Annotated in this window: 52 protein-coding genes (2 of these 52 only partly in view); 18 read left to right on the top strand and 34 right to left on the bottom strand. The window is 32.6% G+C overall.

The genetic code is table 11. The annotated features are described in order from the left end of the window. Nucleotides 1-1,528, bottom strand: partial view of a methylmalonyl-CoA mutase family protein gene (locus OH806_RS03545; protein ID WP_264742279.1) — the 5' portion only. It extends 1,820 nt beyond the left edge of the window; only the first 1,528 of its 3,348 coding nucleotides appear in the window; its start codon is at nt 1,526-1,528; its stop codon lies off the left edge, out of view. 184 nt (nt 1,529-1,712) lie between these two features. Here OH806_RS03545 and OH806_RS03540 point away from each other — a divergent pair, with 184 nt between their 5' ends. Next, complete coding sequence (locus OH806_RS03540; protein ID WP_264742332.1) at nt 1,713-2,045, top strand: hypothetical protein; 333 nt, start codon at nt 1,713-1,715, stop codon at nt 2,043-2,045. On the opposite strand, the gene OH806_RS03535 is transcribed toward OH806_RS03540, so the two are convergent. Then, nucleotides 2,042-3,121 carry a DUF3667 domain-containing protein gene (locus OH806_RS03535; RefSeq protein WP_264742278.1) on the bottom strand — a complete coding sequence of 360 codons (1,080 nt, stop codon included), beginning with the start codon at nt 3,119-3,121 and terminating at the stop codon, nt 2,042-2,044. The genes OH806_RS03540 and OH806_RS03535 overlap by 4 nt on opposite strands. 349 nt (nt 3,122-3,470) lie before the next feature. On the opposite strand from OH806_RS03535, the gene rplM reads away from it, so the two are divergent. The 3 genes from rplM (at nt 3,471) to rpsB (ending at nt 5,263) form a co-directional block, all read left to right on the top strand. Next, nucleotides 3,471-3,926, top strand: a complete 456-nt coding sequence (gene rplM / locus OH806_RS03530; RefSeq protein WP_072961855.1) for a 50S ribosomal protein L13 — start codon at nt 3,471-3,473, stop codon at nt 3,924-3,926. A 5-nt stretch (nt 3,927-3,931) separates the two neighbouring features. Continuing rightward, nucleotides 3,932-4,318 carry a 30S ribosomal protein S9 gene (rpsI, locus tag OH806_RS03525; protein WP_027381189.1) on the top strand — a complete coding sequence of 129 codons (387 nt, stop codon included), beginning with the start codon at nt 3,932-3,934 and terminating at the stop codon, nt 4,316-4,318. Between the two features lie 183 nt (nt 4,319-4,501). Continuing rightward, nucleotides 4,502-5,263, top strand: a complete 762-nt coding sequence (gene rpsB / locus OH806_RS03520) for a 30S ribosomal protein S2 (RefSeq protein ID WP_264742277.1) — start codon at nt 4,502-4,504, stop codon at nt 5,261-5,263. A gap of 105 nt (nt 5,264-5,368) precedes the next feature. Here rpsB and OH806_RS03515 read toward each other — a convergent pair whose 3' ends face one another. The 10 genes from OH806_RS03515 to tsf all read right to left on the bottom strand — a co-directional run bounded on the left by OH806_RS03515 (nt 5,369) and on the right by tsf (nt 23,587). Continuing rightward, nucleotides 5,369-5,827 (bottom strand): DUF6759 domain-containing protein, encoded by a 459-nt coding sequence (locus OH806_RS03515; RefSeq protein WP_264742276.1) that lies wholly within the window; start codon nt 5,825-5,827, stop codon nt 5,369-5,371. A gap of 29 nt (nt 5,828-5,856) precedes the next feature. Further along, entirely contained in the window at nt 5,857-6,486 is a 630-nt protein-coding gene (locus tag OH806_RS03510; protein WP_264742275.1) for a DUF6759 domain-containing protein, read from the bottom strand. 95 nt (nt 6,487-6,581) lie between these two features. Beyond that, nucleotides 6,582-7,259 carry a tRNA (guanosine(46)-N7)-methyltransferase TrmB gene (gene trmB / locus OH806_RS03505; protein ID WP_264742274.1) on the bottom strand — a complete coding sequence of 226 codons (678 nt, stop codon included), beginning with the start codon at nt 7,257-7,259 and terminating at the stop codon, nt 6,582-6,584. Nucleotides 7,260-7,357: 98 nt separating this feature from the next. Further along, entirely contained in the window at nt 7,358-8,140 is a 783-nt protein-coding gene (locus OH806_RS03500; protein WP_264742273.1) for a DUF6759 domain-containing protein, read from the bottom strand. 198 nt (nt 8,141-8,338) lie between these two features. After that, nucleotides 8,339-9,127: a hypothetical protein gene (locus tag OH806_RS03495; protein ID WP_264742272.1), complete on the bottom strand. Its 789-nt coding sequence runs from the start codon at nt 9,125-9,127 to the stop codon at nt 8,339-8,341. A gap of 144 nt (nt 9,128-9,271) precedes the next feature. Further along, nucleotides 9,272-12,676, bottom strand: a complete 3,405-nt coding sequence (locus OH806_RS03490; RefSeq protein ID WP_264742271.1) for a T9SS type B sorting domain-containing protein — start codon at nt 12,674-12,676, stop codon at nt 9,272-9,274. Between the two features lie 114 nt (nt 12,677-12,790). Beyond that, the gene (locus OH806_RS03485; RefSeq protein ID WP_264742270.1) at nt 12,791-15,604 is read right to left on the bottom strand and encodes a T9SS type B sorting domain-containing protein; all 2,814 of its coding nucleotides are present in this window, start codon (nt 15,602-15,604) and stop codon (nt 12,791-12,793) included. A 171-nt stretch (nt 15,605-15,775) separates the two neighbouring features. Beyond that, on the bottom strand, nt 15,776-18,643 hold the full coding sequence (locus tag OH806_RS03480; protein WP_264742269.1) for a T9SS type B sorting domain-containing protein: 2,868 nt from the start codon (nt 18,641-18,643) through the stop codon (nt 15,776-15,778). A gap of 79 nt (nt 18,644-18,722) precedes the next feature. Continuing rightward, complete coding sequence (locus OH806_RS03475; RefSeq protein ID WP_264742268.1) at nt 18,723-22,565, bottom strand: gliding motility-associated C-terminal domain-containing protein; 3,843 nt, start codon at nt 22,563-22,565, stop codon at nt 18,723-18,725. A gap of 197 nt (nt 22,566-22,762) precedes the next feature. After that, nucleotides 22,763-23,587, bottom strand: coding sequence for a translation elongation factor Ts (gene tsf / locus OH806_RS03470; RefSeq protein WP_264742267.1), 825 nt, complete (start codon nt 23,585-23,587; stop codon nt 22,763-22,765). 147 nt (nt 23,588-23,734) lie between these two features. Here tsf and OH806_RS03465 point away from each other — a divergent pair, with 147 nt between their 5' ends. Next, complete coding sequence (locus OH806_RS03465; protein ID WP_264742266.1) at nt 23,735-24,460, top strand: DUF6759 domain-containing protein; 726 nt, start codon at nt 23,735-23,737, stop codon at nt 24,458-24,460. Nucleotides 24,461-24,516: 56 nt separating this feature from the next. On the opposite strand, the gene OH806_RS03460 is transcribed toward OH806_RS03465, so the two are convergent. Together OH806_RS03460 and gltX are read right to left on the bottom strand one after the other, a co-directional pair. Continuing rightward, a complete protein-coding gene (locus OH806_RS03460) occupies nt 24,517-25,473 on the bottom strand; it encodes an acetyl-CoA carboxylase carboxyltransferase subunit alpha (RefSeq protein ID WP_264742265.1) in 957 nt (318 codons plus the stop codon). A gap of 48 nt (nt 25,474-25,521) precedes the next feature. After that, nucleotides 25,522-27,027: a glutamate--tRNA ligase gene (gene gltX / locus OH806_RS03455; protein WP_264742264.1), complete on the bottom strand. Its 1,506-nt coding sequence runs from the start codon at nt 27,025-27,027 to the stop codon at nt 25,522-25,524. Nucleotides 27,028-27,216: 189 nt separating this feature from the next. Here gltX and OH806_RS03450 point away from each other — a divergent pair, with 189 nt between their 5' ends. Beyond that, the gene (locus tag OH806_RS03450; RefSeq protein ID WP_264742263.1) at nt 27,217-28,155 is read left to right on the top strand and encodes a glycosyltransferase family 90 protein; all 939 of its coding nucleotides are present in this window, start codon (nt 27,217-27,219) and stop codon (nt 28,153-28,155) included. A 16-nt stretch (nt 28,156-28,171) separates the two neighbouring features. Continuing rightward, nucleotides 28,172-28,516, top strand: a complete 345-nt coding sequence (locus OH806_RS03445; protein WP_264742262.1) for a phosphomannose isomerase type II C-terminal cupin domain — start codon at nt 28,172-28,174, stop codon at nt 28,514-28,516. Between the two features lie 36 nt (nt 28,517-28,552). Here OH806_RS03445 and OH806_RS03440 read toward each other — a convergent pair whose 3' ends face one another. From OH806_RS03440 to pdxA, 11 genes are all read right to left on the bottom strand, one after another. Further along, on the bottom strand, nt 28,553-29,338 hold the full coding sequence (locus tag OH806_RS03440; RefSeq protein ID WP_264742261.1) for a DUF4422 domain-containing protein: 786 nt from the start codon (nt 29,336-29,338) through the stop codon (nt 28,553-28,555). Beyond that, complete coding sequence (glf, locus tag OH806_RS03435; protein ID WP_264742260.1) at nt 29,328-30,434, bottom strand: UDP-galactopyranose mutase; 1,107 nt, start codon at nt 30,432-30,434, stop codon at nt 29,328-29,330. Before glf ends, OH806_RS03440 begins: the two co-directional genes overlap by 11 nt. Beyond that, a complete protein-coding gene (locus OH806_RS03430) occupies nt 30,424-31,440 on the bottom strand; it encodes a hypothetical protein (protein WP_264742259.1) in 1,017 nt (338 codons plus the stop codon). Before OH806_RS03430 ends, glf begins: the two co-directional genes overlap by 11 nt. Beyond that, the gene (locus tag OH806_RS03425) at nt 31,440-32,465 is read right to left on the bottom strand and encodes a CgeB family protein (RefSeq protein WP_264742258.1); all 1,026 of its coding nucleotides are present in this window, start codon (nt 32,463-32,465) and stop codon (nt 31,440-31,442) included. The genes OH806_RS03430 and OH806_RS03425 overlap by 1 nt, the downstream gene beginning before the upstream one ends. Nucleotides 32,466-32,467: 2 nt before the next feature. Continuing rightward, the gene (locus tag OH806_RS03420; protein WP_264742257.1) at nt 32,468-33,265 is read right to left on the bottom strand and encodes a DUF5672 family protein; all 798 of its coding nucleotides are present in this window, start codon (nt 33,263-33,265) and stop codon (nt 32,468-32,470) included. Nucleotides 33,266-33,277: 12 nt separating this feature from the next. Beyond that, nucleotides 33,278-34,519 carry an ornithine--oxo-acid transaminase gene (rocD, locus tag OH806_RS03415; RefSeq protein ID WP_264742256.1) on the bottom strand — a complete coding sequence of 414 codons (1,242 nt, stop codon included), beginning with the start codon at nt 34,517-34,519 and terminating at the stop codon, nt 33,278-33,280. A gap of 236 nt (nt 34,520-34,755) precedes the next feature. Next, nucleotides 34,756-36,111 carry an acetyl-CoA carboxylase biotin carboxylase subunit gene (gene accC / locus OH806_RS03410; RefSeq protein WP_264742255.1) on the bottom strand — a complete coding sequence of 452 codons (1,356 nt, stop codon included), beginning with the start codon at nt 36,109-36,111 and terminating at the stop codon, nt 34,756-34,758. Nucleotides 36,112-36,203: 92 nt separating this feature from the next. Then, nucleotides 36,204-36,680, bottom strand: a complete 477-nt coding sequence (accB, locus tag OH806_RS03405; protein ID WP_264742254.1) for an acetyl-CoA carboxylase biotin carboxyl carrier protein — start codon at nt 36,678-36,680, stop codon at nt 36,204-36,206. Nucleotides 36,681-36,806: 126 nt separating this feature from the next. Next, nucleotides 36,807-37,010: a 50S ribosomal protein L32 gene (rpmF, locus tag OH806_RS03400; RefSeq protein ID WP_007843326.1), complete on the bottom strand. Its 204-nt coding sequence runs from the start codon at nt 37,008-37,010 to the stop codon at nt 36,807-36,809. A 59-nt stretch (nt 37,011-37,069) separates the two neighbouring features. After that, on the bottom strand, nt 37,070-37,594 hold the full coding sequence (locus tag OH806_RS03395) for a YceD family protein (protein WP_264742253.1): 525 nt from the start codon (nt 37,592-37,594) through the stop codon (nt 37,070-37,072). An 83-nt stretch (nt 37,595-37,677) separates the two neighbouring features. After that, nucleotides 37,678-38,769, bottom strand: coding sequence for a 4-hydroxythreonine-4-phosphate dehydrogenase PdxA (pdxA, locus tag OH806_RS03390; protein WP_264742252.1), 1,092 nt, complete (start codon nt 38,767-38,769; stop codon nt 37,678-37,680). A gap of 48 nt (nt 38,770-38,817) precedes the next feature. On the opposite strand from pdxA, the gene OH806_RS03385 reads away from it, so the two are divergent. From OH806_RS03385 to OH806_RS03375, 3 genes are read left to right on the top strand one after another with little or no spacing between them, the layout of a single operon-like run. Beyond that, nucleotides 38,818-39,423, top strand: a complete 606-nt coding sequence (locus tag OH806_RS03385) for a riboflavin synthase (RefSeq protein WP_264742251.1) — start codon at nt 38,818-38,820, stop codon at nt 39,421-39,423. Beyond that, complete coding sequence (locus tag OH806_RS03380; protein WP_264742250.1) at nt 39,404-40,858, top strand: sensor histidine kinase; 1,455 nt, start codon at nt 39,404-39,406, stop codon at nt 40,856-40,858. Before OH806_RS03385 ends, OH806_RS03380 begins: the two co-directional genes overlap by 20 nt. Continuing rightward, on the top strand, nt 40,859-41,557 hold the full coding sequence (locus OH806_RS03375; RefSeq protein WP_264742249.1) for a tRNA1(Val) (adenine(37)-N6)-methyltransferase: 699 nt from the start codon (nt 40,859-40,861) through the stop codon (nt 41,555-41,557). Here OH806_RS03375 and OH806_RS03370 read toward each other — a convergent pair whose 3' ends face one another. The 3 genes from OH806_RS03370 to OH806_RS03360 form a co-directional block, all read right to left on the bottom strand. Then, on the bottom strand, nt 41,558-42,268 hold the full coding sequence (locus OH806_RS03370; RefSeq protein WP_264742248.1) for a cell division ATP-binding protein FtsE: 711 nt from the start codon (nt 42,266-42,268) through the stop codon (nt 41,558-41,560). A gap of 154 nt (nt 42,269-42,422) precedes the next feature. Next, on the bottom strand, nt 42,423-42,581 hold the full coding sequence (gene rpmH, locus OH806_RS03365; RefSeq protein ID WP_007843334.1) for a 50S ribosomal protein L34: 159 nt from the start codon (nt 42,579-42,581) through the stop codon (nt 42,423-42,425). A gap of 142 nt (nt 42,582-42,723) precedes the next feature. After that, nucleotides 42,724-43,686 (bottom strand): helix-turn-helix transcriptional regulator, encoded by a 963-nt coding sequence (locus OH806_RS03360; RefSeq protein ID WP_264742247.1) that lies wholly within the window; start codon nt 43,684-43,686, stop codon nt 42,724-42,726. A gap of 204 nt (nt 43,687-43,890) precedes the next feature. Here OH806_RS03360 and OH806_RS03355 point away from each other — a divergent pair, with 204 nt between their 5' ends. The 8 genes from OH806_RS03355 to OH806_RS03320 all read left to right on the top strand — a co-directional run bounded on the left by OH806_RS03355 (nt 43,891) and on the right by OH806_RS03320 (nt 53,765). Continuing rightward, nucleotides 43,891-46,035 carry a TonB-dependent receptor gene (locus tag OH806_RS03355; protein ID WP_264742246.1) on the top strand — a complete coding sequence of 715 codons (2,145 nt, stop codon included), beginning with the start codon at nt 43,891-43,893 and terminating at the stop codon, nt 46,033-46,035. Nucleotides 46,036-46,045: 10 nt separating this feature from the next. Continuing rightward, nucleotides 46,046-47,302: a hypothetical protein gene (locus OH806_RS03350; protein ID WP_264742245.1), complete on the top strand. Its 1,257-nt coding sequence runs from the start codon at nt 46,046-46,048 to the stop codon at nt 47,300-47,302. Nucleotides 47,303-47,307: 5 nt separating this feature from the next. Further along, entirely contained in the window at nt 47,308-47,739 is a 432-nt protein-coding gene (locus OH806_RS03345) for a DoxX family membrane protein (RefSeq protein WP_264742244.1), read from the top strand. An 11-nt stretch (nt 47,740-47,750) separates the two neighbouring features. Next, nucleotides 47,751-49,439 carry a GNAT family N-acetyltransferase gene (locus tag OH806_RS03340; RefSeq protein WP_264742243.1) on the top strand — a complete coding sequence of 563 codons (1,689 nt, stop codon included), beginning with the start codon at nt 47,751-47,753 and terminating at the stop codon, nt 49,437-49,439. Between the two features lie 14 nt (nt 49,440-49,453). Then, on the top strand, nt 49,454-50,776 hold the full coding sequence (locus OH806_RS03335) for a lysine N(6)-hydroxylase/L-ornithine N(5)-oxygenase family protein (protein WP_264742242.1): 1,323 nt from the start codon (nt 49,454-49,456) through the stop codon (nt 50,774-50,776). A 10-nt stretch (nt 50,777-50,786) separates the two neighbouring features. Next, the gene (locus tag OH806_RS03330; protein WP_264742241.1) at nt 50,787-51,896 is read left to right on the top strand and encodes a DUF1624 domain-containing protein; all 1,110 of its coding nucleotides are present in this window, start codon (nt 50,787-50,789) and stop codon (nt 51,894-51,896) included. Continuing rightward, complete coding sequence (locus OH806_RS03325; RefSeq protein ID WP_264742240.1) at nt 51,853-52,656, top strand: siderophore-interacting protein; 804 nt, start codon at nt 51,853-51,855, stop codon at nt 52,654-52,656. The genes OH806_RS03330 and OH806_RS03325 overlap by 44 nt, the downstream gene beginning before the upstream one ends. A 104-nt stretch (nt 52,657-52,760) precedes the next feature. Then, nucleotides 52,761-53,765 carry a DHH family phosphoesterase gene (locus tag OH806_RS03320; protein ID WP_264742331.1) on the top strand — a complete coding sequence of 335 codons (1,005 nt, stop codon included), beginning with the start codon at nt 52,761-52,763 and terminating at the stop codon, nt 53,763-53,765. An 11-nt stretch (nt 53,766-53,776) separates the two neighbouring features. On the opposite strand, the gene OH806_RS03315 is transcribed toward OH806_RS03320, so the two are convergent. The 6 genes from OH806_RS03315 to OH806_RS03290 form a co-directional block, all read right to left on the bottom strand. Beyond that, nucleotides 53,777-54,568: a patatin-like phospholipase family protein gene (locus OH806_RS03315; protein WP_264742239.1), complete on the bottom strand. Its 792-nt coding sequence runs from the start codon at nt 54,566-54,568 to the stop codon at nt 53,777-53,779. Between the two features lie 44 nt (nt 54,569-54,612). Then, nucleotides 54,613-55,431, bottom strand: a complete 819-nt coding sequence (locus OH806_RS03310) for a hypothetical protein (protein WP_264742238.1) — start codon at nt 55,429-55,431, stop codon at nt 54,613-54,615. A gap of 8 nt (nt 55,432-55,439) precedes the next feature. Next, complete coding sequence (locus OH806_RS03305; RefSeq protein WP_264742237.1) at nt 55,440-56,222, bottom strand: alpha/beta fold hydrolase; 783 nt, start codon at nt 56,220-56,222, stop codon at nt 55,440-55,442. 11 nt (nt 56,223-56,233) lie between these two features. Beyond that, complete coding sequence (locus tag OH806_RS03300; RefSeq protein ID WP_264742236.1) at nt 56,234-56,752, bottom strand: hypothetical protein; 519 nt, start codon at nt 56,750-56,752, stop codon at nt 56,234-56,236. A 66-nt stretch (nt 56,753-56,818) separates the two neighbouring features. Beyond that, entirely contained in the window at nt 56,819-57,349 is a 531-nt protein-coding gene (locus OH806_RS03295) for an ExbD/TolR family protein (RefSeq protein ID WP_264742235.1), read from the bottom strand. Nucleotides 57,350-57,603: 254 nt separating this feature from the next. Further along, nucleotides 57,604-57,671 carry the 3' portion of a protein-disulfide reductase DsbD family protein gene (locus OH806_RS03290; protein WP_264742234.1) on the bottom strand. 2,023 nt of this gene lie beyond the right edge of the window, so only the last 68 of its 2,091 coding nucleotides appear in the window; the start codon falls outside the window, past its right edge; its stop codon occupies nt 57,604-57,606.

Genomic DNA, 57,671 nt, shown 5'->3' with positions numbered 1-57,671 from the left:
CGAAATAAGAATAAAACTCTTCATGGAAAGCTTTTTTCGTATCATCCCAAGTTCTTAGGAAGTCAATGTTTTCCTGTTGAAGTTCTTTTTCTGCCTTTTGATATTCAGCTTCTAAGATTTCTCCGGAAATGATATTTTTAACACCTTCAATATGATACATTTTTCTGGCTAATTCTGCCTGTTTTTCAACTGCTGCATCGTATTGTCTGTTGTTTTCAACAATTTCAGAAAGGTAACGGACTCTTTTTGGAGGAATAATGGTTACTTCGTCCGTAATTTCCTGTTCAACAAATTTATTTAAGTTTAAATCAGCAAATTTTTCGTTTACTTTAGCAACTAATCTGTTGTATAACTCTGTAGTTCCGTGGTCGTTGAACTGCGATGCTTTTGTAGCATAAACAGGCATTTCGTCTAATTGTTGTTCCCATAATAAATGGTTTCTCTGGAATTGCTTTCTTACCGCCTGTAGTGCATCTAGAGCGCCTCTTTTGTCAGATTTATTTAAAGCAACCAAATCTGCATAATCCAGCATGTCGATTTTTTCCAATTGTGTAGAAGCTCCGTATTCAGGAGTCATTACATACATAGAAACATCTGCAATATCAGAGACTTCCGAGCCAGATTGTCCAATACCTGAAGTTTCTAAAATAATAACATCAGGATGAGCAAGCTTCAAAACATTTAAAGCTGAATGAATAAACGGAGAAACAGAAACGTTGTTTTCTCTCGTTGCCATCGAACGCATATAAACTCTAGAGTCATTAATGGCATTCATACGGATTCTATCGCCTAAAAGTGCGCCTCCCGTTTTCTTTTTGGAAGGGTCAATCGAAATAATTGCAATTTTTTTATCAGTATTAGAACGTAAAAAACGTCTTACCAATTCGTCTGTTAAAGAAGATTTCCCGGCTCCACCAGTACCCGTGATACCGATAATTGGAATATTTAAATCTTTTGATTTTTCGTCAATTGCTTTTACCAACTCAGGCTTATCATCTGAAAAATTTTCAACAGCAGAGATAACTTTTGCAATGCTTGTTGAGTTTTCAAAACTAATTGCATCTAAATCTTCTGTTGTTACATCTTTTCCTGTTGCGAAGTCTGATTTCTGAACCAAATCATCAATCATCCCTTGCAGACCAAGTTCACGACCATCATCAGGAGAATAAATTCTATCAATTCCGTAATCCATCAAATCTTTGATTTCTTCAGGCAGGATTACACCGCCTCCGCCACCAAAAATTTTAATTTGTGGTGAATTTTTTTCTCTTAAAAGGTCATAGATATATTTAAAATATTCGTTGTGACCCCCTTGATAAGAAGTTAACGCAATCGCATTGGCATCTTCCTGAATGGCTGTGTTTACAACTTCTTCTGCGGATTTGTCGTGACCAAGGTGGATAACTTCACATCCGGTTCCCTGAATCACACGACGCATGATATTAATCGCCGCATCATGCCCATCAAATAGTGAGGCTGCAGTAACGATTCTTACTTTGTTTTTAGGAGTATATTTTTGGGTTTCCATAAAAAAATTAGAAAAATTCTGAATTTCCAAATATAATAATAAAATAGCAACCTGTGATTGGTGTTTAATGATTTGATTATTAAAATGATAAGTATTATGAAAGAATTAAACACTTGTCAATTGAATAAATACTGAGGTAAAAATGATAACTAAAATCTCTACTTTTGCATTATATTTAATAAGTATGAAGAAAGCTTTGATATATTTTGTTTTAGGATCCGTTTTGAGTTTTTTAATTAATTACTTCTTTTATAGTTCGGAAAATCTGGGTCTTGATGTATTTTATGCTTTGGCTTTTGGTGGAGCTTGGGGAATAGCTTATTATTTAGATACTCCTAATTTTTCATTGCCACAAAAGCTGGGGATTTCTTTTGTAGTAATGGGACTTTTTGTTTTGGTCGGGACTTTATTGTTTAACCTTGAACTAGCAATTCCTTCTATATTAAAGTTTTCAACGGTGTTTGTTGCTTACTATTTAATTGCAAGTTTCCGAGGGACAAAATCTTTACGAAATTAATGTAGCATTATAATACTGATATATACTAATATTAGCAACATAGATATCAATCCTATGAAGTTTACGATAAACAATAGGATTCCGTTGATAATACTTACACTTTTTTTAGTGCCATAGGTTTTGCGATGTGCTTTAAAAAAATAGAGTGAAGTATAAATAAATAATGCTATCGTTGTGAGTGTGTAAACGGCATTGAATATAAAATAATCTGGTAAGAAGGAATAAATTCGATTAATTATAGTAAATATTAGGGTAGAGAGTAAAAGAAATGAAAAATAATGGAGAGTGAATATTCCATGATCGAAATACCACCATTTTTTCTTATCGTGAAATAACCATAAAAAGAAGGCAAAAACAGGTAAGTATACAAAAATTGCTTTAGGCAAGGTGTGAATAATTGTTTCTTCTGTCTTTTTTAAGATTTCGGTATTTGATAAGCCTTTGTTTTTAAGCTCTACATACTTTTTTAAAGCTGGTTTTAAAAATAGAATCTTTCTGTTTTCAGGAAGTCTAGTTATAGAATCAAGTTCTTCCAAATTTGCAACATCAATTGATATACCTTTATTGCGACTGGTTGTTCTGCTTTCTGTTTCTTTAGCTAGAGAATCTTTTTCTATATTTAATTCCTTTTTTACTGTCTGTACAGTATTTTCAGATAATGTCCCTGCTTTTTGAAGTTCCTCTATCGGTTTTATTATTTGATTGCTTTGCTCTTTTGCAAGACTTGTTTGATCGATTTGTCCCGCATCTTTGTCGTTTGAACTAGGAAGTAAATTAGGTAAAAAGAATGTGATAAAACTTATGAAGATATAAAGCTTTACAGGAGGAACAAACTTTTGTCTTTTACCTTCTAAATAAGTTGTGGTAAGTTGTCCAGGCTTGAAAAGTAGTTTTTTTATTGTTCCCCAGAATTGCCCATCATAATGTGTGAAATCCTCAATAAAGTGTGAGAATAAATAATGGAAGGGTTGTCTTGTTTGAATATTTTCTTGTCCGCAATGTGGACAGAATTTTTCTTCTACAAAATGTCCGCAATTAAGACAATCTTTTTCTTCTCTTAAATTACCGTGGCTCATAGTTGTTTAGCTTTTTGAGCAAATATAATTATTTCGTAAAATAAAATAACTCAAACAGTAATTTTTTGATAGAATATGCTATGTTGATAATAAAATAAGAGCTTAGGGAACTAAACTCTTTATTTTTTTCATGTGTGTTTTTAGAATCTTCTAATCAAATAATTGATTCATCTTGAAGACACTTAACAATATTTATGCCAAGAATGAAAGAGATAGTTAAAATCTATTTAATAAGTATTGCAGGGGTATTCTCCACTTTAAATGAAATATGTTTTTGCATTCTAAAAATAATTTGTACCTTTGCACACCCTTTTAGGGGTAAATTATGTTTAATCTTTAACTAAAACGTGTGAATACATTAAGTTACAAAACTGTTTCAGCGAACAAAGCTACTGCTAATAAAGAATGGGTTGTGGTAGACGCTGAAGGACAACCGTTAGGTAGATTAGCTTCTACGGTTGCAAAGATTTTGAGAGGTAAGCACAAAACTAATTACACACCTCACGTAGATTGTGGTGATAACGTAATCGTTTTGAACGCTGGGAAAGTTACTCTTTCTGGAAATAAGTGGAACGACAAGACTTATATCTGGCATACAGGTTATCCTGGAGGTCAAAAGTCTATGACTGCGGCTGAACTTCAGAAGAAAGATTCTTTAAAAGTATTAGAAAAATCTGTAAAAGGTATGTTGCCTAAAAACAGACTTGGAGCTGCTTTATTAAAGAACCTTTACTTATATGAAGGAACTGAGCACAAACATGAAGCTCAACAGCCTAAAACAATTAATGTTAACGAATTTAAATAATTAATATGTCTACAGTTCACAAAATCGGAAGAAGAAAAACTTCTGTAGCAAGAGTTTATGTAAAACCAGGTGCTGGTAATATTACTGTAAACGGTAAAGATGCTAAAGAATACTTCTCTACAGATGTAATGGTTTACAAATTAAACCAACCATTTATCCTTTCTGAAACTGTTGGTCAGTATGACGTTACCGTAAACGTATTCGGTGGTGGAAATACAGGTCAGGCAGAAGCTATCAGATTAGGTATTTCAAGAGCTTTATGCGAAATCAATGCTGAATTCAGATTAGCTTTGAAACCAGCTGGTTTACTTACAAGAGACGCAAGAATGGTGGAAAGAAAGAAGCCAGGTCAGAAAAAAGCAAGAAAGAGATTCCAATTCTCAAAACGTTAATTTTCAGACTTCAGATACAGGATTTCAGATTTGGGATTTTTTTCAATCGGTTATCTTTTATCTAAAATCTATTTATCAAAACAAAAAAATTGCCCGTTACGTTTAGCATCCAAACGCTTCTCCCATCTAAAGAAGTTGTTGATTGTTTAAAAGACGGAAAGTAAACTAACAAAAACAGAAAACATGGCAAAAGCAAATGTAAAAGACCTTCTAGAGGCTGGTGTACACTTCGGTCACATGACGAGAAAGTGGAACCCAAATATGGCTCCATACATTTTTATGGAGAAAAATGGTATTCACATTGTAGACTTACATAAAACAGCAGTTAAATTAGACGAAGCTTGTAACGCTTTAGAAAAATTAACTTCTGCAGGTAAAAAAGTTCTTTTCGTAGCTACTAAAAAGCAAGCGAAAGAAGTTGTTGCTAAACACGCTTCTGAACTTAATATGCCTTATATTACAGAAAGATGGCCAGGTGGTATGTTAACAAACTTTGTTACTATCAGAAAGGCTGTTAAAAAAATGAACTCCATCGACAAAATGAAAAAAGATGGTACGTTCGAAACTTTATCTAAAAAAGAAAGATTACAGGTAGACAGACAAAGAGCTAACTTAGAGAAAAACTTAGGTTCTATCGCTGACATGGTTCGTCTTCCTTCTGCAATCTTCGTTGTAGATATCATGAGAGAACACATCGCTGTAACTGAAGCTAAGAAATTAGGTATTCCAGTTTTCGGTATTGTTGATACAAACTCTGACCCTAGAAAAGTTGACTTCGTTATCCCAGGAAACGATGATGCTTCTAAGTCTATTGATATGATTTTAAGCGTAGTTGCTGAATCTATCAAAGAAGGTCAGTCTCAAAGAAAAGCTGATAAAGAAAAATCTAAAGAAGAAGGAGAAAAAGTATCTGCTGATAAAGATGCTGATTTCGATGTTGAATAATTAAAGGTTTTCTTTACTATAGAAAAATCCGCTAAACAAAAAGTTTAGCGGATTTTTTATTTATACTTAAAGGTTGTGGTTTGTATTTATTATTTTAAATTTTTTCTAGTTAGAAAGTGTAACATTATACGATGATGTAATGTATTTTGTTTTCTGATAAACAGAGTTACAAAGCATTCCTGAAAGGTTGTAATTTTGATTTTTCATTACCATTGCAGAACCTATTTTACCTGCGCCAATCGGAATTTTTTTGAAATAATTATTTCCGCTAATAGTAAGAACCATATTACATCTTGAGTTGTTTTCTACTGTAATCGATGTTTTTGGGCTGTCTGAAGAGTCATTTAATAAATCAGTTAAAACTTCGGCAGTTTCAGATTTATATGTCTTAATAAGAGTCTGATATTCTCTTTCGGTCTGAGACATAGAATTGTTACCTGTTGTACTTGTACTGGTTCTTGGATATTGATTTCTGGCAGGGTAATTAGAGTTATAATTAATGCTACAACTGCTTAAAGAGAGTAATGATAGGATGATTCCGGAAAAATTTATTACTTTTTTCATGTGTAACTTTTAAAATGCAAATTTAAGCCTTACTTTTTAGATGAAGTCTTTTTTTCTACAGGATTGTCTAAGGTTATAAATACCCCTTTTTTTATTTCTTTTTTAGAACTGTATACCAAGTCGCAAACATTGCTCGTAAGAGTGTATTCTCCCTTTTTTATAACAATGAAATTTTCATCATGTGCAGGAACGGCTAAATTATAAAAATCTTTGCCCTGAATTCTTATAATAATATTACAATCTGAATTGTTTTTACATAAAAGTATTGCTTCTTTACTGCTAACATCTTCATTGAACATTGTATTCAGCAGTTTCACTGTTTTTTCCTTATGTTCCTGAGAGTTTTCTGTTATTAAACGTTTAAACTCCTCCGCATCTTTTGAGTTTCTCATTACACTATTCGGGATATCTGTAATGACAGGACGAGCTTCCATGGGTTTGGCATTTTTGGCTCCTTTTGTCCATGCCTGATTTTTTAGAGCAATTAGTTTGGGTTTTAATACACTTCTTTTAGGATCTTCTGGATGCGCTGTTTTTAGAAACGCCTCAATTTCTGCAATATTGGTACTTTTAAGGATGTTCTTAAATTTTTTTTGACCATAAGACATACTTGATAACGTTATAAAAAATAACGAAATAATCAGACTTGGCTTTTTCATTGTGTGTTCTTTTTTAGATATAATTTATATCTATTGATTTTATTTATAATATTTACACATTATAAATATATTTTATGTGTTTTTTTATTTAAAAATTAATTGATTCTAAATTTGATGTAAGTTATTGTCTTTCCTTTTGCTGAAAATAATTCTTCGTAATATGTTCTGATGTCTCTTAAATGGGGAGTATTTGGGTCGTATTCCAGAGCACCATAAATATCGTGATGGGCTGTAATGATTTCATATCCTGCACCCTGTAAGAAACCTAAAGTATAACCGTGTAAGAATTCAGAATCGGTTTTTAGGTGTATAATTCCGCCTGGTTTCAAAAATTTTTTATATCTGTTTAAAAAATCAGGGTGGGTAAGTCTATGCTTAGTACGTTTGAATTTAATTTGAGGATCAGGGAAGGTGATCCAGATTTCATCAACTTCATTTTCGCCAAAAAAGTAATCAACAAGTTCAATTTGAGATCTTAGAAAAGCAACATTATTCATTCCGTTTTCAACAGCTTCTTTTGCTCCAAACCAAAATCTGGCTCCTTTGATGTCAATACCTATAAAGTTTTTTTCAGGGAAAGTTTTTGCCAATCCCACTGAATATTCTCCTTTTCCACAACCTAGCTCTAGAACAATAGGGTTTTCATTTTTAAAAAAATCTTTTCTCCAATTTCCCTTAAGTTCAAAGCCATTTAAAGCTTCATCTCTTGTTGGTTGTATTACATTTGGTAATATTTTGTTTTCTGCAAATCTTGCTAATTTATTTTTGCCCATGTTAAATAATGAAATCGTGCAAAAATAGCGAAAATAGAGCAATTTTTACTGCTTTTAACCCTAAAAACAGCATGATATAAATTACATTGAAAGAGTTGTTACTTCTTTGCAGAGCTTCCTAAAGCAACGATAAGAGGTTTCTGGATTGTTTTCTGAGAAGCATATTGTGCGCCACAAACAATACTTGTAAATAGATAATCTCCTTTTTGTATCACAATAGAATTGTCACCGTGTGCGGGTACCGGAAGCCTGTATTTTGTTGTTCCTATACCTTCCATTCTTACAATAATGTTGCAATCAGATTTGTTCTCGATCATTACGATACATTCTTTGGCATTGGGATCATTATCAAATAAGGAATTTAAAATTTTTACTGTTTTGTTTTTGTGTTCAATTTCATTTCCTCCCATTAGCATATTGAATTCTGACGCTTCTGTATCCGGAATCGCGGCTACGGTCTTAGTGACAGCCGGAGTGGCAACATAAACATTTTGAGGAGCACTAGGTGTGTAAACAATTGCAGACTGACCTACCTGCAATTCTCTCTGATATTTTGCAATTTGTTTTTGTTTGATGTTGGCATTCATTTCATCAAAAGTAATTTTTGTAGAAGGTCTTCTTTTCAACAATGCGAGCCATTCTTGCATTTGTTTTACTTTTGAGTCGTTGGGAGGTGCATTTTTGATATACTCCTTCATCATATCCATCACTCGGGGTTTTAGGACAGATCTTCGTGGGTCATCAGGATGTGCATCTCTTAAAAAAGCATTTATTTCATAAATACTTTTGCTTTTTAGAATATTACTATAATCTTTCCCCCTTTGCTGAGCAGAAAGATTTATAAATAAGACTGCACTAAAGAGTAGAAGTATTTTTTTCATTCACACTAATTTAAATTAAGGATGATTTTTTTTCTTAATTTGTGTTTAGGTTATTAATGCTTAAAGTTCTAACGATAAACGGTTATTTTTATTTTAAATATTAGTATCAGCTAAAATTAAGCATATTTCCAATATTTAAGCAAAATGTGCACCATAAATATTTATGATACACATTCTTTATTTTATTATTTAATTCCTTTATTTGATAATTTCCTGAAGATGAGAGTTTTTCAATCTTTTCTGATAAATTGGTAAATATTTTTCTATAGGAATTTTTACCGCTTCAAAGTTACCGGAATTAATGTATGGTTCTATATTTTCGGAACTGTAAACAAACTGAAGGAAGTTGTCTATCAGGTTTTCAGGGATTTTAAAGGATTTAAAATAATCTTTTCCTAAATAATTTTTGATTTGGGTGATGGAACTATTCATTTTTTCATAAGCAATATAACGCTGCTTTTTCTTTCTCTCACCGGAAAGAATATCATAAATGCTTTCTAAACTAAAGGTAAGACCTCCGTCTCGAAGTCCTGCAACTGGAAGTTCTGGCGGATTTCCATCACCTTTTGGCTCAGGGAGACCAATTACTTTTTTAATTGCTAATCCTTTGTCTTCTTTTCTTATAGAGTTTACGTCATATCTTAGATTTCCGGTTGGTTTGAATCTGCTAATAACGACTTCCTGAATATCATGATAAGCAATTTTCAGTTCTATAAAACTTCGTGTTTCAAACATTTTTGGGGTAAGTTTTATATTCTTTCTTTCAGTTACAATAGATGTAAAACGAATGATATCACCGGGTTCTGCCTGAAGATTAAAAACTCCGTTATAATCACTAAGAACCGTTTTTTGAGTATTAAGATTTGTAACGTATATCTGATTAAGATATAAAACAGAATTGTCCCTTAGAAATACCTCTCCGGAATATATTTGTGCATTAACTTTTGCAAGAAAAGCTAATAACAATAGAGTAATAAGTTTCTTCATATAATAGGCAAAATTACGTAGAAATCAATGAATTTATACCTATTTAATTAGTGAAAAGAGGTTAAAATTATATTAAACTTTTTTGTCAAACTGTTAATGAATGTTATAAGAATTCAATTCATTATTAAAATCGATGAAATATTATTAATCTCTATTCTTTACCAATAACCAGCTTGTGTATTTTACTTTTGTAAGGGCTCCAAATTCTGTCCAACTAATGAAGTACCAATAGGTGGCAGTGTTTACAGGTCTGTCTTTCATATTCCCGTCCCAAATAAATCTATTTGTAGGGTTTCCTCTGAAGACTTCAGCTCCGTATCTGTCAAAAATTCTGAACTCTACATTGTCTTTTGTCATTAATCCTGAATAATTGATTGTATCATTATGCCCGTCTCCGTTAGGTGTGATAGTGTTAATAAGATTAATAATTGTAAATGGTTTTTCTACAATTTCGCATTTTTGAGAGTCTCTTACTTGTATTGTATGAGGTCCTCTTTGGACGTTATAAAATACATTTGTACTCTGCCAGCTTCCTCCATCCAAGGAATATTCGTAAGGAGGCTGTCCTCCGCTTACACCAATGGTAACGGTTGTACCGTCAATGTCAATTGAAGTAATTACTGGTAAAGGAGATTCTGTAACATTTACATATTGTCTGTAAACGCAACCATTGAAAGTAAGGTCTACCCAATAATTCCCAACAGGAACATTAGAAATTGAGGAAGTTGTAGCTCCTGTGCTCCATAAATATGTTTCAAAATTAGGTCCAGCATCAAGTGTTGTTGTTGCTTTCGGACAAATAATTTTATCAATTAAAATATCTGATTTTTTTGGAGTTTTTATATTAATACTAATAGAGCCAACCTCAGGACATGCATTAGGTTTTTCAAATCTTATATAAATTGTTTGAACCCCTGCGATATTTACTGGATTGGTAATTGGTGAAACGTTGTTCTGAGCATTCGCCAGCGTACCAAAAAAGCTATAAGTAACAGAAGGATCATTGGTAAATTGAGAAATAAACTGAGCCAAATCAACTGATTTTATGCCATCTAGGTCATCATCACAGACAGATGCTATTACAGAATTTTTTATTAATGGTAATTTAGCTCCAATACTGAATGTCAAAGGTTGTATAACAGGAGGGCAACCGTCAGGTGAATCTACCCTAATGTATATTGTAGTTGTTGCGGTATAGTTCCAGTTGTTTGGAAGAGTGTTTGCATTTCCTGCGTTAGCATCTGCTAAATTTGCATAATATCTAACATTTGTAAAATAGGTAGGATTGTTCAGAACAATCGGAGTAATATTTGATAGATTTACAGTAACAGTCCCGTCTAAATTGTCATCACAAAAAACACCATTATAGTTTTGAGTCACAATAGCAAGATTGAATAAATTAAGTGTAATTTGAGCGATAACCTTACATCCCAAACTATTTTTTATCACAGCATATACAATTGTTCCGTTTGGTGCAGTGTAGGTAGTTGGAGTTGTTATTAAAGCGGCAGGATTTTCGTTTTGAGCATCTATCAGAGTAGGATAGTAGGTAATAGTTACTGGTGTAGTCGTTGTAATATCTGCTGTTGTTAAATTGAAAGTACCCTGTCCGTTTATATTACAGGCTGTTAATGTGGCATTTTGTACTGCAATAGCCAGAATGTTGATTGTTACCGTTACTGTTTCACAATCTGTAAAATCAGGATCGTTTCCACAGAAAGTATAAGTGAAAGTATCCGTTCCTGCTACTCCGGGATTGGTAGCTGTGTAAGTGATCACTCCTGTTGTAGGATTGATTACAGCTGTACCTAAATTTGGAGGAGTTGTGATAGTGACAGTGGAAGGAACTGGGGTTTGTGTAGAGCTGGTAAAAGTTGGAGTAATTATTTTATCAACACAGATGTCATAAGCTGCGGTGCTTTGTTTCATACAGTTTAAAACTTTAAACTGTTCTGTAATTAAAGGCGCACAACTTCCCATTGTTACTGAGCAGGTATAATACCCGGATTGTGTTGGTATGTATGAAGCAGAAGTTGCTCCGGGTATAATTGAGCCGTTTCTATACCATTGGTAAGTATTATAAATAATAGGATCTATTGTAAGTACAATCCCAGGAACACAATCACCTCCGGATTTTAGAATAACAGGTTGGGTCGGGAATCCTGCAAAGAAACCTCCATAACCAACTGCGTCACTTCCTGCATTAATTCCTGCTGTGATTGCCTTGTCAGAAACTATAGTGATTGTTCCCGTAACGTTCGGAATTCCGTATGTTACCCAATTATTGGTTCCGGTCATATCAAATGGACCAGAAGTCGGGGGAGGAGCAGCTCCATTTACGGTTACGGTTGCTCCTTTTTCGGTAATTAAATTTAATTTTGTGGGAATATTTAAAATTCCGGAAGGGTTGTTGTTTGAAAAAACATAGTTTTCATTGATTAGTCCTAATTCATTAATCTGTTTTGGAAGATAACAATTTAAAGCCGGAATAAAGTTGAAACCTCCTGTTGCATTTTCATTTCCTACTCCAGAATTGGCACCTGCAAGGAGCTGATAAACATAGGCATTTTTAGATGTTTTAATATAGAGATTATAATGGCTTGTACCCTGCAATTGAAATTTAGAATCAGGAATTACATAATATTGTCCAATATTTAATGTTGCTAAAGGAGTGACTTCGTTATTTACCAAAATCTGTGTATTGTCTTCAGTTGCAACAACAATGGCACCTTCCATATTGGTCCCGATGCTTCCATTGCCTTTTACAATGGCAAATTCATTTCCTAATCTTTCAACAGGAACAGCCTGATCCATTAATATATCAGAACTTGATGGGAAATTACCTGAGTATTGCCCGTTGAAATTTCCGTTGGTAACGTTTACAGGTTTGTTTGCTGTAATTTTAGCTCCTATAAATCCGTCTGCATTTCCTGCGATATCTCCGATTCCATCTATGATATATGATTGTCCTTTATTTAAGGTAAATGTCATAGTAGGATTGGTTGCACCAGTTGTTCCGTTAGAAAACTGTACTGTAGGTTTGTATCCTGATATGGTAACTGTAGTATTGTCTTCAGTTGCCAATACACTTGTCATGAAGTTGAGTATAGGATTGATAACCGTAATAGGAGCGTGAGTAACCAAAAAGTTTTTACCTGTTGAAGGAATTCCTTTGGATGTTATAATTTCAGCATGATTGTATACTGAGAATCTCAAATTAGCATAAAACGGAAATTCTGCTTTTACATATAATCCTTTTGTGGAAGGTGTAAATAGATCTGATTGCTGGGTTGTGATGATATAATCTCTTAATACATCGAATTTTTGAGGGCTTCCTTTGCTTATGTTTACTGTTCCGATTAAAACATTATTGTTGTAAATGCTTACAGGGAATGGAGTTGTACGATTGGTTGATAGGTAAATCTTTTGGAATGGGCTTGGATTACCTGTTCTATCAACCATGGGTGCAAACCAATGCTCTCTATCTAATTGAGCATACGTGGTAGAGAAAATGAATAATATAATGAAATAGGATAAAAATTTCTTCATTCAGTGATTGATTTATCACAAATTTAATAATAAAAAGTATTAAGATGTTGAAAAAATAATAAAAAACCACGATTTTAAAATCGTGGTTTTGAAATACTTATTGTTGATAAAATTTTAATCTCTGTTTTTCACTAAAATCCATCCGGTGAATTTTATTGGAGTTGATTTTTTGTTGGGTTCATTCCAACCGATTTCATACCAATAACTTCCTGTGGAAACTTTTTTTCCACCACCGATGCTGCCATCCCATTTGTAATCATTGGCTTTGTCTCCTTGATGAATCTTCGTTCCGTATCTGTCGAAAATGCTGAAAACTAGGTTGGGTTTACCAGCAAGAGCAGAATAATCAAGAATATCATTTACGCCGTCTCCGTTTGGAGTAATTACATTGATGATATTTGGATTTGTGTAATCAATCTCTATAGGCTCACAATTGTAAGCATCTTTTACGTATACTGTTCCAATTCCTCTTGGAACTTCTGTAAAGACATTGGAATCTTGCCAGTGGATATTGTCTAAAGAGTATTGGTAAGGAGCAGTTCCTCCAATTACAGATACAGTAAGATTAGTTGTTGAAATTTCGATATTTGTAATAACCGGCTGCTCAGAAGCATACACTTTTACCACCTGTCTAGTGATACAGTCTCCGGTTTTTAAATCTACCCAATAAGTTCCTACACCCACATCTGAAATTGCTTGCGAAGTTTGTCCTGTACTCCATAAGTAACCATTAAACCCAGGTCCAGCATCTAACACTGTTTTTTCTTCAACACAGATTACTTTATCCGTTAAAACAGTAGATTTTACTGGTGGAAGTACAATAAGTGTAACTTCTGCAATTCTATAACATCCATTTGCGTTTATAACTTTTACATAAGCTACTCCGTTTGGTGCAATATAGTTGGTTGGATTTAAAATCTCATTTGTTCCATTATGTGCATCTGTAGGAGAAGGGTAATATTTTTTAGTTACACCAGGTTCTGAAGTTACCAAAGCGGTAGTAAGATTAAATAATGCAGTAGCCGGATTAGACTCAATGAAACAAGATCTAAGGATTGCATTCGTAACAACAGGGCTTTCAGATACTGTTAAATTTAAAGTTACTTCTTCACAATCTGTGAAATCAGGATCGTTTCCACAGAATTTATATTTAATTAAATCAGGACCGATATATCCGAAATTTGGTGCGTAACTGATGATTCCTGTTGCAGGATCTATAGCTGCATTACCATTTGCAGGAGGTGTAATAATTGTTACTGTACTTGGTACCATAACTTGTGTAGAGTTTGTGAACTGTGGGATAATTGTTTTTACTCCATCACAAACTGTTTCGTTTTTTGTAGTTTCTTGTAAACAAGTATATACTTTATAAACAGGTGTCGTTACAGGCGGACAAGAACCTACTGTAATTTTTACTGTATAGTTTCCTGATTGAGTAGGTGTGTACGAATTGGTAGTCGCACCAGGAATAGGAGTGTTATTTCTATACCATTGATAAGTCTCAAAACTGTCGTCTACTTCAAGTGTAATTCCTGGAATACAATCTCCCGTCTGTTTTGCAATTACGGGGATGGATGAAAATCCAGCAAAATAACCACCGTATCCTACAACTCCACTACCTCCGGAAATACCAGCTGTGACAGCTTTTGTAGAAGTAACAGTGATATTTCCCGTAACATTTGGAACAGAATAAGATACCCAGGCATTAGTCCCCGTTACAGGGTAAGGACCTTGTGCTGCGGTAGGTGTACCCCCATTTACTGTAACAGCAGCACCTGCTTCGGTAAGGATATTTAATTTTACATTATTAGTCGTGGGAGGAAGAATATTAATTAGCCCAATTTCATCAATTTTTCTTGGTAAATAACAATTTAAAGGCGGGATATAGTTGAATCCTTCTGTTGCATTACTAGCTGCTACCCCGGCTAACAACTGATAAACATATACATTTTTTGATGTTTTAATGTACATGTTATAATGTTCATTACCTTGATTGATATAGTTGTTATTACTTGTTTTGTTTACTCTGTAGTATTCTCCTTCATTAAGTACATATGCGGGAGTGGTTGCATCATTAATAAAAACCTGTGTGCCATCTTCCGTTGCTACAATTATGGCATCTTCCATTCTTTCATTAATGTTTCCGTTGCCTTTTACCACTACGAATTCGTTACCTAATCTATCCACAGGAACAGATTGATCCATCACGATATCAGAACCATCAAAAGAACCTGTTAAGGCAAATTGGCCGTTGAAGTTTCCATTAGTTACGGAAATGGGTTTGTTAGATTCTATTTTAGCACCCATAAAGCCGTCTTTGTTTGCGGCATTATTCCCCATTCCTTCTATAATATAAGATTGCCCTTTGTTTAAAGTGAAAGTAAGGGTAGGATGGGTAGTACCTGTATTCCCGTTGGTAAATACAACCGTAGGAGAGTAATTAGAAACAGTAACCGTAGTGTTATCTTCGGTTGCCATAATTCCCGTTGTAAAATTTAGAAGAGGAGTACTGGTTGTAGTGATATTCTCAATAGGAGAGATTACAGCGTAAAATTTAGTTCCAATACCGGCTTTTCCTTTTGATGTTAAAATTTCACCGTGACTACTAACGGAAAATCTTAAAGTTACAAAATAAGGTTTAGTCCCTTTAGTGTATAAACCTTTATTGACAGGGGTAAATAATTCAGTTGTAGCTGATGTAATGATTGTGTTTAAAGGAACATTGAATGTTTGTGGATTTCCTTTACTGATAGTAACAGTTCCGATAACAACATTGTTACTGTAAATTTCTACAGGAAACGGAGTTGTGGAGTCTGTAGAAAAGTATAAGGCCTGTTGAGGACTTGATAATACATTGGATCTTGCTGCCATCGGAGCAAACCAATGTTCTGTATCTCTTTGCGCGAAAACAAAGAGCGGTATTGACATAAAAATCAATATAAAACTTAGTAAAAGTCTTTTCATAAGTTTAGAATTAGGATTGTTGCAAAAATAAAAGAATATTTAGGATTTATAGATAAAAAAAAGAAATAAATTAAAGTAAATGAATAAATAAACCACGATTTCGTAATCGTGGTTTAAAAATATATATGCTTGGTATTAATCAATGTTTTTTACTAGAATCCAGCCAGTATATTTTATTGGAGTATTTTCTTTGTTTGGCTCAGTCCAATTAATATGATACCAATAGGTTCCTGTTACTATCTTCTTGTCATAATGTCTACCGTCCCATTTATAATTGTTGAACTTATCTCCAGTAAATATTTTGTTTCCGTATCTATCGTAAATTACAAAACTAAGATTGTTTTTGTAAGCTAATTCACTATAATCAATTACGTCATTTACATTGTCTCCATTTGGAGTGATTGCATTAATCAGATTAGGGATTGTAACTTCTACAGAAGTTGGTGTACAGTTGTATGAATCTTTTACGTAAAACGTATGCTGACCTCTTGACAAATCTGTAAATACATTAGAGTCTTGCCAAGTTGTAATTCCGTCTACTGCATATTTATAAGGTGGTTTGCCTCCGGTTACTACAACCGTTGCTGTGTTGTTTGATATTTCAATTTGAGTAATTACAGGATCTGCTGCTTTTATTACTTTCACAATTTGAGGAAGGAAACATCCATTTTTACCTAAAATTACAGTGTATTCACCTACTCCAACACCTTGAATTTCTGAAGTAGTAGCACCAGTACTCCACTGGTATGAATCGTACCCTGGTCCTGCGTCTAGATTTATTCTATCATCAATACAAATGTATTTATCAACTAAAAGTGGAGATTTTTTGATAGGTTTTGCAATTAATGTAATTTTTGCATTTGCTGTACATCCTTCGTTGGTTGTTACTTTTACATATACGGTACCTCCGGCAGATTGATAATGTGTAGGGTTAGTAATTAAGCCAGTTCCCGCATTTAGATTTGCTAAAGTAGGGTAAAACAGTTTAGTTACTGCGGTATAATCTGTTACTTGTGCAGTTGTCAAATCAAACTCAGCAAAAGGATTTGTGTCATATTGGCAAGCTTCCATTGTTACATCTTTTACTACAAAAGGAACTACAGTTAAATTTAAAGTAACTTGTTCACAGTCTGTAAACTCTACATCATTACCACAGAATTTGTATACAATAGTATCGTTACCTAAGTATCCTGGATTAGGAGTATAAGTAATAACTCCTGTTGAAGTGTTTAGAGTTGCAGTACCATGAGTTGGTGGTGTGATAATCGTTACTGTTCCAGGTACTGGAGTCTGTGTAGATGATGAAAATGTTGGTGTAATGGTTGTGGTTCCACAAATAGTAACATTTTTATTAGTCACTTTCAGACAGTTATGCACTTTATAGATAGGTGTTGTAACCGGTGGACATGTACCCATTGTTACTTTTACAGTATAATTACCTGATTGGGTTGGTGTGTATGTGTGAGATGTAGCACCTGTAATGATGGCATTATTTCTATACCATTGATAAGTTTCATAGCTATCATCAACCTCTAATATAATTCCTGGAACGCAGTCACCTATTTGTTTTGCAATTACTGGGATTGAAGAGAATCCTGCAAAATAGCCACCATATCCAACAACTCCACTTCCGCCTGATATACCTGCGGTTACAGCTTTTGTTGATGTTACAGTTACATTCCCTGTCATGTTTGGAACGGAATAAGATACCCAAGCATTAGTTCCTGTTACAGGATAGGGACCTTGTGCAGCAGTAGGAGCTGTTCCATTTACAGTGACAGCCGCTCCTGCCTCAGTAAGAATGTTTAATTTTATAGTATTACTGCTATTAGGTAATTGTTGTATCATTCCAATTTCATCAATTTTTCTTGGTAAGAAACAGTTTAATGGTGGAATATAGTTAAATCCTTCAGTAGCATTGCTATTACTAATACCTGCTAAAAGTTGGTAAACATATACATTTTTAGATGTTTTAATATACATGTTATAATGTCCGTTTCCTTGGTCAATGTACTTATTAGTAAATGTTGTATTGTCAGGGGAATTAACACGATAAAATTGTCCTTCATTTAATGTAGTAACAGGAGTTGTCCCGTCGTTAATATAAACTTCTGTATTATTTTCTGTAGCAACAATGAGTGCATCTTCCATTCCTTCTGAGATATCACCATTTCCTTTCACAACTACAAATTCATTTCCTAGTCTGTCTTTAGGTACAGATTGATCCATCACAATATCAGATCCATCAAATGAGGTAGTTATGGCAAACTGACCATTGAAGTTACCATTTGTAACAGAAATAGGTTTGTCAGCAACTATTTTAGCGCCAATAAATCCTGTCGCATTAGTTCCATTAGGACCTTGTCCTTCAATGATGTAAGATTGTCCTTTATTGAGTGTGAAGGTCATTGTTGGGTTAGTCGTACCTGTCGTACCGTTTGTAAATTGAAGCCCGGGGCTATAACCTGAAACAGTGACAGAAGTGTTGTCTTCCGTAGCTAAAATTCCTGTTGTGAAATTAAAAAGAGTAGCACTACTGGTTGAAGTATTTTTTAACGGGGAAACTACTGCGTAAAATTCTTTTCCAATACCAGCTTTCCCTTTAGATGTAAGAATTTCGCCATGACTTGCTACGCTAAATCTAAAATTTGCAAAATAAGGTTTTGTTCCTTTAGTATATAATCCTTTATTTACCGGAGTGAACAAATCTGCTGCATTGGAGGTAACCATGGCGGCAGAGTAATTAACTGGTGTTGTTGGTAATGGAAATGCAACTGGAGTGCCTTTACTAATAGTAACTGTACCTATTACAATATTATTACTATAAATCTCTACTTCAAACGGAGTTGTAGAATCTGTAGAGAAGTATAATGCTTGCTGTAGACCAGAAAGAACTCCAGAACGTGCCGCCATTGGAGCAAACCAATGTTCTGTATCTCTTTGAGCAAAGATTGTATTGCTAGTTAAAACAAGTAATACAAAACTGAGTAGAAATCTTATCATATGATTAGGAATTAGGATTTCTACAAAAATAACACAATATTTTAAATGTTTTTAAAAAAATACAAAGAAATTGAAAAAATTATTCACGATTCTTTATTAAAATCCATCCTGAGTATGAAACTGGTAATTTTGTATCTGGTTCTGTCCATTTGATTACATACCAATAAGTTCCTGTCGGGAGGGTTCTTCCTCCTGGCTTTCCGTCCCAGATATAATTTTTATTTGCAGATTTATAAACCGTTGCTCCATATCTGTCAGCAACTTCAATACTTACGTTTTCTTTTATTCTTAAATCTGAATAATTTAATACATCGTTTATTCCATCTCCGTTAGGTGTAATTGCATTTACAATATTTAATACTAAGAATTCTTTTGTTACAGGAAGGCATCCGTCTGAGCCTAAAACATAAACTTTATGAGTTCCTCTTGATAATCCTATAAAAATATTAGAATCTTGATAATCAATTCCGTTTAAAGAATATCTATAAGGAGGTGTTCCTCCGGTTACATGAATTGTAGCAGTAGTTCCTACTACATCTATTTTTGTAATGATAGGAGCTTGAGCAGTAATTACATTTACATATTGACGGTAAACACAGCCATCTAATCCTAAATCAACATAATAATTTCCTGCTCCTACAGTTATGGTTTGTGTTGTTGCTCCGGTACTCCATTTGTATGTTGTAAAACCAGCTCCTGCATCTAGAAGTACATGTTCATCTGAACAAATTACTTGGTCATGAAGCGTAGTGGATTTTCTTGGTGATTTAAAAATAAGATTTAATGTTCCTGTATTGGGACAAGAGTTAGGACTTGTGAATCTTATAAAATAAGTAGTGTGTGTATTAATAACCTGAGTTGCAGGGATTGCGTTTGTTGCATTTTGGGCATTTGCCAAAGATGTATAAAATGTTAAAGTAACATTCGGGTCTGTTGTAAATAAAGCTTTATAATCATTAAGATTTACACTTTCAGAGCCATTAAGGTCATTATCACAAATATCAGTATTTGCTGTAGATGTCAGTAATGTTATTTTGTTTTCGATAGTAAAATTTATCTGTCCGAAAACGGTAGGGCAATCTCCGGTAAGTGCATCAACTCTTACATAGACTGTTGTGTTGGTGTTATAGTTCCAGTTAACAGGGATTGTGTTGTTGTTTCCTGCATTAGCATCAGCTTGGGATAAATAGTATCTTACATTAAAATTCGCTGGGTTTGTTACAATTTGTGGTGTGACATTAGCGAAATTTACGGCTACAATTCCATCAAAATTTTCATCACAAATATTAGCATTAAAGTTATTAGTGTTAATATTCGGAGAGGGGTTGGTAGTTAGAGTAATTTGTGCAACCTTTGAACATCCGTAAGCTGACGTTACATTAGCATAAATAATTCCTGCGGGTCCTGTATATGTTGTCGGATTTGCGATTTGACCGGTTAAATTTGCATTAGTATAATAAGTAATCGTAATCCCAGTGTCTGTAGAAATATTAGCTGAAGTAAGATTGAAAGTTCCGTTTCCGTTTGTCGTTACACAAGAGGCTAAAGAAACATTGTTAACATTCGGTAATGGATTTACAGTTAGGTTTATCTGTGCAACTTTAGAACATCCATATTGAGAAGTTACATTGGCATAAATGATTCCCGCAGGACCGGAATAATTGGCGGGATTTGTAATCTGTCCCGTTAAGTTTGCATCGGTATAATAAGTAATTGTAATCCCAGTATCTGTAGAAATATTAGCTGAAGTAAGATTGAAAGTTCCGTTTCCGTTTGTTGTTACACAAGAGGCTAAAGAAGCATTGTTAACATTCGGTAATGGATTTACAGTTAGGTTTACCTGTGCAACTTTAGAACATCCATATTGAGAAGTTACATTGGCATAAATGATTCCCGCAGGGCCGGAATAATTGGTGGGATTTGTAATCTGTCCCGTTAAGTTTGCATTGGTATAATAAGCAATTGTAATCCCAGTATCTGTAGAAATATTAGCTGAAGTAAGATTGAAAGTTCCGTTTCCGTTTGTTGTTGCACAAGAGGCTAAAGAAGCATTGTTTACTTGTAAAACATCAATATTGAGGTTTATCTTAAAGTATTCAAAAGCGAAAGGATTTCCGTTTCCTTGTATATAATAAGTAAATGTATCTGAAGTATTTGTGGTAATTCCTGCATTAGGTGTGTAAGTGATTTGTCCAGTTGTTGGATTTATTGCAACAGTTCCTGATGTAGGCTGAACAATAATACTTGTAAGTGATGGAATGATAGTTTGCGTAGAATTTGTAAAAGCCGGTGTGATTACTTTTGTGTTACACGAACCAATTGTATAAGTTGTGGTAGAAACTGGCGGACATAAAGTATAGTTGTATACTGCCGTTAATCTTGTTTCACAATTGTTTTTAGTAATTGAACATGTATAATCTCCAGCTCCATATAGCTCAGGATTTATACTGTTGGAAGTTGCTCCCGGAATAGGATTTCCATTAAAATACCATTGATAAGCATCATAATTATTATCAACCTGAAGAAGTACTCCTGTATAGCAGTCTCCCGTTTTTGTGATTGCCGGAACCGATGAGAATCCTGCAAAATATCCTCCATAACCTACGGCTCCACTACCTGCTGCAATACCGGCTGTCATTGCTTTTGTTGAATTTACAGTAACATTCCCTGTTACATTCTGAATAGAGTAACTTACCCAGTTTGAATTTCCTGTTACAGGAAAAGGACCATTTGCCGCGGCAATTGGATTTCCATTTAGAGTTACAGTAGCACCAGATTGAGTAATGATATTTAATCTGGTAGCAAATGTTTGTCCCCCGATTCTGTTTATGTATCCTATTTCTTCGATTTTATTAGGCATAAAACAGCTTAATGGTGGAATAAAATTCATTCCTCCTGATGCGTATTCGTTTCCGTTTGTTGCTCCTGATAATAATTGATAAACATAAATATTTTTAGAAGCAGAAATATTCATATTATAATGACCATTTCCCTGATTGATGTATCTATTGCTTGGTACTAAATAATATTGCCCTGTGTTTAATGTAGTAGTAGTTGCAGCTCCGTTGAAAGAAATTTGGGTATTATTTTCCGTGGCAATGATAAGAGCTGTTTCCATTTGTGAAGTAACGGTTCCGTTACCTTTTACAACTACGAAATCTTTTCCAAGCCTGTCGATAGGAACGGCTTGATCCATCAGGACATCATTGTTTGTTAAGTTTAAACTTGTATATGCTGCATTAAAGTTTCCGTTGGTGACAGAAATTGGTTTTGTTGCAACGATTTTAGCCCCCACTAAACCTGTTCTGTTTGCATTTGACCAAGAACTTACAACATCCAAGATGTAAGATTTTCCTTTATTAAGCGTGAAAGTTCTACTTGGTGCAGAAACGCCATCTGAAAATGTAATCGCAGGATTGTATCCTGAGATTGTTACTGTAGTATTATCTTCTGTAGCAGTTACCCCAATTGTTGAGCTCATGTGATCCTCCGAACCTGAGATTGGAGCTACACCCGCAAAAAAAGTTGTACCTAAACCTGCGGCTCCCTTTGAGGTAAGAATTTCAGCATGATTGGGAAGTGCAAATCGGTAATTGGCAAAGAATTTTTTTGTTCCTTTTACATTCAATCCCATGTTGTTTTGTGTGAAAAGTTGAGACTGAGTTGCAGTGATTAAAAACTGATTGGGAATAATAACCTGTTGTGGGTTACCTTTGCTTACTTGTACTGTAGTATAAAGTGTGTTGTTGTTATAAATCTGCACAGGAAAAGGAGTGGTTTCGTCTGTAGATAGGTATAAGTAACCTTCAAGACCATTGATTCCTGCTTTTGCAGACATTGGAGCAAACCAGTGCTCTGTATCTAATTGTGCATTAGCAAATAAACAAAAAAAAGTACAAATGGTTAGTAGAAGTTTTTTCATGCTTTTTAATAAGGGGATGCAAATGTAAGCATTAATAATCAATTTTTTATATATTTTTTTCTTTGAATAATTTTAGCATAAGAAAATATTAAATATTTAATAATTAGTTAATATTTGATGTGTTTTCATAATCTGGTGAAATAAAAAATCCCGATGAAAAATTTCACCGGGATTATATTTTAAATTTAAAGAATAAATTATAAGCTTACTCTGATAAATCCTGTTACTTTTAGGTCTGCATTCACAGATTTTACATAGTCAGCAACTGACATAGAGCTGTCTTTGATGAAATCTTGGTGTACCAAAGTGTTGTCTTTGTAGAATCTCTGCATTTTACCTTTCAAGATATTGTCGATAATGTTTGCAGGCTTACCTTCTTCAACAAGTTTATGTCTTTCGATTTCTAATTCTTTATCGATAGTTTCTTGAGAAACTTTAGTTTCGTCAAGAGCGATTGGGTTCATAGCAGCAGCCTGCATAGAAACAGCTTTAGCAGCTTCGTCAGCACCTTCTACGTTAGCAGAAAGAGAAGTGATAGCCGCAATTTTGTTTCCAGCGTGGATGTATGCTCCTAAGAAAGGACCTTCGATTCTTTCGAATGTACCGATTTCAATTTTTTCACCGATAACACCTGTCTGCTCGATTAATTTCTCAGCAACAGTCATTCCGTGGAAATCTGTAGCCAATAATTCTTCTTTAGAAGCAGCAAAAATAGCCATTTCAGCTAATTCGTAAGCTAGTTCTACGAAAGCTTCGTTTTTACCAACGAAGTCAGTTTCACAGTTTAAAGAGATAATAGCACCCAAAGTGTTATCTTCGTTTACTCTTGCGATAACTGCACCTTCAGTAGACTCTCTGTCAGCTCTGTTAGCTGCAACTTTCTGTCCTTTTTTTCTAAGGATATCTACTGCTTTTTCGAAATCTCCTTCAGCTTCTACTAAAGCTTTTTTGCAGTCCATCATACCTGCACCTGTTTGGTTTCTTAATTTTGCTACGTCTGCAGCAACTGGTGTATAAGACATAATATCTATTATTTTTTTTATTTGTAAGATTAGTATTAATTTTTAGCTTAATTTTAGAGCAGTGCAAAGATAATGATTTTAATGATAAACTAAAAAATGACTTTTCACGTTATTTGTATATTTAATAAATTTTTAAATACTTAATTGATGAAAAAAATATTCCTACTTGTTTTTTTATGCGTTTTTACCCTAGGTTTTTCGCAAAAGAAGAAAAAAGCGAAATCTAAGGCTGTTGCTGAAAAAGAGACACTTATTATCTATACAGAGCAGGATGCAGAAAGTACAAAGGAAGCAAGAATTATTGCAGGTTTCTTGAAACAAAATCCGGGGCATGCCAAAACAGATTACTTTAAAAAGAGGTTGATAGAAATAATTATGGCAGATAATTCTCCGGAAGCAAAACCTACAATTACTCCGCTTAGTAAAAAAGAAGTTGAGAAAATAACTAAAAATGAGTCTAAAGAATCAAAAACTTTAGCTTCAAATTCTAAATCTGCTCCTACATCATCATCTTCTGCATCTCCGGAAAGAACTGTAAGCTATGCCAGTTTAGGCAGTAATGATGCTAGTAATAAATCTGAAGCAAGTGAGAGAAATAAGAAAACAGCGGCGATGTTAACACATATGTTTAATAATGATCCTATGAATAAGGAGGCATATATTAACATTAAAAATAAATCTAAATGCAATTTGATTGTAAAAATCAGCGGGAAAAAATACTATAATCTGGATGTTCCGGCAAAAGGACAAAACTTTATTCTGATTGATAAAGGTGAATATGTTTTAACAACAATGGTGTGTGATGCAAAGTATTCTTCTTTAAAGAAAATTAATAAAGATATTGAGATAGAGTTGAACTTAAGTGAAGATTAAGTTGATTCAACTAAAAATAAAAAAGGTTAAGAATATTTCTTAACCTTTTTTATTTTTTATCCTTTAAACTGACCCATCGCAATAAATTTGTCTTGTCTTTGGGTTTCAAGTTCTTGTCCTGTGAACTTTGAGAAAGCTTTAATGTTTTGTAAAATAGAATTTTTCAAATTCAAATAAGCTACTTCAGGATCATAATGCGCTCCTCCAAGTGGTTCTTCGATAATTCCATCAATGAATTTTTCTCTTAGAGCATCTTTTGGAGTCAGATTTAATGCATTCGCCGCATCTTCTTTGTGATCCCAATTTCTCCAAAGAATTGATGAACAGCTTTCAGGCGCAATTACTGTATACCAAGTGTTTTCAAGCATATAAACTTTGTTTCCAACACCAATTCCTAACGCGCCTCCACTTGCTCCTTCTCCAATAATATAAGTGAGGATAGGAGTTTTTAGCTGAACCATTTCGAAAATATTTCTTGCGATAGCTTCACCTTGTCCTCTTTCTTCGGCTTCTAACCCAGGATAAGCTCCCGGTGTATCTACTAAAGTGATAACAGGGATGTTGAATTTTTCAGCGAGCTTCATTAATCTTAAAGCTTTTCTGTATCCTTCAGGATTCGGCATTCCGAATCTTCTGTGTTGTCTCTCCTTAGTTGTTCTTCCTTTTTGGGTTCCTATAATCATTACTTTCTGACCGTCAAGAGTGGCCAAACCGCCAATCATTGCAGGGTCGTCAGCGAAATTTCTGTCTCCGTGAAGTTCTAAGAAACTACCTTTGTCTACCATTCCGTTGATATAGTCTAATGTGTAAGGACGGTTTGGGTGACGAGATAGTTGTACTCTTTGCCAAGGTGTAAGATTTCCATAGATTTCTTTTTTCTTTTCTATGATCTTGTCTTCTATTTGGCTACAAGCTAATTTTACATCAACACCACTTTCTTCTCCTACTAAAGAACAGGTTTGGTATTGATCCATTAATTCTTTTATAGGAAGCTCGAAACTTAAATATTCCATTTCTTGAAGTAAATTAAATCTTTCAAATTTATGAAAAATAATGAAAACCTATTTAAAATTATTTATTGCATTGTTTATTCTTTGGATACTTTCTTCTTTTCCAAGTAGTTCCAAGATGTCGGGAACGTCCGGACCTTTAAGTTCTCCAACTAAAGCTAAACGCAACGGCATCATTACTTTACCCATTCCGAGACCTTTTTCTTCTGCCAAATCATGCATAGCCTGTTTTAGAAGTTCTGCTTTGAAGTCAACTTGTTCTATTTTTGCAATAAGGTCTGTTAAAATTGAAGAAGTCTCTTCATTCCAGGCTTTTTTAGATGCCTTTTCATCATAAGAGGTCGGAGCTTCGAAGAAAAACTTTCCATTTTCATAAATGTCTTTCGGGAAAGTAGCTCTTTCTTTCATCAGGTGAATGATTTTCAATAATTTTTCATCCTCGATGTTTAAGTTTAAACCTGAATTTTTCAAGATTTGTAATAATTCCTCATCAGATTTCATCTGCATATACTGATGGTTGAACCATTCTGCTTTTTCTTTGCTGAATCTTGCCCCTGCTTTATGAACTTTATACAAATCAAACTCTTTTGTCATTTCTTCTAAAGAAAGGATTTCTTTATCATCAGCCGGAGACCATCCTAATAATGCAACCATATTGATGAAAGCATCAGGAAGATAACCATTTTCTCTATATCCTTTGGAAACAATTCCTGTTACAGGGTCTTTGAAGTCCAACGGAAATACCGGGAACCCGAATTTATCGCCGTCTCTTTTGCTTAATTTCCCTTTTCCTTCAGGTTTTAAAATTAGGGAAAGGTGTGCAAATTGTGGGGCTTCCCAACCCATTGCTTCATATAACAAAGTGTGTAAACCTAAAGAGGGTAGCCATTCTTCCCCACGAATAACATGAGAAATTTCCATTTCATGGTCATCGATGATATTGGCGAAGTGATAAGTGGGCATTCCGTCGTTTTTTACCAAAACTTTATCATCTAAAGTATTAGTATTTACAGAAAATTTTCCGCGAATGATGTCTTCAAGGTTTAATGTTCTGTCAACAGGCATTTTGAATCGTACCACATAAGGTGTTTTTTCTTCCAACAACTTTTGAACCTCCTCTTCAGAAAGGGCAATGCTGTTTCTTAGTTGATTTCTTGTTTTATTGTCATAAGAGAAAACTTCTCCTCTTGCTTCATATTGCGCACGGATTGCATCCAATTCTTCAGCAGTGTCAAATGCAATATAAGCGTAATCTGTTTTTAAGATTTGCTCAGTATATCTATCGTAAATATCTCTTCTTTCGGATTGTCTGTAAGGAGCAAATTTTCCTCCTTTTTTAGGGCTTTCATCAGCAACGATTCCGCACCATTCCAGAGCTTCTTCAATGTATTCTTCAGCTCCTTCCACATATCTTGCTGTATCTGTATCTTCAATTCTTAATACAAATTCACCACCTTGGTTTTTAGCAAAAAGATAGTCATATAATGCAGTTCTTACGCCTCCTAAATGTAAAGGTCCCGTAGGACTTGGAGCGAAACGTACTCTTACTTTGTCCATTTCAATTAAAATTTTGGTGCAAATTTACTCAAACTAACCCAAAAAGATAAAATTATTTAACATTAATCTAATACTGTGAAGTATTATGAAATGTACTTGTCTTTAAGAAAAATAAAATTCAGATTAAAATTATATTTAGCTGAAAAAGAATAAGTATAATAATGTATTTTTGTTTGATTTTATTAGACCATGACAAGAATTAAAAAACAAAATAAACTATCATTCTATATTAAAGGGTTTGCAAGAGGATTATTTCCTGTGAAATCTTATGAGGAAAAAATTGATAACCTTTATAAAAGCATTTCGAAAGAACAGTTGGCGGATGTAGAAAGAAGGGTAGATTATTATAATAAAATCAATACTGAAGTTAAAGTAAATCATAATGGAACCACCGTTCAAGATTTACTAAAACCAAAGACTCCTAAGGCATATTATTTTGATACATATGAGTATGCAAGATATTTTCCAAAAGATTTAAAAATAGATTATGCTTTTGGAGATGTCAATACAATTTTAGGCTTTCCGATGATTACAAAAAGCCGCCCTATTTACGGTGGTAATGAGAATAACATTTTACTGAATCTTGATAAAGCAAGACATTTTGTTTCTGTACAAGATAATTTGAATTTTGATGATAAAAAAAATGAGATGATTGGAAGAGCCGCAGTTCATCAGGAACATAGAAAAAGGTTTTATGAAAAATATTTCAACAACCCAATCTGTGATTTGGGACAAGTGAATAAAGAAGGAGGCAATCCGGAATGGATAAAGCCCAAAATTTCGATAGGGGAACATTTAAAGAGTAAATTTATATTAAGTTTAGAAGGAAATGATGTGGCTACAAATTTAAAGTGGATTATGTCTTCAAACTCCGTTGCTGTAAGTCCCCCTCTTAAAATGGAAACCTGGTATATGGAAGGAACTCTAAAGCCAAATGAACATTTTATCTGTATTGATGAGAATTATGAAAATTTGGAAGAGAAACTTCAATATTATATTGATCATCCAAATGAAGCTAAAGAAATTATCAGAAATGCAAAAGAATATAGAGCACGTTTTAATAATAAAAATGTTGAAAATTTAATATCACTTTTGGTTTTGAAAAAGTATTTTGAGTACATTCGCTAGAAATTATACACATATTATGCTAGAAATTGGAGAAAGACCTTGGGGGAAATATTATGTTTTAGCAGATGAACCCAATTATAAGTTGAAAAGAATTGAAGTAAATCCTAGGCAAAAGCTATCTTATCAATATCATCATAAAAGACAAGAGCAATGGACAATTATTGAAGGTGATGCAACTGTTGTCTTAGATGATAAAGAAATTAAGTTAGCTTATGGCGATAGCATTTTTATTCCACTTGGAGCAAAACACAGAATGATGAATCTTTCTGATAAGCCCGTAGTTTTTATAGAAGTGCAGACGGGGACTTACTTTGGAGAGGATGATATTGTGAGAATTGAAGATGAGTATGAAAGAAAATAAATGTGTGAAAAAATTAAACTATATATCTAATTTGAATTATTCTATAAACAATATAGGTACTTGTTTCAGTCTGAAATTATTATGTAGGATATAAAGAGTGAATAGTCTTTCTGATAAAAAACCAATGACTCTTCTTTGGTATAAATCTTCACTTATTGTAATTCTTTTTTCCACTTCAAACAATATAGTAAATAACCAGTTACAGTAATCATTCATTGTTTTCTTATTGGATAAAAACATATTTCCAATATAGAATTTATTGTCATTCTCTAGATATTTATCAATGCTTTTTCGATATGCTGGAAATTTTTCTCCTATAATCTGCATGCAAATATCCCAATCTTCAGAAATGTGGTTGTTTTTATAATCTTTATCAATTGATGCTGATTCATTATTTATACTGCAAAAAGCCGGTTTTGGAACAATCATATCATGATTTTTTAGTAGTTTTTTAATAACTTTTTCTGTTTTTTTTGAATCAAGAAGTTTTAAAAGTTTTTTACTATTCTGTTTAACAGGAATGAGTATATCATTATTTTCTTTTTTAAATAAGCCTTTTCTGTAATGAAGATCGAGATATCTTCTATAATGCATTAACCCAAATACATCAAAATCAGTCATGTTTTTCCATGCCCAATAAAGCCCAGTAAGTTCATTAAATGTATAATTTTTTTCAGAAATATTATCGTGAGATTTATCTAAAATATAACTGTTATCAATAATAAATTCATTTTGTTTCGCTCCTACTTGTATTGGTAGAAAAATATCACTTTTTATTGAAGGTTTTTCTTTATGTGTAGCAACAATTATTTTAATTTTCATTAAACTCTTTTTTTATTTTTTTTAATGCAGATGCTATGATTTGATGCATATCATAATAACGAAATTCTGCTAATCTTCCCCCAAAAATTACATTCTTTTGCTGTTGAGCTAAAACCTTGTATTTTTCGAACTTTTGTTGATTTTCTTCATTGTTTATAGGGTAATATGCTTCTTTTCCAATTGTCCATTGCTCAGGGTACTCTTTTGTAATTATGGTGTGTTTTTGATTTCCAAATTCAAAATGTTTATGTTCAATAATTCTTGTAAAAGGGTATTTGGCATCATTATAATTTATTACGGCATTACCTTGGTAATTTTCTATATCACGATTTTCATGCTCAAATCGTAATGACCTATATTCTAATGCTCCGAATTGATAATCAAAAAACTCATCAATTTGACCAGTAAAGACAATTTTATTTGCAATATTTTCAAAATATTCTCTATTAGAAAAAAAATCAGTTTCTGTTTTTACCTCAATATCTTTTAGTAAATTATCAATGATAGTATTATATCCTCCAATAGGAATTCCTTGATATCTATCGTTAAAATAATTATTATCAAACGTAAATCTTACAGGAAGTCTTTTAATGATAAAGCTAGGTAATTCACTAGCTTTTCTTCCCCATTGCTTTTCTGTATATTCTTTAATTAAAATTTCATATATATCTTTTCCGACAAGAGAAATTGCTTGTTCTTCAAGGTTTGCAGGATTTTCTTTACCAAAGATAGCTTTCTGTTCATTAATTTTTCTCTGAGCTTCTATAGGGGTTTTTGTACCCCAAAGCTGATAAAATGTATTCATATTAAAGGGAAGATTGTAGAAATTTCCCTTGGCGAAAGCTATAGGCGAATTAATGTATTGGTTAAAATCCGCAAATTGATTCACGTAATCCCAAATTTTCTTATCATTTGTGTGAAAAATATGTGCTCCATATTTGTGAACGTTAATTCCTTCTACGTTTTCACAATAAATATTGCCTCCTTTATGGCTGCGTTTGTCTATTACTATACATGTTTTATTTCTTTTTTTTGCTTCATATGCAAATACACTTCCGAACAAACCAGCTCCTATAATTAAAAAATCATATTTCATTTTTGATAAAAACTTCTTTAATTTTCTTATAAAAAATTTCTTTTTCTTGTAGAAGGTCTGCCTTATAGTCTTTAAAATCTTTAATTTTTGAGTTATAATTAAGAAGACAATCTTTAATTTTTTCGATAATTAAAGGGATATTTTTCTCTGTTTTATCGAAATGATATTCATCTTTTATCGGGACATCTTCTTTGTAAAAAGCAGACCCTTCTTTTCCTATTATAAGACAACAATCCAAAAGACACGCTTCTCTTGGCATTTTTTCTCTGCCTGGATGGTGCCCAAAATCTACATATACTTTAGCTGCTTTCATACAGTTGGCTACTTCTTCTAAAGTCATGTTAATCATTGGTATCCAGTTGATTTCAGGAGTTATTTTTTTTATATTTTCCAGAAAGTCTTTATTTTTTACAGCGTTATAGGTTACAATATCTTGTTTCTGTAAAGTGTAATTTTTTTCAGTAAGAAACATGTCTTCCATATATCCCGAAATCTTACCAATAATTTGGATATTATTTTTTTGTAAGAATTCTACTGAATAATGGGAATGAGCTAAATGATTTACTTTTGCTTTCTTAATGTTTTCTAAAGAAGGAAGTTTTATCCTTCCTAATATTTTTTGTTTAAAAGTAATTGGTTTTTTTTTAAAATTTTCTTCCCAAGCCTTTAGAGACGTAAAAAAGTTAGATACACTTAACCACCAAATTACCTTTTGAATTTTGGAATATTTTTTTTCCCAAATGAATATTGAAAACGTTTCAGGGAAAATGATAATATTTTGTGGAGAGTTTTCTACATTTTGAGTATAAGGTATTTGGTAATGCTCATATTCTTTATGTACAGGAGATGAGTACTTTTCGACATCATAGTTTAAATAATGCATATACACTTTTTGTCCAAATTCTTTTAGAGCTAATCCCATTTGATGGAGATCTTCGGGGCCTCCACTTGCATAGTTTGCAGGACATACAATGTAGAAAATGTTGTTATTGAAAGTATTAAGCATTATTTTATAAGATTTATAGGAAAGTTAGGATGAATATCTAATACATATTTTAACCAGTTTGTAAAACTGTATTTATTAATAATGTCATCATGTAGTTCATAATATGGTGTTGATAGAAAGTCTTCAAGACCGTCTATATTTTTGTTTTCAATGACAAACATATTCTGAGAATTATAAAAATCATATTTTTTTACCAATGGGTTGTTTGTGATAAGTTTTTTTCTATATCCTATGGTTTCAAAAGTTCTCATCGAAATACCATAATGTACGTCATTTGCAAAATCTAAAATTACTTTAGATTGAGAAACATTAATGATATTATCTCTAAATGAGATTGGTTTGTCAATGTGGGTTATTGGTTCATTTTTGATTTTTCTAGCTTTTTCAATAGAATGTGTATGCAAGTTTATAGAAGTATTTAGACCTAGATTTTTAAATTTTCTAGCTAATTTTATAAGTAAATCTATTCTGTTCTTCATATAAGTACCTACAAAATAAACATCATATTTATTTTCTGACTTTTTAATATCATCAAAATAAAAATTTGTAAGAGGCAATAGTTTTGAATTTTTCTCAAGGTCATTAACGTCAAATACAAAAAATCTATCAAATAAATTAATTTTTTCATAAATAAGAGGAAATCTATCTAGACCATCCCATTGATAGGCAGAAATTTTTTCTGTTTTTTTCTTTACTTCGTTAATTAGTTCTGAACAGAAGAGATCAGGTCTAATAAATAATGCATAATTAAACTTTTTTATATTGGATTGCTCCAAGACAGCAAGTTGTTTTTTTAATTTTAATTCAGTTTTTTTTATTTTTTTAAAAGTCTTTTCCCTTAAAATGAATTTTTTATAGACATGAATTATTGTGTTAATGAATCCTATTTTTACTTTCATATTGTCAGGAATAACACAAACCTTAAATCCTAAAAATTCTAAATTTTCTTTAAATCTTTGGGGAAGACCAAAATGATCGGGGATAGCAATTATTATTGATTTGCCACTAAATTCATTTTTAAACATACTTATATATTAGCATTAAATTTTTTGAAAATATCTCTCCAAAAATCCTTTTTTTTTGTCCATCTATGACAGCCAAAGGGGAGCTGTCCCTTATTGATTTCTAAAGCTTTTCCTTGTTTGTTTTCAATTGAGAAAAGGCAAGCTTCTTTATAATTTGGTTTTGAAAAAGGAATATTATTTCTTTCTGGCTCAATACTGAAAAATACATCTTCAGCATAAAACTCTCCAGAGTTTTTCCTATTTAGGTAAATGTCTACTACTTCAGGTAGTTTTTCCAGTATTTCGATAAACTTTTCTCTTTTTCTAAGTGAAAAACCACCGTTTCCTACATTATTGAATAAAAGAGATTTATCTTTTTGCCATTTTCCATTTCCTTTAAAATTAATAAATGCCTTAAAACTTGATGTAGTTTTCTCTAAAATTAATTTAAGAAAAGGAATTTTTTCTGAACTTCTTATCCAAGGGGCTCCAATATAATCGAAATCCTTTTGGCACCAATACATCAGTTCGTCTTTAAAAACAAAACAATCGGTTTGATAAACTAATATATATTTTTGTGAAAATTTGTTATAAAAATTTAAATTCATCATTAATTTATTATACCCGTATATATTTTTAAAATAAACATCATCAAAATCAACAAACGAAGAACCAAATTTTTTATAAGCACTAATATCTAAACTTTTAGGGTGTATAAAAGTGATTTGATAATTGCTTAAAATGTGAAACACTTGATTGAGCGAAATTATATCGTCATCATCAGGGATGTTTTTATATATTGGAATAATAATATCTACCAAAATCTATTCTATTTAGCCTAAAATCGTTTTCTCGATTATTCTTACACAATCTAATAATTGCTCTTCTGTAATTACCAATGGTGGAGCAAGTCTTATGATATTTCCATGAGTTGGTTTTGCTAGGAGTCCGTTTTCTTTTAATTGTAAGCAAAGATTCCAGGCTGTAGAACTTTCGGGAGTATCATTAATCAAAATTGCGTTCAACAATCCTTTTCCTCTTACTTTTGTAATAAGGTCTGTTTTTTCGATTACCTTTTCAATTTCTGCTCTGAAAAGTTTTCCTAGTTCTTCAGCTCTTTCAGATAATTTTTCATTCTCAACAACCTCTAATGCTGCAATTGCAACGGCACATGCAATTGGGTTTCCTCCAAAGGTAGAACCGTGTTGACCTGGTTTAATAACGTTCATAATGTTATCATTAGCCAAAACTGCAGAAACAGGATACATCCCGCCTGAAAGTGCTTTTCCTAAAATTAAAATATCCGGTTGAACATTTTCATGATGACAAGCAATAAGTTTTCCAGTTCTCGCAATACCTGTTTGTACTTCATCAGCAATGAAAAGAACATTATGTTTTTTACAAAGTTCAGAAGCATTTTTAAGGAAGTTTTCATCTGGAACATACACGCCGGCCTCTCCTTGAATCGGTTCAACTAAAAATGCAGCAATATTTTGAGCATCTTGAGCTAAAATAGCTTCTAAAGCATTGATGTCATTATAAGGAATTTTTACAAACCCCGGTGTGAACGGTCCGTAATTTTGATTGGCATCGGGATCATTTGAGAAAGAAACGATGGTGGTTGTTCTTCCGTGGAAATTATTTTCACAAACAATTATTTTTGCTGCATTTTCAGAGATTCCTTTTACTTCATAGCTCCATTTTCTAGCTAATTTTACTGCAGTTTCTACAGCTTCAGCACCCGAATTCATTGGTAAAACTTTATCAAATCCGAAAAGTGAAGTGATTTTTTGTTCGTATTCTCCCAATTTTGAGTTGTAAAATGCTCTTGATGTTAACGCTAACTTTTGAGCCTGTTCAATTAAAGCGGTTACAATTTTTGGGTGAGAATGCCCTTGATTTACAGCAGAATATGCAGAAAGAAAATCATAGTATTTCTTTCCTTCTACATCCCAAACGAATACGCCTTCTCCTTTGTCTAACACTACAGGAAGAGGGTGGTAATTGTGTGCTCCGTGTTTGTCTTCAAGGTCTATAAAATACTGTGAGTTTTTTGATGTTTCTACTGCTGACATAAATTTTGGTTTTTACAAATTTAAGTATTATTAATGACATCATTATACAGAAGTCTGATATTGAAGATAGCTGAATTGAAAGTGTATTTTTGGTGTTGAGGAGTGTTGAATTAGATATCTTGTGTAGCTTAATAGAAGTTGGCAGTTATTATATCTTCAAAATAAGTCAAAATAGATTTAGCAAAAAACAGCTCCAAATTTGGAGCTGTTTTTATAATGTTTTTTTAAAACTTTTATTAGTGATTTTCATATTTTCTATCCATTACAAAATCTTCCATGAATTTCGTAGTATAGTTTCCTGCAAGATAATCTTCGTTATCCATCAGTTGTCTATGGAAAGGAATTGTTGTTTTTACACCTTCAATGTAGAACTCTTCCAATGCACGCTTCATTTTAGCTATAGCTTCTTCACGAGTTTGTGCTGTCGTGATTAATTTCGCAATCATTGAATCGTAGTTAGAAGGAATAGTATATCCTGAATAAACGTGAGTATCTACTCTGATTCCGTGTCCGCCAGGAATGTTTAATCCTGTAATTTTTCCTGGAGATGGTCTGAAGTCAGCGTAAGGATCTTCAGCATTGATTCTACATTCAATTGAATGTAATTTAGGATAATAATTAATTCCTGAAATAGGGGTTCCTGCAGCTAAAAGAATTTGTTCTCTGATTAGATCATAATCAATTACCTGTTCAGTAATAGGATGTTCTACCTGAATTCTTGTATTCATTTCCATGAAATAGAAATTTCTGTGTTTATCTACAAGGAATTCGATAGTTCCCACACCTTCATATCCGATGAATTCGGCAGCTTTTACTGCTGCTTCACCCATTTTTTCACGAAGTTCGTCTGTCATGAAAGGAGAAGGAGTTTCTTCTGTTAATTTTTGATTTCTTCTTTGTACGGAGCAGTCTCTTTCTGAAAGGTGGCAAGCTTTACCAAATTGGTCACCAGCAACCTGAATTTCAATATGTCTTGGCTCTTCAATCAGTTTTTCCATGTACATGCCGCCGTTTCCGAATGCAGCCACGGCCTCCTGAATTGCAGATTCCCAGTGATCTTTAAGGTCTTCAGCTTTCCATACGGCTCTCATTCCTTTTCCACCACCACCGGCAGTTGCTTTAATCATTACAGGATATCCTGTTTCTTCAGCAATTTTTACAGCTTGTTCGTAAGATTCTATCAAACCATCAGAACCTGGAACACAAGGTACTCCTGCGGCTTTCATGGTCGCTTTAGCGTTTGCTTTATCTCCCATTTTTTCGATTTGTTCAGGAGAGGCACCGATAAATTTGATGTTGTTTTTCTGACAGATTCTAGAAAAATTAGCATTTTCAGATAAAAATCCATAACCTGGGTGAATAGCATCTGCATTGGTAATTTCTGCAGCTGCAATAATGTTAGGGATTTTTAGATAAGAGTCTTTACTCATTGCAGGACCAATACAAACAGCTTCGTCAGCAAATCTTACATGAAGACTGTCTTTATCGGCAGTGGAATATACTGCAACGGTTTTTATTCCCATTTCTTTGCAAGTACGAAGAATACGCATTGCAATTTCGCCACGATTGGCAATTAATATTTTTTTGAACATCTTTTTTAGATTTTAGGTTATAGGTAGTAGGTACTAGAAAATTAAGTCTGCAAAACATTTTTTATTCTGCAACCTAAAAACTGTAACCTAAATTAAGATGGATCTACTAAGAATAATGGTTGATCGTATTCTACAGGCGTAGCGTCGTCTACTAAAATTTTAACGATTTTTCCGCTTACTTCAGATTCGATTTGGTTGAATAACTTCATTGCTTCAATTACACAAACAACTTTTCCGTTAGAAACTTCATCACCAACGTTTACAAACACATCTTTGTCTGGAGCCGGTTTTCTGTAGAAAGTTCCAATCATTGGAGATTTAATAGTAATATATTTGCTATCATCAGATGCTGGAGCAGCTTTTTCAGCTGGAGCGGCAGCAGGAGTTACAGCCGGAGCGGCAGCTGGTTGAGGCGCTGTGTGATAAACAGCAGGTTGAGCGTAAGCAACTTCACTTCCAGCTAATGGAGTTTTAATAGTAATTTCGAAATCTTTAGTTTTATATTTCACTTCAGAAACCTCAGCTTTTGATACAAACTTAATAAGATTTTGTATGTCTTTAATGTCCATAAATTTGATATTTGATTTTGTGCCAAAGATACCAAAAAAACGTAAAAAACAACAAAAAACCGCCAAATTTTATCAAAATTGAGCGGTTTTTGTATTAAAACGAGTGTTTTTCGGTGAAAACGACTCTTAGTTTTCTTCAGTAGTTGCTACTTCTTTTTCTAGTACTACTTTTCCTCTGTAGTAAAGTTTTCCTTCATGCCAGTGAGCTCTGTGATAAAGGTGAAGCTCTCCTGTTGTTGCATCTTTAGCTAATTGAGGAACTACAGCTTTGTAGTGAGTTCTTCTCTTATCTCTTCTTGTAGACGATTGTCTTCTCTTTGGATGTGCCATTTTGTAATAACTTTTTTAATTGATGAGCGATGAGATTCATCATCTCATCATTAAACTATTTAATTTTTATTTTTTAAATTTTTTAAAGCGTCCCATCTTGGGTCGGTTTCATGTTCTTCCTCTTCTTCTGTTTCTTTCGGGCTGAACTTGTCAAGAATTTCCAAATCTTCATCGCTTACGTTGGGTGATAGTTTTTTCATTGGAATTGAAAGTACCACATTTTCGTAAATCAATTGTGCGATATTAAAAGCGTGGTCGTTGGTCGGAATGGTAATTACATCTTCTTCGCTGTCATCGTATTCCTCACCAAATTTTACCAAAACTTTAATCTGGTTTTCAATAGAATGGTTGAAGTTTTCGTTCGTAATATCACAAACTAATTCTACCATTCCATGAGTTTTTATCTTAAATTCTAAAAAAGTAGTGTGCTTATCAAGTAAAACATCTACTGTAATTTTAGGATTTGTAAATTCCTGCTCAGTATCAAATAATTGAAAGAACTCTTTATCTATCTCAAACTTGAACTCGTGTTTACCGGTTTTTAATCCGGAAAAACTTATATCATAGTTTCTTAACTTGTCCATAAAATGAGTGTGCAAAAATATGCATTTTTTTTATAATAACAAATAAATTCTATAACAAATTAATTAAAATTTGTTTCAAAGATTTAGCCTTCTGTTTCTTCTGGTAAATCTTCATCTATTCCGTTGTCTATAGCCATTTTTCTTGGCTGTAGTCGGTTATTTATTAAATCATTGTATTCACTTCTATTTTTGAATATTTTAATTGCTGTAAAAATAGCTTCTGAAAAACTTTGCTCGTCAGCGATGTTTTTTCCTGCAATATCATAGGCAACTCCATGGTCAGGTGATGTTCTGATGAAAGGAAGTCCTGCTGTGTAATTTACTCCTTCTTCGTAAGCTAAAGTCTTAAATGGTGTTAAACCTTGATCATGATACATTGCTAATACAGCATCAAAGTTTTTGTATTTATTGGGCTGGAAAAAACTATCGGCAGGGAAAGGTCCAAAGGCTAAAACTCCGTTGTCTGAAAGTTCTTTGATTGCCGGAGAAATTATTTCGATTTCTTCATTTCCGATTACTCCGCCATCACCAGCGTGAGGATTTAAGCCTAAAACAGCAATTTTTGGTTTTTGAATATTGAAATCTTCAATTAAAGATTGATTTAGAGCTTTAATTTGCTTTTTTATTTTCTCTTTAGAGATGTTTTCAGCAACATTTGCAATGGGAATGTGGTGTGTAGAAACAGCAACTTTTAAATCTTCTGCTACCAAAAACATCAGTCCTTTTTTATTGAATTTTTCTTCAAAATATCCTGTATGTCCTGCATGTTTGAATCCCATTTTCACCATTTCATCTTTATTAATTGGTGCTGTTACAAGAACATCTATATCTCCTTTTATTAAAGCTTCGGTTGCTGCTTCCAGAGAATCAATTGCCATTTTGGTTGATTCTTCTGTAGGGGTGCCTAGTTCTACATTTACATTGTCTTTCACAAGGTTTACCATGTTGAGTTTTCCTCCTTGAGCTTGTGAAGCCTCGTTGATGTAATTGAAGTTTAGGTTGAGTTTAAAAATATTTTTCTGATAGGTGAAAAGTTTTCCCGAACCAAAAATTACAGGAGTGAAAAAATCTGTAATGGTTTTGTCTTTCAGAGACTTCATGATGATTTCCGGACCGATGCCATTAAAATCACCAATTGAAATTCCTACTCGTACTTTATGGTTTTTTGGGCTCATTTTGATTATCTTTGAAGATTATAATTTACAAATTTAGCAAAAAATAATATGTTCACAGGAATTATTGAAGCAGTCGGGATTATTGAGAAGGTTGAAAAAAATGGAAGTAACATTGATTTTACTCTAGTTTGCCCTTTTACAAGTGAATTGAAAATAGATCAAAGCTTGGCGCATAATGGTTGTTGTTTAACGGTTGTCAAGATTGAAGGAGATAAATATGTTGTAACAGCTATAAATGAAACGTTAGAAAAAACAAATCTTGGAAATTGGGAAGTAGGAACTGTTGTGAACCTCGAACGTTGCATGAAAATGGATGGTAGATTAGACGGACATATTGTTCAGGGGCATGTTGATAGAACAGGAGAGGTAGTAAGTATTGAAAATAAAGACGGAAGTTATTTTATTACTATTAAATATGAAAACGATGGGGCTTTTGTAACAGTTCCCCAAGGATCAATTACTGTAAACGGGATTAGCCTTACTGTTGCAAAAAGTGAGGAATCTCAATTTTCAGTGGCAATTATACCTTATACTTGGGAATTTACAAATATGCAGTATCTGAAATCCGGAGATAAAGTTAATCTTGAGTTCGATATAATTGGTAAGTATATTGCAAGATTGACAAATAAACAGAATGCCAATGAATATGTATAAAGGATACAGCTTAAGAAACCGTGTGTTTTTTGGTTTCTTATTGGTTTGTCTTTTAAGTGTTGCGGCTTCTTCATTGGTGCCTTATTTTGTATTGAGAAATAACTCTTTGGAACAGAGTAGGATAGATATGCAGGATAAGACCAATGCGGTGATGGGATATTTGGATTATGCTGTAAGTAGATCTGTTGTTCAGACAGAGGATATTCCCAAAGTTTTGAGTAGTAAAATTCTTGAAATCTCAGACATAAACCAACATGACATTATTATTTATGATTTAAAAGGAAATTATTTGCTCTCAAACAGAGATCCTAGTTTAATTGAGCAAAAACAAATACCGGTAAGTATTGTAAATAAAGTTTTGTCAAATGATGCTAGGGTGGATATTCGTGGGTATGATCAAACTAAAGATGCTGTTTTTACTTCTTCATACCTGTTGTTGAAAAACAATGTTCTGGAGCCTATTGGGATTGTTTATATTCCGTTGTATCATAATGAGTCTGCTTATTTAGAGGTTCTTCACAAATATGTAAAATATATTCTTTTAGTAGATATTTTCCTTATTCTTTTCAGTATTTGGCTGAGTTGGGTTACATCTAATAATCTGGCTAAAACAATTACGAAATTTTCAGATATGATTACGCGTATTACTCTGTTTGAAAATGAAATGCGACCTATCAGGTACTATAAAAATGATGAGCTAAATGCTTTGGCGAGAGCTTATAACAGAATGATTCTCCAAATTCAGGATCAAAAAGAAAGGCTTCGTTTTAAGGCTTCGGAAGAGGCGTGGCGTGAAATGGCGAAGCAAGTAGCTCATGAAGTGAAAAATCCTTTGACGCCTATGAAGTTAACGATTCAAAATTTCGAAAGAAAATTTGACCCCGAAGATCCAAATATAAGAGAAAGGGTGAAACAGATGAGTAAGACAATGGTAGATCAGATTGATTTGATTGCTACTGTGGCTTCTGCGTTTTCGGAATTTGCGAAACTTCCTGAAAAAAATAATGAAGTTATTAATCTGAATAAAGAAGTTGAAGATATTCTTCGTGTTTTCAATAATGAAAGCATTTTCATGCATTCTAATAAAAATAATATTATGATTAATATGGATAGGATCTACCTTTCTAGAATTATCACCAATCTTGTTACCAATGCGAAACAAGCAGAAAGTGATGATAGGAAATTAATCATTAATGTAGATGTAGAACAACATCACAGAAGAGTTATCATTTCAGTTCAGGATAACGGAATTGGTATTCCTGAGAATATGTATGAAAGGATTTTTGAGCCTAATTTTACCTCAAAGAGTAGTGGAATGGGACTAGGCTTGTCTATGGTAAGAAAAATGATTGAAGATTATAAAGGAGAGATTACCGTGAAATCAGAAGTCGGAAAAGGCTCGGTGTTTACAATTACTTTACCTACTAACTTATAAGTGAAATTATTTAAGTTTAAACAATTTGAAATTCAGCAATCGAAAGACGTTTTCCGAGTGGGAACGGATGGGGTTTTGTTAGGGATTTTGGCGAGTATAGATGAAGTAAATTCTGTTTTGGAAGTTGGAACTGGAACCGGGTTAATTTCATTGATGTTGGCTCAAAGAAATTCGTGTGCCGAATTTTTAGGCATTGATATTAATGAAGAAGCGGTAAATCTTACTAAAATCAATTTTGAAAATTCTCCTTTTAGTTCTAGGCTGAAAAATTGTCATCAGGATTTTAAAGATTTTGAAACAGAAGGTAAGTTTGGCTTAATTGTTTCCAATCCACCTTATTTTGAGGAGTCGGGTTCGGAAAAGGATAAAGTTGCAAGGCAGACAATTGAACTAAACTTTAATCAACTGATTTCCAAATCATCTAAATTATTGTCTGAAAATGGTGTTTTTTCTGTGATTATTCCTGTGGAAGTAGGTAATGAGTTTGTAGAAATTGCAAGGGAAAATCATTTGTTTTTAATAAGAAAAGTCAATATTAAAGGGATTGAAAATTCAAAAATAAAAAGGCTGATTCTTGAATTTTCTTTAACGGGAAAAGCATTAACGGAATCAGAATTTGTAATAGAAAAAAGTCCGAGACAATACTCGGACCAATATCTTGAACTCACTAAAGAGTTTCATGTTTTTAATAAAAAATAATTATTCGAATAATTCGGTGGTGTCTAATACTGAAACTTTACCGTCCTCACATCTGATGGCTTCTCCAGGAAAGTTCTGAATCATGTGATAATCGTGTGTTGCCATTACTACGGCAGCTCCGTTTTCAAGGGCAACCTGTTTCAATAATGTCATGATTTCATTTGAAGTTTCAGGGTCAAGGTTTCCTGTTGGCTCATCTGCCAAAATCAAGTCAGGATGGTTTAGTAAAGCTCTTGCAATAGCAATACGTTGCTGTTCTCCACCTGAAAGTTCGTGAGGCATTTTGTGCTTTTTACTTTTCATATTTACACTGGATAAAACCTCGTTGATACGGTCTTCCATCTTTGTTTTATCGCTCCAGCCTGTTGCTTCTAAAACGAATCTCAGGTTTTTCTCAACAGTTCTGTCTGAAAGTAATTGGAAATCCTGAAATACGATTCCTAGCTTTCTTCTTAGGTTTGGAATGTCTGAAGTTTTCATTTTTTCTAAATCAAAACCGACAACCGAGCCGTGTCCTGAAGCTAAAGGAATATGTCCGTATAATGTTTTTAAAAGTGAACTTTTTCCGGAACCTGTTTTTCCGATAAGGTAACAGAATCTACCTTTTTTGATGTTAAGATTAACGTCAGAAAGAACAGTGAAGTTTTTTTGTGCAATCTTTGCGTGTTGTAAACTTATGATATTATTTCCGGTTATGTTTGTATGTGGCATAATTCAATTTTAAATACTATTTCCTAAAAATGTTTTTCAACTTTTAAAAATAGTAAAAAGAAGTCTAAGGAGTGTAAATTTTAGTAAATTTTAACAACAAAAAATGCCTGAAAAACTTCTTTTCAAGCATGATTTGTATATGATAATTAAAGAATTATCTCTTAGCGCGTGATGCACTTACAGTTAAACTCTTTCTGCCTTTAGCTCTTCTCGCAGCCAAAACTCTTCTTCCATTTGGCGTAGACATTCTTTCTCTGAAACCGTGTTTGTTTCTTCTCTTTCTTTCTGATGGCTGGAATGTTCTTTTACTCATTACTATATGTTTAAATCGTAATTATCTATTAATTTTCAGGTTGCAAAGATATAGAATTTTTTATTAGGTACAAATTTTAATTGTTTTTTTTGTGATAAAATTCAATAAAAAAAATAAATTGTTTTGAGAAAGGCCATACAGCCTATTTTAATTTGCTCGGAGAGAAGCCAAAATGTTTTTTAAAGGCTGCGCTGAAATTAGAAATTGAGGTATATCCTGAAAGTTGACTAATTTCGTCAATTGTTAGTTCAGAATCGGTAATATATGTTTTTGCATTATTCATTCTTATGGTTTGTAAATAGGTGAAAATTGTGCATCCGAAAATTTCCTTGAACAATTTTTTTAATTTGGTTTGGTTGATTCCTACTCTTTTTGAAATTTCTTCAATAGTAAGAGGTTTTTTAATGTTTTCATTAATTAAAGAGGCGGCAAGGTGTACAATTTCTTTGTCTCTATTTGATATTTTAGGTTGCTTTTCGTTGCTATGGTTTTCTAAAGTATGAGCTAGAATTTCATAAATTTTAGATTCAATATATATTTTTCTTGTAAGACCTTGGTATTGGCATGAATTAATGTCCTGAATGGCACACAAGATTGGAGGGGTAATATATATTTCGTTATTGGTATAGCCTAAACTTTTACCGTCTGATATATGTTTTATGAAATTATCTAATTTTTTGTTTTCTCCATAATATTTTAGAAATACGTTTTTAGAAAAATGAATATCAAATGTTTTGTATTCTGATTTTTTTTCAAAATAGATGTCTGATTTTTCATCTGTAGCTCCAATGTGAATCAGGTTTCCTGTCATCGAAGATACTTTTTCGGAGTCTAAGAAATGATTTTTATAACCAATACCATTTAAGGATAGATTAAAATGTAATTCTAGTATTTCTTGGTTTTCCTTACAATTTAAAATGAGTTCATCATCATTTATATAATAAAGATTTTTAGAAATTTTTATTTCAGAATTAATTAGTTCTTCTTCAATAATAAATCTATTATTTCCTAATTCAAAATCAATATTTTTTTCAACGTATTGATTTTGTTCTTGTTTACTGTTGATGATGTTTATTAAATCATCTGCATTCATTCTGTACGTCATAAAAATCTCTTTTAATAAAAAAAACAACCAAATTCATAACTGGGTGAATTACGTTGTAAAATATCTTTGCACAAATATATTATATTAATTAATTCTAAATAAAAATAAATTGTGTTAAAATTTATTATTCTTTGTTTTTTACTGTTTCAAACTACAGTGTTTGCATGTGATTTTTCTTTTAGTTCAAAAGATAGAGAAAGCAAAGTGGTAAATAATACAATTCGAAATATGTATGATTTGGTTACAGATACGGTGAAGAAAGAATCAAAAATAGAAGAAGTCGTTCTGCAATTAAATTCCATTAAACAAAAATTAGAAAATACGCCTTTTTCAGTTCAGGTTATTGAAATGAAAAATGAACATAATAAGGCTGGTGATGTTACCAATGTACTTAACAGAACAACAGGAATTAAAATAAGAACAGATGGTAATTTAGGCTCTACAGCACAAATAAATCTGGGAGGTTTACAAGGAAAAGCGATTCGATTGTTTAAAGATGGAATCCCGATTGAATTATTCGGACACGGATTTAACATAGGGACGATACCTACCAATCTTTTAGAAAGAGTGGAAGTATACAAAGGTTCAATGCCTGTTTATTTAGCTTCGGATGCTTTGGGAGGAGGGATTAATTTGGTAACAAGAATTCCTAGAAAAACAGGAGCAGAAGTTTCTTATGAAATAAGTTCTTTTAATACACATCGTGCTACAGCCAATGTTTTTATTGTTAGCAATGATAATCCGTCTCAATATTTTGGGATGAATTCTTCTTATAACTACTCAGATAATAATTATAAAGTAGATGCACCATTTACGGATTTTCAGACAGGTCAACAATATAAGAAAACAGTGAAACGATTTCATGATCAGACAAAATCTTTTTTTGGAGAATTTTTTACGGGATTTAGAAATACAAATTGGGCAGATGATTTTAGAATATCTTTCATATTCTCGGATTTCTATAAGCAAATTCAGAATGATGCTATGATGAAATCTGTTTACGGAAAAGCTTTTTCTAATGAACAAAATTATACTTCAATTGTATCCTACAACAAATCTTTTCTAAATAATAAACTGAAAATAAATTCAACTCTTAATTATAGTCATTTCGATACCAAATTAATTGATACAGCCAGAGTACGTTATAATTGGGATGGTGAAATTATTAGAAATAATCAGCAAATAGGTGAAATTAATAAAGGAAGTATTCAGAGATTGAACTATGATTTGTTTTCAACACGTTTTAATGCTTCTTATCAAATACATTCCGATCATGTATTAGAGTTGGGAGAATTATTTTATCATCAAAGAAGAAAGGGAAGTGATCCGCTAGGCGCAATTTCTCCTCAATATAATATAGATGTATTGGAAATTCCTGCTATATACCAGAAAAATATTTCCGCTTTTTCGTTGCGTTCACAGTGGTTTAATCAAAATTTGGAAAGTATAGTTGCGGCGAAACACTACTTGTCAAAAACTAGAGGATTTACAACCGATAAATATAGTTTTGCATGGGAATCTTCTCAATCAAACAGCAAGTTTGGATATTTATTCGGACTGAAATGGAATAATGACAAGTATTTATTGAAAGCTTCATTTGAAAAAGCAATACGCTTACCAGATGAATCAGAGGTTTTTGGGAATGGAGTTTTAATAAAAGAAAATCTTGATCTCATTCCGGAATCGAGTCATAATGTAAACTTTAATGCACAGTACGCCTACGGAAATCAAAATAATAACGGAACTGTAGCACTAAATTTATTTTATCGTAAAGTAAAAGATGCTATTTTTCTTCAACCAGATATTCCGTACAGTCGTTATATAAATTTTCATCAGGTTAAAATCCTCGGTTTTGAAATAGAAGCCAATTATAATTTTAAGAAAATTGTAGATATTGGCTTTAATGGAACTTATCAGGATATAAGAAGAATAAACGAAAAACCTTCTTTCATGATGTATGAAGGTTCTAGAGTTGCTAATATTCCTTATTTGTTCGGGAATTTTTTTGTAAACGGAAATATCAATAATCTTTTTGCAGAGTCAGACAAACTAAGTTTAAGGTGGAATATGAACTATGTTCATCGTTTTTATCTTACAAGTATTCCTAAAGAGCAGGAACCATCTTTATTTGGAACAGCAGATCAGGTAAGCTCTGATTTAATTACACCTAATGATGGTAGATTGGGGCAGATTTCTCATGAAGCGGGTATTTATTATCAATTCTCTAATAAAAAAATAAGTACATCATTCGAAGTATTAAACCTTACCAATAATAAATTGTACGACAATTTTAATGTTCAAAAACCAGGAAGATCATATCATTTTAAAATCATATACAATATTTTCTAAAAAAGTAATTATGAAGAATAGACTATTATCAAAACTATTTATTGTTTGTTTATTAAGTTTTCTATTTGCTTCTTGTAGCAATGATGATAACGATAACTCATCACAAAAACCACCTATAAACACTGATGAACTGCCAAAAGATGAAACTTGGGTTATTTTTAACGGAACTGAAACTTGGGCAGGTGGAATTTACGCACTTGGTGATAACAAATCACGAGAAATTAATTTGGCTTCTGTTCCTTTTTATCAATTGGGGTATTCTGCAGGTGGAAGAGTAGTAGATAATGTGTTGTATAAAAAAGATGGAGCGACATCAAACGATTATGGAATCTCGAAATATAGCCTTTCTGGAGGTAAATTTTCTCCAAACGGCTTTGTAAGTACTCCTAATAATACTTATGAAACTAACTTTTTAGTTGTGAATAATACGGAAGGATATTATTGGGATTTATCTGCGGGTGGATTAAAGGTTCAGAAGTTTAACCCATCTACAATGCAAAGAACGGGTGAGATCGATTTTTCTTCTTTGTCTAATGGAAGTCAGTATGAAGCGGCAGGACAATTGATTTTGGCTAAGCGTGATAATAAATTGTTTGTAGATGTGCAACATGGTACTAAAACTAGCGCTTGGCAAGTAACTCCAACTGTAAAGAAAGTTGAAATTGCAGTTTACAATTTAATAACTAATGAAATAGAATCTGTTACAGAACATGCAGGGGCTACAAATTTGGGGCTTTTCGCAGATCATGTTTTATGGAGCATAGATGAGGTTACAAAAGATTTGTATGTTGTTGCAGTAGGAGATATGCGTACGCAAACTCCGGCATCTAGAATTCTGAGAATTAAAAATGGGGAGACAAAATTTGATCCTACATTCGAATTAAAAATTTCAGATTATCAGTATCCAAGCGATTTTAATAGAATTTTTGCATACGATAGTAAAATCTATACAACAATTTCTGGAAGAGCAACGTCATATTACGGAGGAGGTCAGCATGGTGTAACGTACAGACAAGATATTTGGTATTGGACGGAGATTGATGTAAATACCAAAAAAGCAAAACGACTGAGTAATATGCTTCCTGATAATTTTTACTCTTATCAAAATCCATTTTATCATAAAGGGAATATTTATTTCGTAACGAATAATGCATCAGAAAACTTCTCTGGCGTTTATCAGTACAACCCGAAAAATGGAGAGGTTAAAGAAACATTTCGTTTAAAAGGAAGTGGTCGTTTAATGGGATTCAATATTTTACAGAATTAATTATAATGAATTTTATAAAAAGAATTATTCTCATACTCAGCTATATTTTTAGGTTATTTTTAGCCTATGTATATATCCCCCATGGGTATGAGAAATTAACTTCAAAAATCAACCCTCAGGAATACATAGATTTTGGTCTTGAGGGAGATTTTTTAGAGTTTTATCTGATTTGGGAAAGAACCAATTTTATTTGGGTGATTGGTGTTGCACAATTAATTGGTGGGGTATTACTTGTTTTTAAAAGAACGTATTTTTTTGGAGCAGTCTGGTTGCTTCCGGTGAGTATAGGAATGTTCTTTTGTCATGTATTTATAAGCCATGCTGCAGATTTTCTGTTTTTCGATCTTATTGTATTGCTCCTGAATCTTTATTTGCTCTTAGAAAATTTTAATCTTATAAAGTCAACTTTCTTTCAAAGACAAAAGACTTGGATATAAAATATATTAATATGAAAAATTTAGAACAACTAAACACGTCATTTAATCTTTTGCTCAACCTATTGGTGAGAGAACAGAATAATTGGTATTTTATTGATATTATACCACGGTACGATGAAGATTTGAAAGGCTATATGCAGTCTTGTGAGGAGAATGATTTTATACGTTTTGATGCTAAAGACCAAATCATTTATATCCCAATTTCTTTTAAATCCTTAACAGGAATGCACATTTTTGCGGATAGAATAGGGCTAAGAAAAGAAAATTTTGGTGAGATTTCTATATTAAAAGCTCAGGAAGCTGTTTTGATTTTATTGCAAGATAGCTATCCTCATTTAAAAGAGTCACAATTAATTTCTTTTATTGAAACTCTTCCTCATACTTATGATAATGCTGTTAAGAATCAAATTCTTAATATAACACCAGACTTGGCTAAAGCTTCTAAAAATGAAAATTTAAAAGAAACAGGCGGGATTTTTTTAAAAAACTGGATAAATGAGTATAGTTCGTTAGATGATTTGAAAGAATTTTCTCTTTTACTAAAAAATTATGCTACAAAAGGTGATATAGGAAATAAGGATGCTACCGTAAAATGGCTGAAGAATTACACCACTTGTTTACTTGAAAAAATAGCAGAAGAATATTTTCAAAATAATAAAATTGTTTCACCTTGCCTTTTCAATTCGAAACTTTTTGTAAGTGAAATTGGAGAGCCTTTAGCAATTGAGTTTTTTGATGATAGTTTGTCTTTTCACACTTCTGACATAACTCAATATTACAATCCGAAAAAAATTGAACGTTTTTTACAATCTCAATTACTTACATTCCATTTATTTCCTCTTATACGTTCCATTGCTTTGTTGGGGATTTTGGAAGAGAAAGATTTAATTAAAGCAGTAGATGATACTATTTTGCAATTCAAAAACAGAAATGAATATCCTATTGATTTTATTCTTCATCACAAAATATTAGTAGATAATTTTCTGCCTTCCATGATGCCTGATGAAAATTCAGAACATATTTTTATTCAGAAGCACATTCATAATCATGTTATTAACAATAGGTATTATGCTGATGAACTCATTAAGCCGAAAAAGGATGGGCTGGTACATAAAAGATATTTTGAAAATAGTTCAATGGAAATCGGTATTCGTGCTTTTAATATTGAGACCGATTTAGAAATTTTGTATGATTGGGTAAATCAGGATTACGCAAAGAAATTTTGGGAAATGGAAGGTCCGATTGAACAGCTTGAAGAAGCCTATATAAAGCATTTAGGTGTAGATTATTCTCATCCATATATAGGAACACTAAACGGGGAACCGATTTTCACTTTAGAACTTTATTGGGCTATTAAAGATGAAGTTGGAAAATATTATCCTTTTCAACCGGGAGATTACGGATTTCATATGTTGATTGCGCCGGCAAAAAAAAGAATTAAAAATTTCTCATACTATGCGCTTACCATGTGTATGGAACATTTTTTCTCATATAAACAGGTGAAAAGAATGATAGGAGAGGCCTCTGTAGAACATCAGGGGACTCATAATTTAATCACAAAAGTTGGTTGCGAATTCAATAAGGCATTGAAGCTTCCTTATAAAACCTCTAATCTCACTTTCTTGAATAGAGAAATGTACCAGGAAGCTGTAGAAGAAGTTTTAGAAGAATCTTGTACAGACATTTATCTTAAAGTATAATTAAAGTAAATACAATGAAACACCAAATATACGACATAATAGGAATTGGGATTGGTCCATTCAATTTAGGAATGGCGGCTCTTGCAGATCAATTACCATTAAAAACCATTTTTTTTGACCAAGAACCCTCTTTTGACTGGCATAGAGGATTGATGATAGAGGGAAGCAAGTTGCAAGTTCCTTTTATTGCAGATCTTGTCACTTCAGTAGAGCCAACCAATCAATACAGCTATTTAAATTACCTTATTGCCAAAAACAGATTGTTTAAGTTTTGTATAAAAGAAACATTTTATATCACTCGTGCAGAATATAATGATTATTGCAAATGGGTTGCTGCACAGCTCCATCAACTTCACTTTTCTCATCGTGTTGAAAGTATCGAATACAGTGAAAAAAACGGAGAAAGAATATACGAAATTGCAGTTCATGATTTAATCAATCGCACTACTAAATATTATTATTCCAAAAATTTGGTTGTAGGAACGGGTACTGTTCCGTGTGTGCCTAAATTTGCAGAGCATTGTTCTCATGAGCGAGTTTTCCATTCTTCGCAATATACCTACAGAAAAAAATATATTAAGCCAAATAGCAGTATTTCTATTATAGGATCGGGACAAAGTGCCGCTGAAATTTTTAAAGATCTCTTGCAAGGAATTGACGAAAAAGAACTTAAGCTTAATTGGATAACCGAAGCAGATAGATTTTACCCAATGGAAAATTCTAAGCTGACGTTTGAACATACCTCACCAGATTATTTATCGTTTTTCCATTCTTTGTCGGATAAAAAACGTCACGAAATTGTGAATAATCAGGATGTGCTGTACAAAGGTATCAATCAGGAATTGATAGATGCCATTTATGATGACCTTTATGAACTCGATTTTTTAAGAGAAACTCCATTACCTGTTACAATTTTAGCGAATACCAGATTACAAGCTCTTGAAGGAGATAAATATTCAGGTTTTGAAATGTTTTTGAAAAATAAAGTTGTCGAAAAATCTTACCAGCTTCCAACAGATTATGTGATATTGGCAACAGGTTACAAACATCATCAACCTCAATTTTTGAATGGAATAGATGATTTAATCCGTCGCGATAGTTTGGGTAATTGGAGAGCAGATGAGGTGTTTAATATTAATTCTGTTGAAAGAAGTTTGTACATACTTAACGCAGAACTTACTTCTCATGGTATTTTAACTGCAGATTTAGGAATGGGACCTTACCGAAATGCTGTGATTTTAAATGATATATTAGGATATGGACATTTTAAATTAGAACAAAAAATAGCCTTCCAAGATTTTGGTGTTCCAAAAAAATTAGAGTTATCCAGAGCCTGATTGTTAAAAAATGAGTACTACTTTTACTGAAACGAGCAGAAGGTTTATCCCGTTAGATATCATTAAAGCTATTGGTGTTTTTATGATGATTCTTATGCATGTATTTATTATGTATGGTTCAGAATCAACTATTTATTTCAATAATTTTAGTCAGTACCTGCTTTTTTTTATTGAAGGAATTGGTGCTCCGATATTTGTATTTTCAATGGGTGTGTCAATATTTCTATCTAAAGATAAATCCATTAGACAGGTTTTTACTCGAGGATTAAAACTATTTGTTTTAGGATATATTTTAAACTTTTTAAAGTTTTACCCCACAATTAAAGTGTTTCAGGTCTTTCCTGAAGCACTTTTTACAGAAACTCATCGAGTGAATGACTTCAAAGGGTTTGTAGAATTTTTATTAATCGCAGATATATTGCAATTTGCGGGTTTGGCATTTATTATTGGTTCTGTATTAAAAAAGATAATAGAGAAAATTCCGTTGTTGGGAGTTTTACTATCCATAATTATTTTTGTGGTTTCACCATATCTCTATATTCATGATCCTGATTATATTCTGAGTTTATTCTACGGAAAAGGGTTTAATGTGTATTTTCCATTATTTCCGTGGTTAGGATTTGTGTTATTAGGGATGTCAATTGGTTATTATATTAGAAAGTTTGTAAACGGAAAACATTTAAAAACCTTATTTTATTTATTACTAACATCGGGTTGTTTACTTTATCTGTTGGGATTATATAGCATTGATTTTAATTTGAAAAAATATTTTTCTACAGATTATTATCATAAAGAAACAAATGTTTTGCTAATGTATAGCGGACAAATTATGGTGATATTTTCCTTAATGTATCTAGTTCATAAATATTTGTCGGAAAAGATGATAGCATTTAGCATTTTTTCTAGCAAGAATGTTACAACCCTTTATGTTATCCAATGGATTTTGATTTATTGGGGATGGTATTTTGTAGAATACCAGTCACAATCATGGAATGGAGTAATTGTAAGTTTTCTCATAGTTTCATTACTCACATTTAGCATTACATTTTTAAAAAATTACTTACAAAAATTATTGTATGAGCGTAGAAATTGTAGAACTGTCATTGCAGGTGAAAAATAAAACTTATCTCACACCTCATTATCTTCGGGTATACCTTGAGGGAGAGAATATTAAGGAAATAGAAAATTCAACAATTGGAGTGAATAACAAAATATGCATTCCTCCAAAAGGTGTTGATCAAATTTATTTTCCTAGATTGGATGACAGCCATAGCAAATGGATTTATCCTCCCAAAGAAGTTTGTCCAGTGATTAGAACATATACACATAAAGGAGTCGATTTCACAAAAAATGAAATTTGGATAGATTTTGTAGTTCATGGTACAGAAGGCATTGCTTCATCATGGGCGCAAAATGCTAAAGAAGGTGATAGGTTGGGTGTTTTAATGGTAAAAGATTCTATCGAATTATATAAAAGAACTGAAAATTATGTATTGATAGGAGATTCAACAGCTATTCCTGTAATTAGTTCTATTTTAAAAGATTTGCCTGAGGAAGCTAAAGGAGTTTGTATTATTGAGGTTTTTACAGAAAATGATATACAAACGTTGGAAACCAATGCTTCTATTGAATTTAAATGGATTTTTAATGAAAACCCACACGATGGAAGCGAATTGTATAATACAGTTAAAGAAATTCAGTTACCGAAAGAAAATAAACTAGCCTATATTGCTGCAGAATATACAACGGTTAAAAATTTACGCCATTATCTAAGAAAACAACTTTTATGGAATGTAGATGAGGTGAATGCATATTCTTATTGGAAAATAGGAGCATCTGAAGATAAATCTGAGGTGCAAAGAAGAAAAGAACATGAATAATTTTAATTAAAACAATTTTTTTATAATTAAAAATAATATTAAGTGATTAGCATAAAAGCTCTATCTTTGGTGACTCAATTTTAAAGAAAAAATTAAACATAATGATGTTTACACCAGCTGAACTTTTAGAAATCAATACATTACTTATACCAGAAAATAAAATAGTAATCCTTACTCATTATAATCCGGATGGAGATGCTATTGGTTCCAGCTTTGGTTTGAAACATTATTTGAACGCAAAAGGAATTCACGCTGAAGTTGTGGTTCCGAATGATTTTCCGAAATTTTTGAAATGGATGCCTGAATCTAAAAAGGCAATCATCGGAGAATACAAAAGAAAAGTAGCATTTGATTTAATCAATGAAGCAGATGTGATTTTTTGCTTAGATTTTAATTCTCCTTCAAGAATAGGATTGTTGGGAGATTGGCTTACAAAAGCTAAAGCTAAAAAAATTCTTATTGACCATCATCAACAACCGGAACAGTTTGATTTTGTTTACTCTGATACCATAATTCCTGCAACTTGCCAGATGATTTATCATTTTATTGAAGCAATGAATGATGAAGAATTGGTAAATAAAGATATCGCAGAATGTCTTTACACAGGAATAATGACAGATACAGGAGGTTTCCGTTTCCGTTCTACAAGTGCGACTACACATAGAATCATTGCAAATCTTATTGAAAAAGGAGCGGATCCTGCAATGATAACTTCCAATACCTGGGATACAAATACCGTTTCTCGTCTACATCTATTAGCTCTTATTTTAGGGAGAATAGAGGTGGTTAAAGACGGAAAAGTAGCCGTTTTATACCTTACAAGAGAAGAACTTAAAGAATATGGTTTCCAAAAAGGAGATACAGAAGGTTTCGTGAACTATGGGTTGAGTATTCTCGGAGTAAAAATGGCGGCTTTCTTTATGGAAGATTTGTATGAAGATTTCATCAAAATTTCTTTCAGGAGTAAAGATGATATGGATGTTAATCAGTTTTCGAGAAAATATTTCAATGGAGGAGGGCACATCAATGCAGCTGGAGGAAAGTCTCTTGAATCTTTATTAGATACCATCGAAACTTTCAAAGGGAAAATAGAAGGAGAAAATTTATAATAGAATTTATTTTAAATCTTTTTGTAGCCCTTTTCTTCCAATTCTTTACATGTATATTCGTAGACTTCCTGAAACATGATGTCAAGTGATTTTTTGTTGAATAAACTAAACTTCGTCATTTTCGGTGGATCCAAAAATATATCACAAGAATTCGCTTTAGAATACACAGATTTAGCAATTGCCAAATGTAAAATTCGGTCAAATTCTTTCATTAAACTCATATTTTGGAGGCTGTCGTAGCTTATTGAGTTGACGTGTGAAGCAATCAGAAAATCACATTTGTCTACAATGGGTTCAATCGGAAGATTGTCTAAAACGCCGCCGTCAACATAAATTTTTTCACCAATTTTTACAGGCGGAAGAACAAAAGGAACACTTGAAGAAGCTAATAATGGATTAAAAAGTTCACCTTCAGAAAAGAAATCGACAATTCCGTGGGTCATCTCAGTGGCAGCAACATACACTGGGATTTTTAAAATATTAAAGTTATCTTCCGGAAAATGATCTTTAAATAACTTTAAAATGAAGTTTGAACTGAAAATCCCATTTTTTGAAAGTCTAAGATAAGATCTGGAAAAAAATGTAGTTTCTTTCACAATTTTCATCATTTCTTCAGGTGTTTTTCCTAAAGAATAAAATGCTCCGACAATAGAACCCGCACTCGTTCCGGAGATAATTTGTGGTTTCAAATCGTATTCTTCCAAGGCTTTAAGAACTGCAATATGGGCAATGCCACGCATTCCTCCGCCAGAGAGAGTCAGGCCGATAATGGGTTTCTTTTTTTTGAATGTGAAAAAAGCCATTAATATTTTTATACTTTACTAAGATACAGGTTTTTTGAACTACTTTAGGGTTCATCACACTCCGAATCTATTTTTATAAAAAGAGAATTGAATCTGTTATACATTTCTTCATCATGTTCTACCTTTCTAAGATGAGCGTTTACACAATTTCCCCATCCGAATGTGAGAAGATCCGCAATAGCATAATCTCTTTTATCAGGAGAATTAAGATGTTCTTCGAATTCATTCATTATTCTTTCTGGGTTACCATTTTTCTTGCTCATTGCTTCACGAAGTTTTCTCCATTCAGCGAACATTTGAGATTCGTCAGAATTTAATGCTTTTGCAAAGTTTTCACAGCCTTTTGAAAGTTTATGATTAAGTAAAATGGAAGGGTCGGTAAATGCTTGAATTTGTGTTTTTCTGAACTCATATTCATCATTGAGCTCCTGTAATTTTTGAGCTTTTACATTTTGCCAATAAGTGTCTTTTACAACATTTAAACTTTCAATCATTCTTTTCTTCTCCGAAAAATCTTTATCAAGTTTGGCTAAAATTTTATCTTTTTCTGTTCGTACTTCCTGAAGATCTTTCAGATTAAAAACTGAAGGTGTATCCAACAAAGTTCCACTCATGGTAAACCAAAGTTTGTAAGTTCCTTCTAGCTCTTCTTTTGAGTATTTATTAGCATCAAAATAGCCTTTATTGTCACATAACTCAGTGACGAAAGAAAAAGTTTCCTGTTTTACTTCCTCATTTTTTATGCTGTCTTTGGCTATTTCTGAAACAGCGAGACTGTCTTTAGAATTTTTTTCCTGTGATTGGGTTTCTTTTTTACAGCTGAGAATTATGATTAAAGAAAATAAAAGAATTAAGGTTCTCATTACTATTTTTAGAGCATTAAATTTTTTGGCAAATGATGAAGAAGTTCTGTATTGATGATTTCTGCACAAATACTTGGTTTTTCCCAATGTCCGTTGTGTCCGCAATCAAGAACATAAGATTTGATGTTGGTTCTGTCTGGAAGATGTTTAATCATGTGTTCTGTTTTTACAGCATTGTCGTATTTACCAGCTAGAACCAAGATTTTTGATTGAAGATTTTCCAAGACGTGTTTTTTGTCGGTTCTTTCAACCATACCTTTTACAGAAGCCAAAGCTCCCAGATTATTTGTAGAAAGTGCAACTTTCAGAGCGGTTTCTATTTTTCCTTCGAGAACATCTCTTTCGTTTGGGTTGAATAAATTCGGAACACCTGCTCTTGCATAATGAGCAAAGGCATCTTTTATAATTCTGTAGCTTTTTATGCGTTGTTCTTTTTTCTCCTCATCATCGGGAAAATAGGTTGAAAAGAATAACGTTAAACTTTTGAGGGTTTCGGGATATTTTTCGGCAAATGCCAAAGAAGTATAACCTCCCATGGAATGACCTAGCAAATGAATTTTTTCTAAATTTTGGCTGTCAATTACTTTTTTTACCTCATCAGCCATTATCTCCATCGTCTGAACTTCGGCAACGATTTCCGATTTTCCGTGACCGGGTAAGTCTATCTTCAGTAATGAAAAATTATCAGAAAGATGAGTTTCCATATCATTCCAAATAGAAAGATTTTCCATAAAACCATGAAGCAGTACCAAAGTTTCTTTTCCGTTACCTTTTTTCTCGAAGTTTAGCATAATTTCAACTATTAAAAGTGGATGTCAATATAATCTACAAAGCCTGAACCGTTTACCATATCCTGAAGTCTCCACGTTTTACCACCGTCTTTAGACATAAAGGTTTTTGTTCCTTTTCTTGTGTAAGGTTTTCCGTTGTCGTTTTCCGTGATGCTTTGAGTGATTTCTCCTGTGAAATTCATGTGTTTGTCAGAAACTACAGCCATGAAACCTTTTATTTTCACAGAATTTTTTCCAGATGAGATGTTTCCGGAAACAGTGTAATGGTCTCTTTCTCCTTCTACTTGTTTGAAGTCTATATTTCCTGAAGTTTTAATTAAATTATGAGTGAATTTGTGATTTCCATTAAAATCCTTAAAACGATTTTCGCTGTTTTTGGCTCTTATGCTGTCGTTTATTTTTGTTCTTGCAGCATTTATAGAATCAATGATTTTTGTACTGTCAATATCTTTTGAAGTAGGCTGTGCTTCTTTTTTTGAGCACGAAACGAGTAAAGCTGTTAAAGCTACTGCACTTATGAGGTTTTTCATCAAAATAAATAAAATTCTATCTCAAATGTACAGAAAAAAAGAGCATCCTTAAAATGCTCTTTCCGTTTATTGAATTAATTCTTCATAAACTTTCTTTTCCCAAGGTTTGATGTCTGTTACTCCGTAACGTTCTTTCTTGGAAATTGCAATATTATCTAATACATCTACAAAATTTTTATAATTGGCATCTTCTGTCGGTTCTATGATGATGGTGAAGTTCTTTTTTATCGGAGCGTTGTTGTAAGCATCTGAAATGATTTTTGAAATTTTAATTCCGCTAAAATCAGTCTCTTTTAAATTGTTTTTATTTAAATCTTCTTTGCTGTTCTGATGGTAAAATACACGATTGTCTTTTCCTAAAATAAATGTGACTTGATTTTTTGGATGAATGTCATAACGTTGAGGAATCGGGCTTGGATCTTTCGCTGGTAATCCCAAATCCATTACATTAGGTTTGCTAAATGTAGAGGTAAACATAAAGAACATTAATAATAAAAAATTCAAATCTACCATTGGGGTCATATCAACTTTTACATTTTGCTTTTTCTGCTTACTTCCTCCTTGTTGGTTTTTCTCTAGTGCAATAATTTCAGCCATAACTTTGAATTTTAAGGTTAAATATTTTTGATTTAAATGTCTAATTAATATTGATGTGACTAAATTATTACAAAGTCTATTCCTGAAGCCTTTGATTTTTATTGACTTTATTTTGATTTATAAATTTCATGGTGAAAAGATTGTTGAATTTATAAATTCATTGCTTTTTTCTTCTTTTTAATCAGATTTTAATTTTTTGACATAAAAAAACTCATGCCTTTCGACATGAGTTTTCAATACTATTTTTGAAGTTTTTATTTATTCTTTTTGTAATAATTAACTCCGCATTCTAAGAATTTTTTAAAATCTTCTTTCGGCATAT

This window comes from Chryseobacterium oryctis (genome assembly GCF_025971925.1).
GTDB classification, from domain to species: Bacteria; Bacteroidota; Bacteroidia; order Flavobacteriales; family Weeksellaceae; genus Chryseobacterium; species Chryseobacterium oryctis.
Note: the sequence above shows the minus strand (reverse complement) of the source record. Positions and strands in the feature narration are given on the sequence as shown.

Bases quoted from the DNA above. Each gene is read 5' to 3' on its own strand.
- OH806_RS03540 (WP_264742332.1), top strand. From the start codon at position 1,713: ATGAAGAAAGCTTTGATATATTTTGTTTTAGGATCCGTTTTGAGTTTT.
- OH806_RS03535 (WP_264742278.1), bottom strand. From the start codon at position 3,121: ATGAGCCACGGTAATTTAAGAGAAGAAAAAGATTGTCTTAATTGCGGA.
- rpsI (WP_027381189.1), top strand. From the start codon at position 3,932: ATGTCTACAGTTCACAAAATCGGAAGAAGAAAAACTTCTGTAGCAAGA.
- rpsB (WP_264742277.1), top strand. From the start codon at position 4,502: ATGGCAAAAGCAAATGTAAAAGACCTTCTAGAGGCTGGTGTACACTTC.
- OH806_RS03515 (WP_264742276.1), bottom strand. From the start codon at position 5,827: ATGAAAAAAGTAATAAATTTTTCCGGAATCATCCTATCATTACTCTCT.
- OH806_RS03510 (WP_264742275.1), bottom strand. From the start codon at position 6,486: ATGAAAAAGCCAAGTCTGATTATTTCGTTATTTTTTATAACGTTATCA.
- trmB (WP_264742274.1), bottom strand. From the start codon at position 7,259: ATGGGCAAAAATAAATTAGCAAGATTTGCAGAAAACAAAATATTACCA.
- OH806_RS03500 (WP_264742273.1), bottom strand. From the start codon at position 8,140: ATGAAAAAAATACTTCTACTCTTTAGTGCAGTCTTATTTATAAATCTT.
- OH806_RS03495 (WP_264742272.1), bottom strand. From the start codon at position 9,127: ATGAAGAAACTTATTACTCTATTGTTATTAGCTTTTCTTGCAAAAGTT.
- OH806_RS03490 (WP_264742271.1), bottom strand. From the start codon at position 12,676: ATGAAGAAATTTTTATCCTATTTCATTATATTATTCATTTTCTCTACC.
- OH806_RS03485 (WP_264742270.1), bottom strand. From the start codon at position 15,604: ATGTCAATACCGCTCTTTGTTTTCGCGCAAAGAGATACAGAACATTGG.
- OH806_RS03480 (WP_264742269.1), bottom strand. From the start codon at position 18,643: ATGATAAGATTTCTACTCAGTTTTGTATTACTTGTTTTAACTAGCAAT.
- OH806_RS03475 (WP_264742268.1), bottom strand. From the start codon at position 22,565: ATGAAAAAACTTCTACTAACCATTTGTACTTTTTTTTGTTTATTTGCT.
- tsf (WP_264742267.1), bottom strand. From the start codon at position 23,587: ATGTCTTATACACCAGTTGCTGCAGACGTAGCAAAATTAAGAAACCAA.
- OH806_RS03465 (WP_264742266.1), top strand. From the start codon at position 23,735: ATGAAAAAAATATTCCTACTTGTTTTTTTATGCGTTTTTACCCTAGGT.
- OH806_RS03460 (WP_264742265.1), bottom strand. From the start codon at position 25,473: ATGGAATATTTAAGTTTCGAGCTTCCTATAAAAGAATTAATGGATCAA.
- gltX (WP_264742264.1), bottom strand. From the start codon at position 27,027: ATGGACAAAGTAAGAGTACGTTTCGCTCCAAGTCCTACGGGACCTTTA.
- OH806_RS03450 (WP_264742263.1), top strand. From the start codon at position 27,217: ATGACAAGAATTAAAAAACAAAATAAACTATCATTCTATATTAAAGGG.
- OH806_RS03445 (WP_264742262.1), top strand. From the start codon at position 28,172: ATGCTAGAAATTGGAGAAAGACCTTGGGGGAAATATTATGTTTTAGCA.
- OH806_RS03440 (WP_264742261.1), bottom strand. From the start codon at position 29,338: ATGAAAATTAAAATAATTGTTGCTACACATAAAGAAAAACCTTCAATA.
- glf (WP_264742260.1), bottom strand. From the start codon at position 30,434: ATGAAATATGATTTTTTAATTATAGGAGCTGGTTTGTTCGGAAGTGTA.
- OH806_RS03430 (WP_264742259.1), bottom strand. From the start codon at position 31,440: ATGCTTAATACTTTCAATAACAACATTTTCTACATTGTATGTCCTGCA.
- OH806_RS03425 (WP_264742258.1), bottom strand. From the start codon at position 32,465: ATGTTTAAAAATGAATTTAGTGGCAAATCAATAATAATTGCTATCCCC.
- rocD (WP_264742256.1), bottom strand. From the start codon at position 34,519: ATGTCAGCAGTAGAAACATCAAAAAACTCACAGTATTTTATAGACCTT.
- accC (WP_264742255.1), bottom strand. From the start codon at position 36,111: ATGTTCAAAAAAATATTAATTGCCAATCGTGGCGAAATTGCAATGCGT.
- accB (WP_264742254.1), bottom strand. From the start codon at position 36,680: ATGGACATTAAAGACATACAAAATCTTATTAAGTTTGTATCAAAAGCT.
- rpmF (WP_007843326.1), bottom strand. From the start codon at position 37,010: ATGGCACATCCAAAGAGAAGACAATCGTCTACAAGAAGAGATAAGAGA.
- OH806_RS03395 (WP_264742253.1), bottom strand. From the start codon at position 37,594: ATGGACAAGTTAAGAAACTATGATATAAGTTTTTCCGGATTAAAAACC.
- pdxA (WP_264742252.1), bottom strand. From the start codon at position 38,769: ATGAGCCCAAAAAACCATAAAGTACGAGTAGGAATTTCAATTGGTGAT.
- OH806_RS03385 (WP_264742251.1), top strand. From the start codon at position 38,818: ATGTTCACAGGAATTATTGAAGCAGTCGGGATTATTGAGAAGGTTGAA.
- OH806_RS03380 (WP_264742250.1), top strand. From the start codon at position 39,404: ATGCCAATGAATATGTATAAAGGATACAGCTTAAGAAACCGTGTGTTT.
- OH806_RS03370 (WP_264742248.1), bottom strand. From the start codon at position 42,268: ATGCCACATACAAACATAACCGGAAATAATATCATAAGTTTACAACAC.
- rpmH (WP_007843334.1), bottom strand. From the start codon at position 42,581: ATGAGTAAAAGAACATTCCAGCCATCAGAAAGAAAGAGAAGAAACAAA.
- OH806_RS03360 (WP_264742247.1), bottom strand. From the start codon at position 43,686: ATGACGTACAGAATGAATGCAGATGATTTAATAAACATCATCAACAGT.
- OH806_RS03350 (WP_264742245.1), top strand. From the start codon at position 46,046: ATGAAGAATAGACTATTATCAAAACTATTTATTGTTTGTTTATTAAGT.
- OH806_RS03345 (WP_264742244.1), top strand. From the start codon at position 47,308: ATGAATTTTATAAAAAGAATTATTCTCATACTCAGCTATATTTTTAGG.
- OH806_RS03340 (WP_264742243.1), top strand. From the start codon at position 47,751: ATGAAAAATTTAGAACAACTAAACACGTCATTTAATCTTTTGCTCAAC.
- OH806_RS03335 (WP_264742242.1), top strand. From the start codon at position 49,454: ATGAAACACCAAATATACGACATAATAGGAATTGGGATTGGTCCATTC.
- OH806_RS03330 (WP_264742241.1), top strand. From the start codon at position 50,787: ATGAGTACTACTTTTACTGAAACGAGCAGAAGGTTTATCCCGTTAGAT.
- OH806_RS03325 (WP_264742240.1), top strand. From the start codon at position 51,853: ATGAGCGTAGAAATTGTAGAACTGTCATTGCAGGTGAAAAATAAAACT.
- OH806_RS03320 (WP_264742331.1), top strand. From the start codon at position 52,761: ATGTTTACACCAGCTGAACTTTTAGAAATCAATACATTACTTATACCA.
- OH806_RS03315 (WP_264742239.1), bottom strand. From the start codon at position 54,568: ATGGCTTTTTTCACATTCAAAAAAAAGAAACCCATTATCGGCCTGACT.
- OH806_RS03310 (WP_264742238.1), bottom strand. From the start codon at position 55,431: ATGAGAACCTTAATTCTTTTATTTTCTTTAATCATAATTCTCAGCTGT.
- OH806_RS03305 (WP_264742237.1), bottom strand. From the start codon at position 56,222: ATGCTAAACTTCGAGAAAAAAGGTAACGGAAAAGAAACTTTGGTACTG.
- OH806_RS03300 (WP_264742236.1), bottom strand. From the start codon at position 56,752: ATGAAAAACCTCATAAGTGCAGTAGCTTTAACAGCTTTACTCGTTTCG.
- OH806_RS03295 (WP_264742235.1), bottom strand. From the start codon at position 57,349: ATGGCTGAAATTATTGCACTAGAGAAAAACCAACAAGGAGGAAGTAAG.